Below are 57,142 nucleotides of genomic sequence, written 5' to 3' on the forward strand. Positions count from 1 at the left end.
GAAAGCCCGGCGGCGCGGTTGATGGATTCGCCGATCAGGTGGCCGGAGGTGCCGTTGCCCGGGCTGCCCATGGTCAGCGCGCCGGGGCGGGACCGGATGAGGTCGAAGGCCTCCTGCAGCGTGTTCACCGGCAGGTCGGCGCGCACCGCGATGCAATTCGGCGTGTGGCAGGTGCGGGCGACCGGCGCCAGATCCTTCACCGGGTCATAGCCCAGGCCGGTGTAAAGGTGCGGGCCCATCACCGCGGCGCTGATGGTGGTGATCAGCAGGGTGTAGCCGTCCGGGGCGGATTTCGCGACCGCCTCGGCACCGATATTGCCGCCGGCGCCACCGCGGTTTTCCGCCACCACCGGCTGGCCGATGCGGGCGCCGATGACGGCCGCGGTGGTGCGGCCCACCGCATCCGTGGAGGCGCCGGGCGGGAAGGGGATGACCATGCGCACCGGCCGGTTCGGCCAGGGGCCGCTCTGCGCCAGGGCGGGGGTGGCGAGCAGCGGCAATGTCGCAAGCAAGGCACGGCGAGTGGTGGTCATCTGGTCCTCGGCTACCGTTTTGCAGTGCAGCACAGCAAGCGGCGTGCCTGAGGGCAAGAGAGAGCGCGCAGAAAAACGTGGTTTACGGGATAATAATCATCGAAAATCGTGTTTCGCGGCGCCGGCGGCCTGGGCGCGGGCGACGGCAAAGGCTTCCCGCTTCGGGACGCGGTCGCTCGATCGCCGGACCGAAAGCGTGATCACGGGGCCGGACAAGGCGCCGGCAGCCGGGGTGCGAGCAACGGCAAAGGCTTCCCGCCCCGGAGCGCGAACACCCGAGTTCCCCACCGCAAGCCTGCTCGCATGCGCGGGCGCGGAGGCCTCCGGCTCAGCAACACCGCCGCCCGGGCCGGCCCGACCGCACAGCGCAGATCACGCGACCGAAAGAAGGGCCCGGGGGCCGGATACCTGGTATCCCGCTTCCGCAGTCCTGCGGACTTCGTTCCCAGGCCACCAGCTTGTGCCTTCAATGGCCTGCTTGGCCGCTGCGTTCGCTGGACATCCAGCGAACGCAGCGGGCAGGACACCAGAGCATCTTCGCTCTAGTCGAACCAGACCGGGTTGGACCAGGCCTGCCGCCCCGCCGCATCCGCCACCACGATGCGGGCGAAGCCGCCGGGGCGCAGCTTTTCCAGCTTCAGCGTCGCCTCCCGCTGCCCCGGTGTCACGGATTGCACGGCACGGGAGCCGCGGCCGAGCGCCATGATGCTGGCAGCCTCCGAACACCGGATGGTGACGCTCTCCGCCCCCCATTCGATGTGCTCGATGCGCGGCCCCTGGGTGGCGTAGAAGGCGCCGGCCTGCAGCGCCGCCAGCAGCGCCGCCGGCTCATTCGCCGCGGCCTTCACCATCAGCCAGCCGCCGAAGGCGTCGTCGCAGGCGAAATGCGCGTCATCCACCGCCAGGATGGTCACCCGCCGCCCCTCGGCCAGGAGCTGGTCCACCAGATAGGTGCCGTCGCCACGCGCCGTGCGCAGGGCGGAGGTGTGGTTGTAGATCTCCACCGCCCGGGCCCCGGGCAGGCTGTCGGCATCCGCCGTCGTCAGCGCGTACCAGCCGGGATGCGGGATGGCGACGAAGGCGCCGGCCGCCACCGCCCGCGCCGCCAGCGCCGGGCCGGTTTCCGCCGCGCCGGTCGGCGCGAAATCGAAGGGCAGGCCCACCGCCAGGATGTGCCACAGCTCGCCAAGGCCGGTGGCCGGGGCGTGCAGCTCCGCGCCGATCAGGGTGGTGAAGCCGGGGGTGCGGAAGGGACGGGTATCGGTGATGGGGAAGCCGTATTTCGCCATGAAATGGTCGGTCAGGGCGAGGAAGTCGTAGCCCGCTTCCCGATAGGCGGCGCAGACCTCCTCCGGCCCGCGCACCCCGTCCGAGCGGGTGGAATGGGTGTGGATATTGCCCTTCCAGAAGCGGCCGGGCGTGGCGAAGGCGGGATCCTGCGGCATGGCGGCAGGTGTAGGCCGGTCCCGGCCAGGGGGGAACCGGCGGCGTCCGGCCACCCCGCATTTCCCCGCCCCACGGAAGGGGTCTAGAAGACCCGCATGACCTGTCCGGAGAGAAGCATGCGGCGTTGGGTGATGCTCCTGATCCTTGGCCTGCCGCTTTCGGCCACCTTGGATGCTGGGGCGCAACCGCGCCCGGGGGATGCTGGGGCGCAACCGCGCCCGGGGGATGCTGGGGCGCAACCGCGCCCGGGGGATGCCGGGGCGCAACCGCGCCCGGGGGATGCCGGGGCGCAACCGCGCCCGGGCCCGCCGCATGAATGGAGCTTCGGCGCCTGGACCGGCGGCATCTTCCCCGCCGCCGACAACGACACCCCCGCCTGCTTCGGCAGCCCAGTGGTGATCTTCACCCGCGACGTGGTGATGCGGGCGACGCCGCTGGACGTCGCCTACCGCCAGCGCAACATCGAGACGGTGGCCGCCACGCCCGATGGCGGGCTGGAATTCCGCTTCACCCCCGCGGCGCCGGTGATGAGCGCCATGGGCCCCCGCCCCGCCAATGATGCCAGCTTCGGCTGCGAGGGCGGGCCGAACGTGCTGCGCGTGGAACGCCGCGGGCCGGATGAGATCGTCTTCCCGAATTGCCGAGACTTCCCCTCCCCGCTCAAGCGCTGCGTGACGAAGTAGGGGCTGCCGCCATGCGCATCGCGCTGATCCACGCCCTCCGCCACTCCCCGCCGCCGATCGAGGCGGCCTTCGCCCGGGCCTGGCCGGAGGCGGCGCTGATGAACCTGCTGGACACCAGCCTTTCCGCCGATCTGGCCAAGGCAGGGAAGCTGGATGCGCGGATGACGGAGCGCTTCCTGACCCTGGCCCGCTATGCGACGGGAACGGGGGCGCAAGGGATTCTCTTCACCTGCTCCGCCTTCGGCCCCTGCATCGAGGCGGTGGCGGAAGCCCATGCCCCGCTGCCGGTGCTGAAGCCGAATGAGGCGATGATCGAGGAGGCCTGCGCCGCCGGGACGCGGATCGGGCTGCTGGCCACCTTTGCCCCGACGCTGGACAGCATGCCGCCGGAATTCCCGGAAGGGGTGACGGTGGTGCCGAAGCTGGCGGAAGGGGCGCTGGCGGCGCTCGATGCCGGCGATGCGGCGGCGCATGACCGGCTGGCGGCGGAGGCGGCGACATCGCTGGCGGATTGCGACGTGATCGCGCTGGCGCAGTTCAGCCTGGCCCGGGCGGCGAAGCTGGTGGCGGAGGCGACGGGGAAGCCGGTCTTCACCACGCCGGACAGCGCGGTTAGGAAGCTGAGGCGGTTGCTGGGGGCGTAGGTGTTGGGGGCTTCGTCCCCAAGCCCCCGGCAGAGGGCGCTGCCCTCTGCACTCCCGCCGGGGGGAAGGCTTCCCCCCGGACCCCGCCGCGAGTCGGCAGGTTCAACCAGCAAACTCACACCGGGGTCCGGGGACCGGTCCGGTCCCCGGCGGGGTCCAGGGGCGGAGCCCCTGGCACTACAGCGCCGCGGCGGCCTTCAGCACCTCGCCCGCATGCGCGGCCGGCTTCACCTTGCGCCAGATCTTCACCAGCGTCCCATCCGCCCCGACCAGGAAGCTGCTGCGCTCCATTCCCATGTACTTCCTCCCGTACATGGATTTCTCCACCCAGGTCCCGTAGGCCTCCGCCACCTTATGGTCCACATCGGAGGCCAGCGGGAATTCCAGCCCGAATTTCTGCGCGAATTTCTCGATGGGCGGCAGCTTGTCCGGGCTGACGCCAATCACCGTCAGCCCCAGCTTGCCGAGCTGCGGCAGGGCTTCCTGAATGCCGCAGGCCTGCTGGGTGCAGCCGGGCGTATCCGCCTTCGGGTAGAAATACAGCAGAAAGGGCCTGCCCTTCAGCGCCTCCAGGCTCACCTGCCGCCCGCCGCTGGCCGGCATGGAGAAATCCGGCGCCGGCGCGCCCTCGGCCAATTCCGTCCCGCTCATTCCGTCCCCCATCCCGTCACGGCCCGGCGCGGTCCCGCGCTTCCGCCAGCGGCCCCACCCGGCGCTCGAAGATCGCCCGAACCTCGGCCGCCATCTCCCGCATCTGGCCGCGCAGCGCGGGCAGGTCAACCGCCGGCGCGGGCAGCAGCAGCGCCACGGCGCGCAGCATCGCCTCGGCCGCCGGGGCGGGCAGGCTGGCCTCCTTCGTCTTCCCCACCGTCAGCCGCACCATGCCGATGACGGTGCGCCACAGCCGGTCGGCGGCGATCAGCGCTTCCGTCTCCGCCGCCGGCAGCAGCCCGGCCTTGCCCAGCCGGGCCAGCGCCACCCGCGTGGTGGTCGCCAGCACCTCCGGCCGCGCCGGCCCGTGGCGGAGCTGCAGCGCCTGGGCGATGAACTCCACCTCGATCAGCCCGCCCGGCATCGCCTTCACATCCCAGGGGCCCTCGGCCGGCAGCTCCCGCAGCATGCGCGCCCGCATGGCGGCGGCATCCGCCAGGGCCGGCTCCGCCGCGCCGGGCTTCAGCATGGCCGCGCGCAGCGCCTCCGCCACCCGGCGTTTCAGGGCCGGCGGCCCGGCGATCGGCCGCGCCCGGGTCAGCGCCATGCGCTCCCAGGTCCAGGCATTCTCCCGGTGGTACTGCTCGAAGGCGGAGAGGCGGATCGCGACCGGGCCTTTGTTGCCCGAAGGCCGCAGCCGCATATCCACCTCCCACAGCCGCCCCTCCGCCCCCGGGGCGGTGATGGCGGCGACGATCTGCGGCGCCAGCCGGATGAAGTATTCGGAGGGCGCCAGGGACCGCCTGCCGCCCGTGCTCTCCACCGCCTCCGGGTCATGGTCGTAGAGCAGCACCAAATCGAGGTCGGAGCCCGGCAGCATCTCCCGCCCGCCGAGCTTGCCCATGGCCAGCACCGCCATGGCGCCGCCCGCCACCCGGCCGAAGCGCTCGGCGAAATCCGCGGCGATGCGCGGCAGCAGCGCAGAAATGGCGGAGTCCGCCAGGTCCGAGCGCAGCTCCCCGGCCAGGTCGGCGTCCAGCGCGCCCTCGAAGGCGGCGGCGTCGATCTCGAATTTCCGCTCGGTGGCGAGGCGGCGGGCGGCTTCCAGCGCCTCCTCGAAATGCCGCGCATCCTTCACCAAAGCAGGCAGGGCGGCGCTGGGATCGGCGCCCTCCGGCGCCAAGGTCCCGGCCAGCAGCCCGTCCAGCGCCGCGGCGTTGCGCGCCAGATGGTCAGCAAGCTGCGGCGCCGCGCCGAGGATGCCGGCCAGCCTATCCAGCATGGCGGGATTCCGGTGCAGCAGGGAGAGCATCTGCACCCCCGCCGGCAGGCGGGCCAGCACCCGGTCGAAGCGTACCAGCGCCTGGTCCGGATGGCTCTGCCGGCCGAAGGCGGCGAGCAGCGTCGGCATCAGCTCCGTCAGCAGCTCCCGCGCCCTTGCGCTGCGGGTGGCCCGCGGCCGCCCATGGTGCCAGCCGCGGACCAGCGCGGCGATGGAGGGCGAATCGGCGAAGCCCAGCCGCTTCAGCGTCGCCAGCGTCTCCGGGTCATCCTCCACGCCGGTGAAGACGAGGTTGCCGCCATTCCCCCCACCTTCCTCGGACAGCGCCGGCGCCGCCTCGAAGAATTTCCCGTAGTGCCGCTCCACCCGCTGGAGATGGCTGAGGAAGGCGGCGGCGAATTCATCCGTGCTGGCGAAGCCCATGAAGGCGGCGATGCGGGCCAGCCCCGCTTCATCCTCCGGCAGCCGGTGGGTCTGCCGGTCGTTCACCATCTGCAGCCGGTGCTCCAGGTCGCGCAGGAAGAGGTAGGCATCCGCCAGATCCGCCGCCGCCCGCCGGTCCAGCTTGCCCGCACCGGCCAGCGCCGCCAGGGCGCCCAAGGTCGTCGGGTCGCGCAGCGCCGGGTCCCGCCCGCCCCAGATCAATTGCAGCACCTGGGCGGTGAACTCGATCTCGCGGATGCCGCCCCGCCCCAGCTTCACATCATGCCCGGCCAGCGCCACCGTGGCGCCCGCGCCCCTCGCGGCCTTGTGCACATGGATCTGCCGCTTGATGGAATGGATGTCGGCGACGGCGGCGAAGTCCAGATGACGGCGCCAGACGAAGGGCCGGATCTCGCGCAGGAAATGCTCGCCCAGCGCGCGGTCCCCGGCGACCGGCCGCGCCTTGATCATCGCCGCGCGTTCCCAATTCTGCCCCATGCTCTCGTAATAGGTGATGGCGGCGTTGAGCGAGACCGCGAGCGGCGTCGCCGCCGGATCGGGGCGCAGCCGCAGATCGGTGCGGAAGACGTAGCCATCCGCCGTCCGCTCCTCCAGCAGCCGCACGAGATCGCGGGCGAGGCGGACATAGGCGGCGCCCGCCCGGTCGCTGTGATAGGCTGCCGCCTCCGGGTCATAGAGCACCATGAGGTCGACATCCGAGGAATAGTTCAGCTCCCTGCCGCCCAGCTTGCCCATGCCGAGAATGGCGAGGCCGCTGCCCTTGCCGATGGCCCGGGCATCGCCGTTGCGGCCGCGGGAGATCCGCAGCTCGCCCCGTTCCGCCGCGGCAAGCAGCAGATGACCGGCGGCGAAATCGATGGCCTGCTCCGCCAGCTCGGAGAGCGCCCCCGTCACCCGTTCCAGCGCCCATTGCCCGGTGAGGTCGGCGACCGCGACGATCAGCGCGCCCTGCCGCTTGGCCTGGCGCAGCAGCGCCGCCACGGCCTCCCGCCCCGCCCCGGGATCGGCCCGGCCCAGCGGGTCCAGCGCCAGGGCGAAGGTCTCGTCCGGCCCGCGCTCCGCCAGGCGCAGCAGGGTGGCGGATTCCCGCACCGCGAGATCGGAGAGATAGGGGCTGTTGCCGCCCAGCCGGGCGAGCAGCGCCGTCCCCTCCGCAGTGGCGGCATAGGCGCGGCAGGCAGCGTCGCGCTCGGCGAAGCGTTCCAGCAGGCGGTCGACGGCGTCGGAATCGAAGGGGCGCGGCAGGCGCCCGGACGGGATGGACATACCGGAGGGAAAGGGTGAGCCGCGCCCGCGGTCAAGCGCTGCATTGGGTTCCCCGGGCCGGCAATTGGGTGCTGGGCCTGGTGGTCGGGCTCGGCCTCTGCCTCGGCGCCCTGGCCTGGCGGCTGGCGGAGGCCCCGCTGGAAGTGCCGGCGCTCGCCCGGCGGATCGAGGCGGCGGTCAATGCCGAGCTGGGCGAGGCCAGGCTGACCATCGGCCGGGCGGATATCGCCTGGGAGGGGTTCCGCGGCGGCACCGCCGCGCCGCTCGACATCGTGCTGCGCAACGTGGTGCTGCGGGATGCCGACGGCACGCCGCGGGTGGAGCTGCCGGATGCGGCGGTGACACTTTCCGCCCGCGCCCTGCTGCGCGGCATGGTGGCGCCCTCGGTCATCGAGCTGCGGCAGCCCAGGGTGCTGGCGCTGCTGCGCCCGGACGGCTCCTTCGGCCTCACCCTCAACCCGGCGCCGGAGGCGCTGCCGCCCGAGGGGGTGGGGGCGCCGGAGAAGGCGGCGGAGACGCCGGCGACGGCGCCCGGGTCGGATGCGCTCGGCCTGCTGGCGGCGCTGATGCAGCCGGCCTCGGACCGCGCCGCCTATGCCGCGCTCCGCCGCCTCCGGGTGAATGGCGGGGAGGTGGTGCTGGCCGAGGTCGCGACCGGCAAGCGCTGGAGCCTCGTCGACCCGCAGCTCGACCTGCGCCGCGCCGCCGGCGGCGGGCTGGCCGGGGAGGGCTCCGCCAGCTTCCATGCTGGGGCGGTGGTGATGCCGGTGCGGCTCTCCGGCGCCGCCGAGGGCGCGCCGATGCAGCTCCGCGCCCGGATCGCCCTGCCGGCGCTGCGCCCGGCGGAGCTGGCCGAGATCTGGCCCGGCCTTGCCCCGCTGCGGCCGCTGGACGCGCCGGTGGCGCTCTCCGCCGGCGCCAGCTTCGATGCCGCGCTGCGCCCGCTGGCGGTGGAGATCGGGCTGGATGGGGAGGCGGGGGAGATCGTGCTCGGCCCGGCCCGGCTGCCCATCGCCCGCTTCTCTGCCCGGCTGGCCGGCGGGATGCGTGCGCTGCGCCTGACGGCGGCGGAGCTGGAATTGCCCGGCGGGCCAGGGGGTGGACCAGGGGGCGGACCAGTGCTCAGCGCCAGCGGCACGGCGCTGAAGGGGCCGGCGGGGTGGCAGGCGCAGCTCGACCTGCGCAGCTCCCCGGTGACGGCGGAGGCGCTGCCCCGGCTCTGGCCGGCGGAGCTGGCGCCGGAAGCCCGCGCCGCGCTGCTGACCGCCCTGCCCGCCGGGCGGCTGCGGTCGGCGTGGCTGCAGCTCGACCTCGCCCTGCCGGAGAGCCTGGAGAACCCGAGCTGGCAGGCGGCGCGGCTGGATCTCGGCCTGGACCAGGCGGTGCTGCGGCTGGGCGAGGCCGGCAGCCTGGCGACGGAAAGCCTGGACCTCACCCTCGCCGCCACCCCGGACCGGCTGCGGCTGGAAAGCCTGGCGCTGCATCTGCCGGGCCCCGCCGGGCCGCGGCTCGGCGCGGCGGGCGAGGCGATGCTGGCGGAGGGGGAATGGCGCGGCGGCTTCGACCTCACCTTGGACCAGGCGAATTTCGCCGAGCTGGCCTCCTGGTGGCCGGAGGGCATCGCCCGCGGTGCCCGGGGCTGGATCATCCGCAACCTCACCGCCGGCCAGGCGCGCAACGGCACCTGGCGGGTGGAGGGGAAGCTCGGCGCCGACCTCGCCGGCTTCGCCCTCACCGGGCTGCACGGCAAGGTGGAGGCGCATGAGGCGGTGGTGCACTGGCTGCGCCCGGTGCCGCCCATCCAGGGGGTGTCCGGCACCGCGGAATTCTCCGGCACGGAAATCACCCTGCACGCCCAGGGCGGGCGGCAGATGCTGGGCGAAACCCAGCGTGGCGGGATGGAGCTGCGCGAGGGGCAGATCCGCTTCTTCAGCCTGGAGGCCGAGCCGCCCATGGCGGAGATGGCGTTCCAGCTCGCCGGCCCGCTGCCCGACATCCTCACCACCCTGCGCCACCCCCGGCTGAAATTGTTCGAGCGGCGGAAGCTGGAATTGCAGGGGACCGGGCAGGTGGAGGCGCGGCTGAACCTCGCCCTGCCCCTGCTGAACGAGCTGCCGGCGGAGGAGCTGCGGCTTGCCGCCGAGGTGAAGCTGGCGGAGGGCCGGCTGCAGAACGTCCTGGCCGGGCAGGCGCTGGAACGGGTGGCGCTGGAGATGGCGGTGACTGCCGCCGGGTTGCGCGCCAATGGCCAGGGCATGCTGCTGGATCAGCCGGTGCGGCTGGGGGTGGAGATGGATTTCCGCGCCGGCCCGGCCAGCCAGGTGGTGGAGCGGACCTCGGTGACCGGGAAGCTGGACCAGGGCCAGCTCGCGACGCTGGGGCTGGAGACGCTCGGCCTGCTGGACGGGCCGGTGGCGGTGGAGGCAAGGCTGGAGAAGCGCCGAAGCGGCGAGGGTCGCGCGACGCTGCGGGGCGACCTGCGGGAGGCGCGGCTGGCGCTGGACGGGCTGGGCTGGCGCAAGCCCGTCGGCGTCGCCGGCCAGGCGGAGGCGGTGCTGCGGCTGCAGGGCGACACGCTGCAAAGCGCCGAGGGCATCAGGCTGGAAGCGCCGGACCTGCTGCTGCGCGGCCGCGCCCTGCTCGGCCCGCGCGCGCGGCTGGAGCGGCTGGAACTGGCGGAGGGCGCGATCGGCGCCTCCCGCTTCCAGGGAGAGGTGCGGCGGCCGGCGCGCGACGGGGCGCCCTGGCAGGCGGTGCTGCGCGGCCCGGTCTTCGACCTGCGCCCGATACTCGCCTCAGAGGAGGGGCGGGCCGAGGCCGCGCCGGCCGCCCCGCCACCGCCGGCCGGGGAGGACCCGCCCCTCGCCCTCGACCTCGGCTTCGACCGGGTGACGATGGGCGAGGGCCGCACCCTTTTCGCCATGCAGGCCACCGGCCGCACCGACAGAAGCGGCTTGCTGCGGGAAGCCCAGGTGCAGGGCCGCACCTCGGCGCGGGCGGGGGCGGAAGGGGCGGGTCGCTTCAGCCTGAGCCTGGCGCCGCGCGGCGATGAAAGGCTGCTGCGCATCGCCGCCGAGGATGGCGGGGCGCTGCTGCGGGCGCTGGACGTGCTGGATTCCATCCAGGGCGGCAGGCTGACCGTCACCGCCAGCTACCGGGAGCTGCGGCCGGGCGCGCCGCTGACCGGCACGGCGGAGCTGGAGCAATTCGTGGTGCAGGACGCGCCGGCGGTGGCGAAGCTGATGCAGGCGATGACGCTCTACGGGCTGGTGGAGGCGCTGCAAGGGGGAAGCGGCCTGGTCTTCGCCCGGCTGGTGGCGCCCTTCGCGCTGACGCCGGGGGAGCTGGTGCTGCGCGATGCCCGGGCCTTCTCCGCCTCGCTGGGCCTGACCGCCAAGGGGCGGATCCGCCGCCAGGCGGGGGAGCTGGACATCGAGGGCACCATCGTCCCGGCCTATGTCTTCAACACGCTGCTGGGGAATATCCCGCTGCTCGGCCGGCTGTTCAGCCCGGAGGCGGGGGGCGGGGTCTTCGCCGGCACCTATGCGGTGCGGGGGCGGCTGACGGATCCGGAGGTCTCGGTGAACCCGCTGGCGGCGCTGACGCCGGGCTTCCTGCGGGGCATCTTCGGGCTGCGGCCGAGCGAGGCGCCGCCGGGGACGGGGCAGCCGCAGACGGGGGTGGACAGGTGACGGGGGCTCTGCCCCCCATGTCCTCACCAGTGGCGCTGCCCTGGACCCGGCAGGGGGCGCTGCCCCCATCGGACGCATGCGTTCGATCCCCGCCGGTGGGTGCCGGCAGTGCCGGCACTCCCCTCCCCGGACCCCGGTGTGAGTCTTGAATCCGTGGGGTGAACCAGCAGACTCAGGGCGGGGTCCGGGGGGAAGCTCTTCCCCCCGGCGGGGGTATGGGGGCAGAGCCCCCATTTCCAGGCCTTAGTGCCCTCTACCCCGCCCGCACCAGGATATGCCGCTTCCGCCCCAGGCTGAGCTTCGCCGCGCCATCCCGCAGATCGGCTGCGCTCACCATGGCCTGGGGGTCCGTCACCGGCGCGTCGTTCAGCCGGATGCCGTTCTGGCCGATCAGCCGCCGCGCTTCCCCCTTGCTGCCGACCAGCTTCGCCGCCGCCAGCAGATCCACCACGCTGGCCGGCAGGGCGTGGGTCAGGCTCGGCAGGGTCGCCGCCGCCTCGCCCTGCTCGAAGGCGCGGCGCGCCGTCTCCGCCGCCTGCCCGGCGGCTGCGCGGCCATGCAGCAGGGCGGTGGCCTCGGTCGCCAGCACCTTCTTCGCCTCGTTCACCTCGGCGCCCTGCAGCGCGCCCAGCCGCGCCACCTCCGCCATCGGCAGCTCGGTGAACAGGCCGAGGAAGCGGCCGACATCTTCATCCTCGGTGTTCCGCCAGAATTGCCAGTAGTCGTAGGGCGAAAGCTTCTCCGCATTCAGCCAGACCGCGCCGGCGGCGGTCTTGCCCATCTTGGCGCCGGAGGCGGTGGTGAGCAGCGGCGTGGTGATGCCGAACACCTCCGCCCCATCCATCCGGCGGCAGAGCTCCACCCCCATGATGATATTGCCCCATTGGTCGGAGCCGCCCATCTGGATGGCCACGCCATAGCGCCGCCGCAGCTCCGCGAAATCGTAGCTCTGCAACAGCATGTAGTTGAATTCGAGGAAGCTGAGAGTCTGCTCGCGGTCCAGGCGCAGCTTCACGCTGTCCATGGTCAGCATGCGGTTCACGCTGAAATGCCGGCCGACATCGCGCAGGAAGGGGACGTAGAGCAGCCGGTCCAGCCATTCGGCATTGTCCAGCATCACCGCGTCGGTCGGGCCCTCGCCGAAGGTGAGGAAGGGCTCGAAGGCCTTGCGGATGCCGGCCTTGTTGCGCTCGATGGCGGCATCGTCCAGCAGCGGCCGCGCCTCGTCGCGGAAGGAGGGGTCGCCGACCTTGGTCGTGCCGCCGCCCATCAGCACCACCGGCTTGTGGCCATGGCGCTGCAACAGCCGCAGCAGCATGATCTGCATCAGGCTGCCGACATGCAGACTGTCCGCGGTGCAGTCGAAGCCGATATAGCCCGGCACCACCCCCGCCTGCAGCCGCGCCTGCAGCGCGGCGCGGTCGGTGATCTGGTGGAGGAAGCCGCGCGTCTCGGCCTCGTGCAGGAAGTCATTCATGCCGCTGGATTTCGCTTCGGGGCTTGGCAATGGGGTGGCCCCCGTAGCACAGGGGAGGGATGCTTAGAACCATCGGCCTGATGAGCGGCACCTCCCTGGACGGCGTGGATGCCGCCTGGATCGAAACCGATGGCGAGACGATCGGCCGCGTCGGCCCGAGCCTGACCCTGCCCTACGCCCCTGCCCTGCGGCGCGATTTGCGCCGGCTGCTGGATCTGGCGGCGGGGCTGGACCCCGAGGATGCCTTCCTGGCGGATTGCGTCGCCCGGCTGACGGACCGCCATGCCGAGGCGGTGGAGAGGCTGCGCGACCAGGCCTGGCAGCAGATGCGGGAGGAGACGGAGCTGCTGGGCTTCCACGGCCAGACGATACTGCACCGCCCGCCGCCCGCCCGGGCCGGGGGGAATGCGGCGGGGGGCGAGGCACGGGTGCCGGGGCGGACCTGGCAGGTGGGGGATGCGCTGGCGCTGGCGCAGCGCACCGGGCTTTCCGTCGCCTATGATTTCCGCAGCGCCGATGTGGCGGCCGGCGGCCAGGGGGCGCCGCTGGTGCCGGTGGTGCATGCGGCGCTGGCGCGGTCCCTGCCGAAGCCCTTGGCGGTGCTGAATCTGGGGGGTGTGGGCAACGTCACCTTCATCGGCGCGGCGGGGGAGCTGCTGGCCTTCGACACCGGGCCCGCCAACGGCCCGCTGGACGATTGGGCGCGGAAATCCACCGGCAGCGACTACGACAAGGATGGGAATCTGGCCCTGGCCGGGCAGGCGGATGGCGCCGTGCTGGGGCGGCTGATGGGCCACCCCTATCTGGCGGCGCCGCCGCCCAAATCCCTGGACCGGCTGGATTTCGACCGGGCGCTGAAGGAGGCGGGGGCGGGAGAGCTCTCCCCCCAGGACGGGGCGGCGACGCTGGTGGCGTTCTCGGCTGTCTGCGTGGCGGCGGCGGCGCGGCATTTCCCGGCTGCGCCGCTGCACTGGCTGGTCTGCGGCGGCGGCCGGCGCAACCCGGCGATGATGCGAGCCCTGGCGGCGGCGCTGGAAGCGCCGGTGCGGCCGGTGGAAGTGGCGGGGTGGAACGGGGATGCGCTGGAGGCGCAGGCCTTCGGCGTGCTGGCGGCGCGGGTGGCGCGTCGGCTGCCGCTGACCTTTCCAGGGACGACGGGGGCGCCTTACCCTCTGTCCGGGGGGCGTCTGCTGGGCCCGCTACTCTGATCCCCGCGCAACCGCTGCGCGGTTCCGCGAGGGCCCGGAGTCGGCTCCGATCAGCGCTTCGGCACAGCCTACCGAGGCGAAGCCTAGGGCAGGACACCGGCAGGCGACAGGGTCCGAGAGGCGCGCATTTTGGGAGGACGTCCAATGCCGATCATCGACGCACAGGTACATGTCTATGAGCGCAACCATCCGGGCCGGCCCTGGGTGGATGCGCTGGCCGGGCCGCCCGAGGTCACGGGCGACCAGATGGTGGCGGCGATGGACGAGGTGGGCGTGGATGGCGCGCTGCTCGTCTCCGTCCATTCCATGTACCGCTACGATGCCAGCTATGCGGTGCAGGAACATGCGAAGCACCCGAAGCGCTTCGCCCTGATCAAGCCGGTGGACCCGCACGACCCTGGCGTGGCGGAGACCATCGCGGCCTGGAAGGCGCAGCCCGGCACGGTCGGCATCCGGGTGATGATGCGGCAGGATGTCTCGACCGACCCGGGTGATCCGGGCCTCGGCCGGGTGCTGGCGGCGGCGGCGCAGCACGGGCTGGCGCTGAACCTGCTGGCCTATGGCCGCCTGCCGCAGGTGCTGGAAATGGCGAAGCTGTACCCCGATACGCAGATCGTCATCGACCATCTGGGCCTGCCGCAGCCCTTCCACCCGCCGGCGCCGGAGCAGCCCTGGGCCGCCCTGCCCGATCTGCTGGCGCTGGCCGCCTGCCCGAATGTGGCGGTGAAGATCACCGGCGCCGGCACCCTGGCGAAGACGCCCTACCCCTACCCGGATATCTGGCCGCAGCTGGCGCGGATCTTCGAGGCCTTCGGCCTGGAACGCTGCTGCTGGGGCACCGACTGGACCCGCGCCGTGGCGCTGCTGACCTATCGCCAGGGCGTGGACGCCTTCCGCCTGAACGAGCGCCTGTCGGAGAGCGACAAGGCCATGCTGATGGGCGGCGCGGTATCCCGCGTGTATGGCTGGTCGCCGGGCTGAGACCCCAGCCGGGGGCGGCGGGGTCCCCTCTCCCGGGTCACCCGCCGCGTTCCGGCGCCGCCCGTTGCCCTGGCGCGGCTTTGCCGCGACAGGCTGGGCGAGGCGCCGCTCGCCCGGCGAATCCGGGGTCCCCATGGCGTTGCGCAGCGACGTCATGGGGATAAGGCGTCCCCGCGGCGCCGCGCAGCGGCGTCGTGGGGGTAAAGGGCCCCCCCATGGCGTTGCGCAGCAACGTCATGGGGAATGGAATCAGTGGCCCCGCAGGATCTGGCTGAGGAACAGCTTCAACCGGTCGGTCTGCGGCGTTTCGAAGACCTGCGTCGGCGTGCCCATCTCGACGATCTCGCCGCGGTCCATGAACACCACGCGGTCCGCGACCTGCCGGGCGAAGCCCATCTCATGCGTCACGCAGATCATGGTCATGCCGGTCTCCGCCAGGCTGACTATGGTTTCCAGCACTTCCTTGATCATCTCCGGGTCGAGCGCCGAGGTCGGCTCGTCGAACAGCATGATCTTCGGCTTCATGCAGAGCGCGCGGGCGATGGCGACGCGCTGCTGCTGCCCGCCGGAAAGCTGGCCGGGGTATTTCTTCGCCTGTTCCGGGATGCGCACCCGGGTCAGGTATTCCATCGCCAGCTCTTCCGCTTCCTTCTTCGGCATCCGGCGCACCCAGATCGGCGCCAGGGTGCAATTCTCCAGGATGGTGAGGTGCGGGAAGAGGTTGAAGCTCTGGAACACCATGCCGACCTCGCGGCGGATGTCGTCCAGCGCCTTGATGTCGTCCGAAAGCTCGATTCCGTTGACCAGGATGCGGCCCTCCTGGTGGGTCTCCAGCCGGTTGATGCAGCGGATGAGCGTGGATTTGCCGGAGCCGGAGGGGCCGCAGATCACCACCCGCTCGCCGAGGGCGACGTTCAGCGACACGTCGCGCAGCACATGCAGGGCGCCGTACCACTTGTTCACCTTGTCCAGCACGATGGCCGGCGGGGCATCGGTGCGGGCGGCGGAGGCGACGTGTTCCAGGGTCTCGCTCATGGGATCACCCGCGATGCTTGGATGAGTGGTCGGAGACAACGGCACGGGGCAGCGCCCCGTGCTGAGCGCGCTTCTGCACGTCGCGCCTCCCGCCGTAAGGCGCGCCCGGAAGCGAGACGGCGCTTGGCGGAGCCGGCGCCCGGCGATCGAGGGGAGACCTCATCTCCGGCGGTGGCGGTTGAGTTCCGCCTCCAGCCCCTGGCTGTATTTGCTCATCGCGAAGCAGAAGACGAAGTAGATGGCGCCGACGGTGATGTAGACCTCGATGCCGAAGCCCTGCCAGGCAGGCTCGATGATCGCCGTCTTGCCGGCCGTCAGCAGGTCGAAGATGCCGATGATGAGCACCAGCGAGGTGTCCTTGAAGAAGCCGATGAAGGTGTTCACCAGCGGCGGGATCACCAGGCGCAGCGCCTGCGGCAAGATGATGAAGCCGGTCTTCTGCCAGTAATTCAGCCCCAGCGCGTCGGCGGCCTCGTACTGCCCCTTGGGCAGGGCCTGCAACCCGCCGCGCACCACCTCCGCCAGATAGGCGCCGGCGAAGAGGATGATGGCGATCTGCGCGCGCAGCAGCTTGTCGATGTTCATGCCCTCCGGCAGGAAGAGCGGGAACATCACGCTGGCCATGAAGAGCAGCGAGATCAGCGGCACGCCGCGGATCAGCTCCACATACAGCACGCAGATCGCCTTGATGGCCGGCAGCTTGGAGCGCCGGCCGAGCGCCACCAGGATCGCCAGCGGGAAGGCGAAGGCGAGGCCGAAGGTGGCGAGGATGAGGGTGATGACGAGGCCGCCCCAGCGCTCCTGCGGCACATAGGGCAGGCCGAGCACGCCGCCCCACATCAGCACGCCGATCACCGCCAGCACCCCGGCCCAAAGGAAGGCGAGCCCCGATCGCCAGAAGCGCCGCATGGCGGAGACGATGTAGAGCCCGATGAAGAGCAGGATGCAGAGGGCCGGGCGCCAGTGCTCCTCATAGGGGTAGGTGCCGAACAGGATGAAGCGGTGCTTCTCCGTCACCACCGCCCAGCAGGCGCCGATGCCCTTCATGTCCCGGCAGGCCTGGGTCTGGCTGTTGGGCACCGACCAGACGGCGTTGATGATCCCCCATTCGACGAAGCCCACCACCCAGCGGAGGATGAGATAGGCCAGCGCCAGGGTGACGAGGGTGGAGAGCCAGCCGGAGAAGAGGTTGGCCCGCACCCAGGCCAGCAGCCCGATCTGGCTGGCGGGCGGGGTGCGCGGCGCGGCTTCCGGCGCGGCGGTGGCGGCGTTCAGCGTGATGTCGCTCATCGGCTCAGCGCTCCACCAGGGTGGGGTTCGCGGCGTAGCTGGCCCTCGGGCCAGCGAAGCGGGAGGCAGCGATGCTGGCCCTCGGGCCAGCGAAGCGGAAGGCAGCGGCGCCGGCCGCGGCGCCGGCGAAGCGGAAGGGGCACGTGGCGCGCATGGCCGTTACCTCTCCACCAGCGCGATGCGCGCATTGTACCAGTTCATGAACAGCGAAATGGACAGGCTGATGCTGAGATAGACCAGCATGATGATGGCGATACCCTCGATCGCCTGCCCGGTCTGGTTCAGCGTGGTGTTGGCGATGGAGACGATGTCCTGGTAGCCGATCGCCACCGCCAGCGAGCTGTTCTTGGTGATGTTGAGGTACTGGCTGGTCATCGGCGGCACGATGACGCGCAGCGCCTGGGGCAGCACGATCTGCCGCAACACCTGCCCGGCATGCAGGCCGAGCGCCTGCGCCGCCTCCCACTGCCCCTGCGGCACCGCCAGGATGCCGGCGCGGACGATCTCCGCAATGAAGCCGGCGGTGTACAAGACGAGGCCCAGCAGCAGCGCGAAATACTCCGGCGAGACGGTGAGGCCGCCGCGGAAATTGAAACCGCGCAGCTCCGGCCAGTCCACCGCCCAGGGCGCCCCGGCGGCCCACCAGACGGCGATGGGCAGCGCCAGCATCAGGCCCAGCGCGACCGGCCATACCTTGCGCGGCTGCCCGTCCTGCATCTGCTGCGCCACCGCAGCGCGGCGGTAGAGCCAGGTGAAGAGCGTGCCGACCAGGAAGGTGAGCAGCGCATAGCTGTGCGCGTCCTGCCACTCGATCCAGGGCAGCTTCAGCCCGCGATTGGACAGGTACACCCCCGCCGCCGGGTGGATCGCCTGGCGCGGCCCCGGCAGCCCCTGCAGGATGGCGTACCAGAACAGCAATTGCAGCAGCAGCGGCAGGTCGCGGATCACCTCCACATACACCGCCGCCAGCTTCGCCAGCAGCCAGTTGCGGGAGAGCCGGGCGATGCCGATCAGCGTGCCGAGGATGGTCGCCAGCAGGATGCCGATGACGGCGACCTTCAGCGTGTTGAGGAAGCCGACCAGCAGGGCGCGGAAATAGGTGTCGGTCGGGCTATAATCGATGACGTGCTCGGCAATGGGCAGCCCCGCTTCCCGCCCGAGGAAGCCGAAGCCGGTGGCGATGCGCCGGACTTCCAGGTTGTGGGCCGTGTTGGACCACAGCCACCAGACGATGAAGCCGATGATGCCGACGACCAGCGCCTGCCAGACGATGGCGCGCACCCTTTCGTCGGACCAGGAAAGGCGGATGGGCCGTTTCGGCGGGGCGCGCAGGCTGCGCGGGTCGATGGCGGCGTCGGACATAAGGCGGACCTCCTCGCCAGGCGGGGAAGGCGGCGGGCGGCGGGCTCAGCCCCGCCGGCCCGCCGGGGGCATCAGCGGAAGGGCGGGGAGTATTGCAGCCCGCCCGTGGTCCACAGCGCATTCGGGCCGCGCTGGATGCCGATGGGCACCAGGTTGCGCTCGAAGACCTCGCCGTAATTGCCCACGGCCTTCAGCACGGCAACGCCCCAATTCTCCGGCAGGCCGAGCATCGGGCCGAGCCCGCCGGTCTTGCCCAGCATGCGCTGCACCTCCGGCCGCGGATCGTTCAGCATCTGGTCGACATTGCCCTGGGTGATGCCGAATTCCTCCGCCGAGAGCAGCAGGAAATGCACCCAGCGGGTGATGTCGGCGAAGCGGGCATCGCCCTGCCGCACCGTCAGCGCCAGCGGCTCCTTGCTGATCACCTCGGGCAGGATGAGGTGGTCCTCCGGCTTGCTCTGGGCGGCGCGCAGCGCGGCCAGGCCGGACACGTCGGTGGTGTAGGAGTCGCAGCGGCCGGCCAGATAGGCCGCAGTCACCTCCGCCAGCGTCTCGATCACCACCGGGGTGAAGCGGACGCGGTTGGCGCGCGCCCATTCCGCCAGATTCTGCTCGGTGGTGGTGCCGGGCTGCACGCAGATGGTGGCGCCGTCCAGCTCCTTTGCCGCCTTCACCCCGGCGCTCGCCCGCACGATGAAGCCTTGGCCGTCGTAGAAGTTCGTCGCGGCGAAGTCGAGCCCGAGCGAAGTGTCGCGGGACAGCGTCCAGGTGGTGTTGCGGGAGAGCACATCCACCTCGCCCGATTGCAGCGCGGTGAAGCGGACCTGCGGCGTGGTGGGCACGAACCGCACCTTGGTCGCGTCGCCGAAGATGGCGGCGGCGACGGCGCGGCAGTAATCCACGTCGAATCCCCGCCAATTGCCCTGGCTGTCCGGTTGGGCGAAGCCGGCCAATCCGGTATTCACACCGCAGATCAGGTGGCCGCGGCCGCGGACGGCGTCCAGCGTATTGGCCGGCGCCTGCTGGGCGCGGGCGGCCAGCGGCATCGCCAGGCCAAGGGCCAGCGCCGCCGCGCCCAAGGCGCGCAGGATGGAAAGCCCGAAGGGCTGCATCAGGTCAGTCTCCCTGTTCACCGCCCCGCGGGGCGGCGTCCCTGTTCCCGTTCTCAGCAAATGCTGCGCCAGCAAGGGGGAAGCGATCAACGAAGATCGCCCCGCGCCCTTGCCGAAGCCCGCCTTGCCGGGGCCGCGATAGCAGAGCGGCCTCTGGTTGCGAAGTTGTATCGGTTCCGGCTGCGCGCGGCATGGGCGGCGGCTGCCCAAAGCTTCGCCTTGCCGGGGCGGCAGACCGCCGATCGGCAGGTCGAACCCGTGGGGCCAAAACTCACACCGGGGTCCGGGGCCCAGGTCCTGGCCCCGGTGGGGGTTCGGGGGCAAAGCCCCCGATCTATCTTTTTGTCTTTCTTGATGATTCCTAAGTTAACGCCTATGGGGGCGCGCCCCCTACGGCACGGCAAGCGGGAAGCTCAGCCGCCAGCCATCCTCCACCGCCTCCGCCTCTCCGCCGGCCGCCCGGACCAGCGCCGTCAGCCGTTGCAGGGCGGGCGGGGCAAGGCCCAGGGGCAGGGAAAGACGCAATTCCGTCGCCCCGGGCAGCGCCACCACCTCCAGCCCCAGCCCGGCGCCGGGCGGCAGGGCCTCCGCCACCTCCACCGCCAGGGTCAGCAACGCCTCCTCCAGCGCCGTCCGGTCCAGCGGCAGGGGCGCATCCTCCGCCTCCAGCGCCAGGCGCAGCGCGCCGGGGGCGGGCAGCAGCAGCAGCAGCAACGGGCGCAGCGCCTCCACCAGCTCGGTCAGGCGCAGCGTCACCGGCTCCGCCTCCACCGGGCGGCGCAGCAGGGACAGCATGGCCCGGGTCGTCGTCTCGAAGCGCTTCGCCGCTTCCTGGATCCGGCCGAGCTGGCGCTGCGGCGCGCCTTCCGCCGCACTGCGCTTCAGCATCTCCAGATTGGCGAAGACGACGGTGAGGAGGTTGTTCACCTCATGCTGCACCGGCCGGGCGAGGGTGCCCAGCGTTGCCAGCCGCGCCGCCCGGCGCTTCGTCGCGGCCCCGTCCTGCGCCATGGCCGATCCTTGTCCTGCTCATCCCGCCATGTCCCTAACGCGGTCCGCGGCGGTTGGCACCCCCGCATTTGGCGAATTGCGCGCCTGACCTTCGCGCCGGACGACGTGGTGAGATGATACTGTTCCAGATCGGATCAGTACCCGCTGCCGGTGCCATGCGCCTGGTCGAGGTCGCCGAACCGGGTGAATTCCGCCTCGAAGAACAGGGGGATGGTGCCGGTCGGGCCGTGCCGCTGCTTGGCGATGATGAGGTCGGCGCGATTGTGCACCGCCTCCATGCGCTGCTGCCATTGGTTGAGCGCGTCCTGGAATTTCTCCTCCGAGTCGAAGCCCATCTGCTTCGGGGCGCGCTGCGCTTCGTAATACTCGTCGCGATAGACGAACATGACCATGTCGGCGTCCTGCTCGATGGAGCCGGATTCGCGGAGGTCCGAAAGCTGCGGCCGCTTGTCCTCCCGCTGCTCCACCTGGCGGGAGAGCTGGGAAAGGGCGAGGACCGGCACCGAAAGCTCCTTCGCGATCGCCTTCAGCCCCTGGGTGATCATGGAGATTTCCAGCACGCGGGATTCCGGGCGGGTGCCGGCGGCGGGGCGCATGAGCTGGAGATAGTCCACCACCACCAATTCCAGTCCGCGCGTGCGCTTCAGCCGGCGGCAGCGGGTGCGGAGCGCGGAGATGGTGATGGCCGGCGTGTCGTCGATGACCAGGGGCAGGGTGGAAAGCTCCCGGCTCACCTCCACGAAGCGGTCGAAATCGCGCTGGCTGATGTCGCCGCGGCGGATCTTGTCGCCGGAGATGCGCGACGCCTCCGAGAGCAGGCGGGTGGCGAGCTGGTCGGCGCTCATTTCCAGCGAGAAGAGGGCGACGGCGCCGCGGGGCTGTACCCCCTCCCCCTTCTCGGCGGCCTCCCGCACCAGCGCCTGGGCGGCGCCGAAGGCGATCTTGGTGGCGAGCGCCGTCTTGCCCATGCCCGGCCGGCCGGCCAGGATCAGCAGGTCCGAGGAATGCAGGCCGCCGGTCTTCGCATCCAGGTCGCGCAGGCCGGAGGAGAGGCCGGAAACGCCGCCCGGGGTGGAGAAGGCGCGCTCCGCCATCAGCACCGCTTCGGTCAGCGCCTTCTCGAAGGTGACGAAGCCGCCCTCGGAGCCGCCATCCTTGGCGAGGTCGAAAAGCCGCTGCTCGGCGGCCTCGAGCTGCGCCTTGGCGTCCAGCTCCGGCTCCCCGCCAAAGGCGCGGTTCACCACCTCCTCGCCGACATCCACCAATTGCCGGCGCAGCCAGCAATCATGGATGATGCGGCCATATTCGCCGGCATTGATGATGCCGATCATGGCGGAGAGGAGCTGCGCCAGATAGGCGGGGCCGCCCACCTCGTCCAGCAGGCCGGAATGCTCGAATTCCGGCCGCAGGGTCACGACGTCGGCGAGCTGCCCGGCCTCGATCCGGCGCTGGATGGCGCGGAAGATGCGGCCATGCACCGGGTCGGCGAAATGCTCCGGGGCGAGGAATTCGGAGACCCGCTCATAGGCCTTGTTGTTGGCCAGCAGCGCACCCAGCAGCGCCTGCTCCGCCTGGTAATTGTGCGGCGGCACGCGCTGGGAGAGGCCAAGCAGGCCCCCGCCATCGGCGAAGGGGGCGGGCGAGTCGATGGTGTTCATCCGGGGAGTCTAGCGCAGCCGGGGGGCTGTGAATTGCGGGGATGGCTGTGGATCACGGGGACGGCCGCGCCAGGGCCGGCCGGCGTGGCGCGAGGGCAACGCGGCGGGAACGCCGCTCCGCCTCGCCATGCTGACGCCGCATTCAGCGCGGTCGGCGAAGCTGGCCGCCCCGATGGCCTTGCATTCAGTTTCCATATTGCAATTATCGGGCGGCCCGGAGGGATGGCGTGCCCAGGCGTCTCGAATTGCTGCGGTTCGAATTGCTGCTCTGGCCTTCGATCCTGCTCTGCGCCGCCCTTGCCCTCGCCGGGGCCGGTGCGGCGCGGGCCGCCGACATCGCCGCCACGGCGCAGCCGGATGGCAGCGCGATGGTCACGCTGGCCGGCAGGATCGAGCCGGACGATGCCGCCAAATTCCGCTCGGCCACCCTGGGCGTCTCCCATGCCGTCATCGTCCTGAACAGCGATGGCGGCAGCGCCTATGACGGCATCGAGATCGGCCGGACCATCCGCCAGCGGGGCTATGCGACGGCGATACTCGAGGGGACGCGCTGCGCCTCGGCCTGCGCCCTGGCCTGGCTCGGCGGCACGCCGCGCTATATCGGCGCCACGGCGTCGGTCGGCTTCCATGCCGCCTACACGCTCCAGGCCGGCCGGGCCTCGACCTCGAGCGCGGGCAATGCGCTGGTCGGCGCCTATCTCCACGAGCTTGGCCTGTCGGACCGGGCCATCGTCTACCTGACCCGGGAGCGCCCGAGCCGGATGGGCTGGCTCACCCGGAACCAGGCCGAGCGCTACGGCATCGACACGGTCTCCCTGCCGCCCGGGCCATTGCCGCCCGAGCTGCGCGCCGGCCTCGCCCCGGCGGCCGGGCCGCTGCGCCGCCCCGTCCCGCCGCCGGTCCAGCCGGCAGCCTCCGCCCCGCCCCGGCTGCGGCCGGAGGGCAGGCGGTTCCTGCCGCCGGAGGGGCAGCGATACCGCGATTCCCTGGCCCTGCGGGGGCGCCGGATTCCGCTGCCGCCCGGCGAGTGGGCGGAAATCGGCCGCTACGCCTGGTCGGGGCCAGGTTTCCGCTATGAGGACCTGGCGCTGGTCCGGCTGCGCGAGACCGGCGTGACGGCCCTGGTCATCGTCCGAACCAGCGATTCCGAGGGCGGGTACTTCGTCGGAGCCTGGGGCAACAGCCCGATCTGCAGCAGGACGGATGGCTATGCCGCGGCGGCCAGGCGCCATGGCGCCGCGGTGCAGGAATGCGCCCTGCTGACCCATGCCGTCCATGCCGATGAGACCAGCACGAGCGAGGTATGGCGGACCTACCTCGCGCTCCGGGCGAATGACGGCGACCACTATCCGACCACCTTCATCGCCGCCGCCTACCGCTTCGCCCGGGATGCCAGGGCGACGACGCTCACCTATTATTTCGGCGTCGAGGAGCACGGCTTCCCCGCGGCGGCGGGGAGCTGGGCGACGAGCCCCTGGCACCCGGCGCAGCTAAGCCCCGAAAGGGCCGCCCTCGTCACCCGCTACAGATATTGGCTGGAGGAAAACTTCGATTCCGTCCAGCAGGGCGTCCAGGGCAACCGCCCCACGGCGCTGACCTCGCCGCCGTAAGGCCGTTCTCCCGTCACGCCGCCACCGCCGTCCGCGCCGTGCTGCCATTGCCCCAGGCGATCTCCCCCACGGTATCGCAGGCGGTGCAGACCGGGGCCCAGCTCGCATGCTCCGCGCCGCAATGGCCGCAGCGCCAGCGCGGCTCGGGCGGGGCCTTGGCGGCCTCGCGCAGCCAGCGGCCCTGGGCGGCGCGGGCCTCGGCGGTTTCGCCCTGCTCCGCCTCCTCCAGCTCCGCCAGCAGCAGGAAAGCCCGGCGATCCGCCTCGCCGGAGGCCACCAGCGCCTCCAGCGCGGCGCGCGCCCGGCCGGTCAGCCCGGCGGCCAGGGCGGTGCGGGCCAGCAGCAGCCGGCTCTCCGCCGCCTCCGGGTTGCGGCGGATCAGCCCTTCCGCCGCCTTCACCTGCATCAATGTGTCCGGCTCGGCCGCCAGATAGGGCCCCGCCAGATCCGGGTGCGGCCTCGCCAGCCAGGCCTCCTCCAGCACCCCTCGGGCGCGGCGCGGGCTGCCCGCCGCCTCCAGCCTGCGTGCATGCGCCAGCGCCGCCGGGGCAAAGCCGTGATCCGCCTCGAAGGCCTGGCGCTCCAGCTCGGCGGCCTTCGCCGGATCCGTCTCCTGCGCCGCGGCGGCGAGCGCCAGGGCGGCGCGCGGCGCGTCCGGCGGCGAGAGGGCCAGCGCCTCCCGCCAATCCCGCGTGCGCAGCGCCAGCTCGGCGCGTTCCTGGCGCAGCCAGGCGGCGCCGGGATGCACCGCCTCGGCCTCCTTCGCCAGGGCATGGGCGGCGTCCCAGTCGCCCTCCTGCATCGCCTGGCGCAGCAGGCCGCGCAGCCCGAGGAAGCGGGCATCCTCCCGCCCCGCCAGCGCGCGGAACAGCTCGCCGGCGGCGGCCTCGCGCCCGGCCAGGCGCTCCGCCTCCGCGGCCAGCAGCAGGGTCTGCGGCGTGTCGCCCAGCAGGTGCCGGGCGCGGCGGGATTCCAGCCGCGCCGCCTCTGCCGTGCCGGCGGCCAGCGCCACCAGCACGCGGGTCACGGCGGCATCGCCCTCCGCCCGCCGGCGGGCGGCGCGGCGGGCGCGCAGCCGCCCGGGCAGCCGGCGCAGCGCGCCGATGCCGTTCAGCAGCAGGTGCAGCACCACGAAGCCCAGCAGCAGGGCCAGCAGGGCGACGGGGAAGCTGGTGCCGATCCAGGCATCGCCCACCTGGATCTCCACCGTGCCGCCCACCCCGGCCAGCCAGAGGGCCAGGGCGACGGCGGCGCCCAGCAGGGCGAGGACGAAAAGCGCGCGGCGCATCGCCTCAGCCCGCCGCGAGCTGGCGCAGCGCGGCGCGGGCGGCGAGCAAAGCGCGCGCCTGCTCCGCCCAGCCCTGCATGGCGGCGCGGGCGGGGGGCGGCAGCTTCTCGATATGCGTCAGGCTCATCTCCACATCCCCGGCTTCCAGCGCGCGGCGGGCGCGCTCGATCTCGGCTTCCGCCGCATCCCCCCAGACCACCTGCTCGCCGCGGCGGATGGTGACGAGGCCGCCAAGCCGCGCCAGGGCGCTATCCACCACGCCGGCGCGGCTGCCATCCGGCTGCATGGCGGCGTCGGAGGCGGCGCGGGCGGCCTTGGCCGCTTCCTCGAAGGAGAGGCGCAGCCCCGCCTCGGTGGGCGGCGGGGCGTTGGCGAAGCGGGTCAGCGCCGCCGGCGCCTCGCCGATGCGGGCCAGGGCCGGGCCCAAAGGCTGGCCGGAGATCAGGCTGGACCGCAGCGCATCCACTGCGGCGAGGCGGGCGGTGCGACCCTCGATGGCGGCGAGGCGCTGCTGCGCCGCCTCCAGCGCCGCGATGCGCTGGCCAAGCTGCGCCTCCAGCGCAGCCAGCTTCTGCTGCGCCGCGGCCTCGACGGCGGCGACGCGCTGGCCCAGCATCTCGCGCGTCTCGGCGGAGCGCTGCGCCTGGTCGGCGGCCTGGGCATCCAGCCTGCCGGCCAGGGTCTCCAGCGCCTGGCGGCTGGCGAGGCCGGCGGGGTCCACCACCGGGCGGCTTTCCAGCGCGCCCAGCCGGCGGTCGAGCGCCGTGCCGCGCTCCGTCGCCGCGCGGTCGGCGGCGGCCAGCCGCTCGGTCAGGGCGACCACCTGGGATTCCAGCGGCCGCAGATCGGGCGGCGGCGGGCGGCCTTCCAGCGCGCGGGTCCGCGCCTCCAGCGCCTGGTATTGCTGCACCCGGCCGTCGAGCCCGGCGACGTCGCCGCGCAGCGCCTCCAGCCTTTCCTCCGCCCGGGCCAGGCGCTCCGCCTCGTCGCTGCCCTCCGGCAGGATGCGCGGGGTGACCAGCAGCCACCACAGCGCCAGCAGCAGCACCACCCCGCCCACGCCGATGAGCAGCGCCGCCGGGTCCAGCCGCCAGGGCGCCGGCGGGGCGATGGGCGAATTGCGCGGCGGCGGGGCTTCCGGCGGGGCCTGGGTCTGGTCGGAATTGTCGCTCATGGTTCGCCTAGCTGGGGTCGAGCAGTTGCAGAAGCGAGTCCTGGTCCGGCCGCGCGGCGACCTTCAGGGACTGCCAGGTGAAAGGCGCCAGGGCGGCGCGGGCAGCCTCCGCCACCCTGGGGCTGATGGCCAGCGCCGCCATGGACGCGGCGCGTTCGCCCAGCCCGGCCTGACGCAGCAGGGCGATGGCGGCCGCGGCCGAGCGCGGGGAGAAGAACAGCGCTGCCGCCACCTGGTTGTCGGCGAGCGCCGCCCGGGCCGGGGCCGGCAGGGCGGCGGCTGGGGCGGCGGCATAGGCGATGCGGCGCAGCACGCGGAAGCCGGCGGCGCGGAGGGCGGCGGCGAGGTCCTGCCCATAGCCGGCGCCGACCGCCAGCAGCAGCGGCCCCGCTTTGGGGTCCAGCCGGGCGGTGGCGAGGCGGGCCAGGGCGGCGGCATCGCCCTCCGCCGCCGCCACCTTCACGAAACCGTGGGCGCGGGCCTCCGCAGCCGTCGCCTCCCCGACCGCCAGCACCGGCAGGCTGCGGGGCAGGGTGGCGGGCAGGCAGCGGGCGGCGGCGCGGCTGGTGAGCAGCAGGGCCTGCGCCCCCCGGGGCGAGATGAAGGGGCGCGGTGCCAGCAGCAGCGCCGGGGCTTCCAGCGGCTGCCAGCCCAGGGCGGCAACGCGCGCGGCGGTCTCCGCCGCGCCCGGCTCCGGCCGGGTGATCAGCACGGCGGGGGCGGGGTGGCCTTCGCGCATGCCGCGGCTTATAGGGCGGGCCGCCGGGCTTGGGCACCCTCGCCCGGCATCAGAGCCGGTTGAGACGGCTGGCGGCGGCGGATCCGCGCGGGAAAAAATTCGTCCCGGGGCCGGCCGGAGAAGGCGCCGATGGCATCGGCAGTCCTTCCGGCCCCTCGGGGCGGCGCGGGGTGCTGCGGCCGGCCGTGGCAGCGGCGCCTCACCCTTGCCCTCACCTTTGCAAGGATGCCGGATGCAGAGCAGCGCCGCGGTGCTGGGGCTGGAATCGAGCTGCGACGAGACCGCGGCGGCGGTGCTGCGCGCCGACGGCACCATCCTGGCCGAGGCGGTGCTGAGCCAGCTCCGCGAGCACGCCCCCTTCGGCGGGGTGGTGCCGGAGATCGCCGCCCGCGCGCATCTGGAACATCTGCCGGGGCTGATCGCCCGGGTCATGGCGGAGGCGGGTCTCGGCTATGCCGAGCTGGCGGGGGTGGCGGCGACCTCCGGCCCCGGGCTGATCGGCGGGCTGATCGTCGGCGCCTCGCTGGGCAAGGGGATCGCGCTGGCGCACCGCCTGCCCTTTGTCGCGGTGAACCACCTGGAGGCGCATGCCCTGACCGCGACCCTGCCGGGGCTGGTGCCGGGCGGGACGCGGTTTCCCTATCTGCTGCTGCTGATCTCCGGCGGGCATTGCCAATGCGTGGCGGTGGAGGGGGTGGGGCGCTATCGCCGCCTGGGCACCACGCTGGACGATGCGGTGGGCGAGGCCTTCGACAAGGCGGCGAAGCTGCTGGGCCTGCCCTGGCCGGGCGGGCCGGCGCTGGAAAGGCTGGCGGCGCGGGGGGATGCGGCGCGCTTCCCGCTGCCGCGGCCGCTGCTGGGGCGGGCGGGCTGCGATTTCTCCTTCAGCGGGCTGAAGACGGCGGTGGCGAATGCCCTGGCCCGGCTGCCGGGGTCGCCATCGGAGCAGGACAAGGCGGATTTGGCCGCGGGGTTTCAGGCCGCGGCGGCCGCGGTGCTGGCGGACCGGGCCGGGCATGCGCTGGCGATGCTGCCGGGCGCGACGGCGCTGGTGGTGGCGGGCGGCGTCGCGGCGAATGCGGCGGTGCGGGGGGCGCTGGAGGCCAAGGCGGCGAAGCACGGGCTGCCCCTGGTGGCGCCGCCGGTGCGGCTGTGCACGGACAATGCGGTGATGGTGGCCTGGGCCGGGGTGGAAAGGCTGCGGCGGGGGCTGGTGGATGCGCTGGGGCACGCGCCGCGGCCGCGATGGCCGCTGGAGGAGTTGGCGGGTTGAGGGGGACGCTGTCCCCCTCAAACTCCCCCTGCCAAGGGCCGAAGGGCCCTTGGAACCCTTGAGTTTTGCGGTTGAACCGTCGGGGCTGAAATTCGTGCCTTCCAAAGGCCCTTCGGCCTTTGGCGGGATCGGACGCACCGCGTCCGATGCTCGAGAGCGGCAGCGCCCCTCTCGATTTACCCCCGCAGCGCGGCCCCCGTGGCCTTCACCACCGCCGCCACGATCTTCCCCGCCACCGCCTCGATGTCCGCATCGGTCAGCGTCGCCTCGCGCGGCTGCAGCGTCACCTGGATGGCGAGGCTGACCTTGCCTTCCGGCAGCTTGTCGCCGGCATAGCGGTCGAACAGCATGACATCCGCGATGAGCGCCTTGTCCGCGTTCCGCGCCGCGCGCAGCAGCGCCTCGGCCGGTACCGTCGCGTCCACCAGGAAGGCGAAGTCGCGCCGCAGCGGCTGGAAGGCCGGCAGGTCGGGCGCGCCTTTCTTCCGCTTCTTCGGCTCCGGCACCGCGTCCAGGAACACCTCGAACGCCACCGCCGGCCCGGCGATGTCGAGCGCGGCGCGGATTTTCGGATGCAGCTCCCCGAAGGTGGCCAGCACCGTCTTCGGCCCCTGCCGCACCACGCCGCTGCGGCCCGGATGGTAGAAGCCCGGGGCATCCGCAGTGACGGAGAGCGCCGCCATCGGCACGCCGAGCGCCGAGAGCACGGCGAGCGCATCGCCCTTGGCGTCCATCGCATCGACGGGGCGGGAGGCCTCCGCCCAATGCCGCGGCGTGTGGCCTGCCCGCACCCCGGCGGCGACGGCCAATTGCCCTTCCGGCGAGGGATCGCGATAGGCCGCGCCGAGCTCCGCCAGCGCCACATCCGGCCAGCCGCGCGCAGCGCTGCGCGCGGCGGCCAAAGCGAGGCTCGCCACCGGCGTCGGCCGCATCTGGTCGAGATCGGCGGCGATCGGGTTCTCCAGATGCAGCGTCTCCGGCGTGGCGCCGAAGAGGGCCGCAATCTTCGCCTCCAGGAAGCCGAAGCTGACGCAATCCAGCATGCCGCGCGCCGCCAGCACCCGGCGGGCCAGCACGGCGCGGGCCTGCTTCGGCGTCAGCGCCGGCGGCGGGACGATGCCGGCGGTAGGCAGCGAGACGGGCGGGATGGCGTCGAGGCCGCGCAGCCGCAGCACCTCCTCCACCAGATCGGCCTCGGGCTCGATGACGGCGCAGCCCTCGGCGGCGGCGCGGGCGCGCTCCGGCTTCAGGCCGGGGAATTGGTCCAGCGCGCCGCAGCCGGCGATGTCGTTGCGCCAGGAGGGGATGGCGACCGCCACCTTCGCCGCGTCGCGCGCTTCGACGGTGAAGCCGAGGCGTTCCAGCGCGCCCACCGCCTCGTCGGGCGGCACCTCGGCACCGCCGAGGCCGGCCAGGCGCTCGAAACGCAGCGTGGCGCTGCGCTGCCAGGCGGGGGGGGTGCCGGCTGCCGCCACCTCGCTCGCCTCGCCGCCGCAGAGCTGGATCATCAGCTCGGTGGCCAGGTCCAGCGCCAAAGGCGGCAGGGCCGGGTCCACGCCGCGCTCGAACCGCGCGCGGGCATCGGTGCGGATATCGTGCCGGCGGCCGGAAAGGGCGATGCGCACCGGGTCGAACAGCGCGCATTCGATGAAGCATTCGGTGGTGGTCTCGTCGCAGCCCGTGGGGGCGCCGCCGATGATGCCGCCCAGGGCTTCCGGCCCGGCGGCGTCGGCGATGACGCCATCCTCCGGCGTCAGCGCATACTCCTTGCCGTTCAGCGCGGCGAGCACCTCGCCCGCCCGCGCCATGCGCATGGTCAGCGTGCCACCCTTCACCTTCGCCACGTCGAAGACGTGCAGTGGCCGGCCGAGGCCGAAGGTGAAGAGGTTCGTCACATCCACCAGCGCATTGATCGGCCGCTGGCCGATCGCCACCAGCCAATCCTGCAGCCATTTCGGCGAGGGGCCGTTGCGCAGCCCACGGATGGCGCGGCCGAGGACGTAGTCGCAGGCGCGCGGATCGGCGATCTCCCAGCGCAGCGGCGAGGCATAGGCCGGCGCCACCGCGGGCGTCGGCAGCGGCTGCAGCGTGCCGAGGCCCGCCGCCGCCAGATCCCGCGCCACGCCGCGCACGCCGAGCGCATCGCCGCGATTGGGCGTGACGCTGATCTCGATGACCGGGTCGTCGAGCCCGGCCCAGGTCACGTAGCTCTCGCCGAGCGGGGTGTCTTCGGGCAGGTCCACGATGCCGCTATGGTCGTCGCCGAGGCCCATCTCGCGCGCCGAGAGCATCATCGCCTCGGAGGCGACGCCGCGGATTTCTCCACGTTTCAGGGTGATGCCCGTGCCGGGGATATAGGCGCCGGGCAATGCGACAACGCCTTTCATGCCGGCCCGCGCATTCGGAGCGCCGCAGACGACGGAGAGCAGCTTGCCGTCGCCCGGATCGACCTTCAGCGCGCGAAGGCGATCGGCGTTGGGGTGCTGCACCGCCTCCACCACATGGGCGATGCGGAAGGCGGCGAGCGCCGCGCCGCGATCCTCCACGCCTTCCACCTCCAGCCCGATGCGGTTGAGGGTGGCGAGGATGATCTCCAGCGAGGCCTCGGTCGCGAGATGCGCGCGGAGCCAGGAGAGCGGGAATTTCATCTTGGAGCGCCTATCGCTGCCTGTCGCTGCCCGTTGCCCTGGCGCGGCTTTGCCGCGGCAGGCTGTGCCGAAGCGCGGATCGGGAGGGACCCTTCGGGGCCCCGGCGACGCCGCGCAGCGGTGGCGTGGGGATCGGTCATACCCCCTCCGCGAGCGAAGGCGGCGAGAGCGGGTCGCTCGCCCAGTGGCGCAGCCAGCGCAGGTCGCTCTCGTAGAAGGGGCGGAGGTCGGGCATGCCGTGCTTCAGCATGGTGATGCGCTCGATCCCCATGCCGAAGGCGAAGCCCTGCCACTCCCGCGGATCGAGGCCGCAATTGGCCAGCACCTTGGGGTGCACCATGCCGGAACCCAGGATCTCCAGCCAGTCGCCGCCTGCGCCCAGCGCGCCGGTCTTCCGGTTCCAGCCGATATCCACCTCCATGGAGGGCTCGGTGAAGGGGAAGTAGGAGGCGCGGAAGCGCACCGGCAGGTCGGCGATGCCGAAGAAGGCGCGGAGGAAGTCGATCAGGCAGCCCTTGAGATGGCCGAGATGGATGTGGCGGTCGATGACCAGCCCCTCCACCTGGTGGAACATCGGGCTGTGGGTCGCGTCATGGTCGGCGCGCCAAGTGCGGCCTGGAACGATGACGCGGATCGGCGGCTCCTGCGAGAGCATGGTGCGGGCCTGCACCGGCGAGGTGTGGGTGCGCAGCACCGGCCGGCGGCCATCCGGCCCGGCGGGCAGATAGAAGGTGTCGTGGTCCTGCCGCGCCGGGTGGTGGTCCGGGATGTTCAGCGCGGAGAAATTCAGCCAGTCGGACTCGATATCCGGCCCTTCCGCCACGGAGAAGCCCTGGGCGCCGAACAGGGCCACCAGCTCCTCGAAGGTGCGGCTGATGGGGTGGATGCCGCCTTCCCCGGCGGGCGCCGCCGGGCGGGGCGGCAGGGTCACGTCAAGCCGCTCCGCGGCCAAGCGGGCGTCCAGCGCCGCTTCCTCCAACGCCAGGCGGCGGGCCTCGATGGCCGCCTCCAGCTCGCCCTTCAGCCGGTTCAGCGCCGCCCCGCGCTCCTTCCGCTGCTCGGCCGGGACGGCGCCCAGCCCCTTCAGCAGCCCGGTCAGCCGGCCGCTCCGGCCCAGCGTCGCCACGCGCACCGCATCCCAGGCGCGCAGATCGGCGGCGGCGGCGAGAAGTTCGGCGGTTTCGGCCCGGAGGGCCTGAAGGTCATCGCTCATGCATCGCGGGTCCCGGACAGGCAAAAGGCCGCACCCTGGCGGGAGCGGCCCCTTGCGCAACACTCTACCCCGAAGGGGAAGGATCAGCCAGCCGGCGCGGAGGCCGGCTTCGCCGCGCGGGCCTTCTCGACCAGCGCGGCAAAGCTCGCCGGGTCGTCGAAGGCGATGGCGGCCATCACCTTGCGGTCCAGCTCGATCCCCGCGGCCTTCACCCCGGCGATGAACTGGGAATAGGTCAGCCCGTGCTCCCGCACCGCGGCGTTGATCCGCTGGATCCACAGGCCGCGGAAGTCGCGCTTCTTGTTGCGGCGGTCGCGATAGGCGTATTGCAGCGCCTTCTCGACCCGCTCCAGCGCGGGACGGTAATTGGTGGAGGACCGGCCGACATAGCCCTTGGCGAGCTTCAGGACCTTCTTGTGCCGGGCATGGGCGGTAACGCCCCGCTTCACGCGTGCCATGGTGCCGCCTCCTTACCGCTCGAGCCCGTAGGGGGCCCACTGCTTCACCGTCAGCCCATCCTGGTGGCGCAGCACCTGGGTGCCGGTGTTCTGCCGCTTCACCTTGGAGGAGCGGGCGGAAAGGTTGTGCCGCTTCTTGCCCGGGCCGGCGAGCACCTTGCCGGTGGCGGTGATCTTGAAGCGCTTCTTCACAGAAGACTTCGTCTTCATCTTGGGCATTTCGGACCTCCGTACTCGGCCGTGAGGCGCCCCGGCGAAGGGGCGCGAGAACGCGGCCGGGCATGCCCTACAGGCCCGGCGCGCGTGGGAGGCGGGCGTATAGCGGCGCCCCCCGGCGGAGGCAAGACGCGGCGGCGCCGGGGCTGCGGGGTGCCACCGCGCAGGCGGGCATGATTTTGCAACCAAGCCGTGTCTTTGAGCCGTCCCGATCGTCTCAAAGAGTGTAATATTAAGCTGTGCCACTGCCGGTTGCTGGACTTATTCCCGCTCCGCATCGCAACATGAGAACACGGCCAGGGGAATTTCACCTTTTCGGAGAGAGGTGCCGCGAAATGCGGCAACGCCGGGGCGGTGGGCATGCCAGGCCAAGCTGATCCGCGGCCCCGCCGCCGAACCCGTTGCACGGAGAGCGCCGATGCCCACCTCTGATTCCCCCTATTCCGTCTATCTGCTGTCCGGCGTGGACAGCACCGGCGACACGACCGGCGCCATCAGCGGCGCGCCGGCCACCGGCAGCACCATCACCCTGTCCGGCACCGGGAATTTCAGCCTGGATTCCGGCGAGGGCTTCGGCACCCAGGTGCCGGGCCAGACCGGCACGGTGCTGCTCAGCTATCGCGGCCTGGCGGTGGTGGACGGGGTGTCCGGCTTCTATGCCTCCGGCACCGTCGGCGGCAGCCTCAAATACTACTTCTTCACCAAGGACCCGGCCGCGCTCGGCAGCGGCGCCGCGGCCACGCTGAGCCCGGATGCGGTGGGCGCCGGCGCCACGGACTACACCTTCTGCTTCATGCCCGGCACGCGGATCGCCACCCCGGCAGGCGAGCGCGCGGTGGAAAGCCTGGCGATCGGCGACCTCGTCACCACGCTTGCAGGCGAGACCCGCGCCATCCGCTGGATCGGCCGGCAGACCGTCTCCACCCTCTTCGCCGGCCGCGCCGACCGCCTGCCAGTCCGCATCAGGGCCGGCGCCCTGGCCGAGGGCGTCCCGAGTCGCGACCTGGTGCTCTCCGCCGGCCATGCCCTGCTGCTGGACGGCGCGCTGGTACAGGCCGGCGCGCTGGTGAACGGCACCACCATCCTGCGGGATGAGGACGCGCCGGCAAGCTTCACCTATTACCATATCGAAACCGCCGACCACGCCATCATCCTGGCGGAGAACACCCCGGCGGAGACCTTCCTGGACGCCGAGACCCGCGCCACCTTCGACAATGTGGCGGAGTACGAGGCGATGTTCGCCGAGGCGCCCGCCATGCCGGCGCTGGACCTGCCGCGCGCCCTGTCCCACCGCCAGGTGCCGGCCGCCATCCGCCAGCGCATCGCCGCCCGCGCCGCGGCGCTGGCCGGCCCGGACGCCGCCGCGGCCTGAGCCCGGTCCCGCAGGCAGGGCGACCAGGCAGGGGCGGGCCGCGGCCGGCGGTCCGCCCTTTCTGCTGCCTGTCGCCTGGCCCTAATATCCTGCCCAACGGGGCAGGAGAGGCAGGGATGGCCGACTCGATTCTTCTCGGCGCGGGCGATCTGCCCTGCCGCCTGCTGCTCGCCCGCGCCAACCGCCACGGGCTGATCGCCGGCGCCACCGGCACCGGCAAGACCGTGACCCTGCAGACCCTGGCAGAAGGGCTCTCTCGCGCCGGGGTGCCGGTGTTCTGCGCCGATGTGAAGGGCGACCTCGCCGGCCTGGCCGAGGCGGGCAGCCCCAACCCGAAGCTGGAGCAGCGCGCCGCCGCGCTGGGCGAGGCGGATTACGCCTATGAGCCCGCGCCCGCCGTCTTCTGGGACGTGTTCGGCCAGCTCGGCCACCCGCTGCGCGCCACCGTCGCCGAAATGGGCCCGGTGCTGCTGGCGCGGATGCTGGAGCTGAACGAAACCCAGGAAGGCGCCCTCGCCATCGCCTTCGCCCTGGCCGACGACGAAGGCCATCTGCTGCTGGATTTCAAGGATCTGCGGGCGATCCTCGGGCATGTGGCGGAGCGCGCCTCGGAGGTCAGCACCGCCTATGGCCATGTCACCAAGGCCAGTATCGGCACCATCCAGCGCCGCCTGCTGCTGCTGGAGCAGGAGGGCGGCGAGCGCTTCTTCGGCGAGCCGGCCCTGGCGCTGCAGGACCTGATGCTGCTGACGCCGGAGGGGCGCGGCGCGGTGAACGTGCTGGCGGCGGAAAAGCTCATCGCCTCGCCGCGGCTCTACGCCACCTTCCTGCTCTGGCTGCTCTCCGAGCTGTTCGAGGAGCTGCCGGAGGTGGGCGACCTGCCGAAACCCAAACTGGTCTTCTTCTTCGACGAGGCGCATCTGCTGTTCCGCGACGCGCCGCGCAGCCTGGTGGAGAAGGTGGAGACGGTGGTGCGGCTCATCCGCTCCAAAGGGGTGGGGGTCTATTTCGTCACGCAGAACCCGCTGGATCTGCCGGCGACGGTGCTGGGGCAGCTCGGCAACCGGGTGCAGCATGCGCTGCGCGCCTTCACCCCGGCGGAGCAGAAGGCGGTGCGGGCGGCGGCGGAGACCTTCCGGCCCAACCCGAAGCTGCGGGTGGAGGAGGCGATCACCGCCCTGGGGGTGGGAGAGGCGCTGGTCTCCACCCTGCAGGAAGACGGCACGCCGAGCATGGTGGAGCGCGCCCGCATCCTGCCGCCGCGCGGCCGGATCGGGCCGCTGACGGCGGAGGAAAGGGCGGCGATCATGGGCCGCTCGCCGCTGGCCGGGCATTACGATACGCCGGTGGACCGGGAAAGCGCCTATGAGCGGCTGGTGGGCCGCGCCTCGGCACCGCAGGCGGAAGGGCCGCAGCGCACCGGCGGCGCGCCGGTACGCGGCGGCAACCCCTGGGGCGGGGCCGCCCTGCCGCCCCGGCCAGTGCCGGAAGCGCGCGGGCCGCGGGGCGGCCGCATCCCCGATACCGGCGGAGGGCTGGGCGGCATGGTGGGGGATATCCTCACCGGGCGCGGCGGCCGGCGGGAAGGGGTGGTGGAATCCATGGCCAAATCCGCGGCGCGCAGCGTGGGGCGGCAACTCGGGAACGCGGTGCTGCGGGGGGTTTTGGGGTCTATCCTGAAACGCTGAGGCACCGGGAGGGGCGCCGCCCCTCCCGGACCCACCCCGCCAAAGGCCGAAGGGCCTTTGGAAACCCTTGAGTTTGGCGTCTCGACCGACGGGTCCGGACTAAAGGGTTCCAAGGGCCCTTCGGCCCTTGGCGAGTGGGAGTTTGAGGGAGGGCAGCGCCCTCCCTCAACACCTTGGCCTGACGCCCCGGAAAGCGCATATCCCCCGCACCATGACTCCCTTCCGCAAGATGCACGGCCTCGGCAACGACTTCGTCGTGCTGGATGCTCGCCGGGCCGATCTGCCGATCACCCCCGCCCGGGCGGCCGCCATCGCCGACCGCCGGCGGGGCATCGGCTGCGACCAGTTCATCGTCATGGAGCCCGGCGCGGACGGTGCGGATGTCTTCATGCGCATCCGCAACCCGGATGGCTCGGAGGCCGGGGCTTGCGGCAATGCCACCCGCTGCATCGCTGCCCTGGTGGCCGAGGAGACCGGCAAGGACCACGTCCTGGTCCGCACCGTCGCCGGCGATTTGCCGGTGGAACGCCTGCCCGGCGGCCTCTGGCGCGCCGATATGGGCCCTGCCCGGCTCGACTGGCGCGACGTGCCCCTGGCGCGGGAGGTTGACACGCTGCACCTGCCGCTGACGCGCGGCGGGCTGGCCGACCCCGCCGCCTGCTCCATGGGCAACCCCCACGCCACCTTCTTCGTGCAGGATCTGCACGCGCTGCCGGTGGCGGCGCTGGGGCCCTCGCTGGAACGCGACCCGATCTTCCCGGAACGTGCCAATATCGGCTTCGCTCAGGTGCTGAACCCGGAGCATCTCCGCCTGGTGGTCTGGGAACGCGGCGCCGGCCTGACCCTCGCCTGCGGCTCCGGCGCCTGCGCCGCGCTGGTGAATGCGGCGCGGCGCGGCCTCACCGGCCGCCGCGCCACCGTTTCCCTGCCGGGCGGCGACCTCGTCATCGAATGGCGCGCGGACGGACATGTGCTGATGACCGGCCCCGTCGCCACCGCCTTCACCGGCGCGCTCGACCTGGAGGCCTACGCCGCGTGACCGCCCCCCTGGGCCAGGACGCCGCGCGGCAGGTCGAGCCCGACCGCCCGCGCCAGAACGCCGTGGAGCGGGGCGGCATCGAGGTGCTGACCTTCGGCTGCCGGCTCAACACCTATGAGTCGGAGGCGATGCGCGACCTGGCCACCAAGGCCGGGCATGGCCGCGCCATATTGGTAAACACCTGCGCCGTGACAGCGGAGGCGGAGCGCCAGGCCCGCCAGGCCATCCGCCGCGCAGCGCGGGAGAATCCGGACACCCCGATCATCGTCACCGGCTGCGCCGCGCAGATCGCGCCGGAGAAGTGGGCCGCGCTGCCCGGCGTCACCCGCCTCATCGGCAATGCGGAGAAGCTGAAGCCGGAAGCCTGGGCGCCGGAGGCGCCGCCCGCGCCGGTGACGGATATCATGGCGGCGCGGGAGACCGCGGCGCATCTGGTGACGGAATTCGCCGGCCGCGCCCGCGCCTTCGTGCAGGTGCAGCAGGGCTGCGACCATCGCTGCACCTTCTGCGTCATCCCCTATGGCCGCGGCCCCTCGCGTTCCGTGCCGATCGGCGCGGTGGTGGAGCAGGTGCGGGCGCTGGTGGCGCATGGCTACCGGGAGGTGGTGCTGACCGGCGTGGACATCACCAGCTACGGGCCTGACCTGCCCGGCGCGCCCAGCCTCGGCCAGATGGCGCGGCGGCTGCTGGCGCTGGTGCCGGAGCTGCCGCGGCTGCGGCTTTCCTCGCTGGATCCGGTGGAGATCGACGACGACCTCTGGCGGCTGATCGAGAATGAGCCGCGGCTGATGCCGCATCTGCACCTCTCGCTGCAGCATGGCGACGACCTGATCCTCAAGCGGATGAAGCGGCGGCATCTGCGGGCGGATGCGCTGGCGGTAGCGCGGCGGGCGCGGGCGGTGCGGCCGGATATCGCCTTCGGTGCGGACCTGATCGCCGGCTTCCCGACCGAGGATGAAGCGGCCTTCGCCCGCTGCCTCGAACTTGTCGAGGAGATGCAACTCGCCTTCCTCCACGTCTTTCCCTATTCCGAGCGGCCGGGCACGCCGGCGGCGCGGATGCCCGCCGTGCCGGTGAAGCTGCGGAAGGAGCGCGCGGCGCGGCTGCGTGCCGCGGGAGCGGCCAGCGCGGCGCGCTTCTACGCCGGGCGGCTGGGGCAGGAGGAAGCGGTGCTGTTCGAGGGCGAGGATCGCGGCCACACCGCGCATTTCGCGCCGCTGCGCCTGCTGGGCGGCGGCGCCGCGCCGGGCGAATTGCGCCGGGTGCGGGTGACGGGGGCGGAGGAGTCCGGCCTGCTGGCGGAGGCTGCCTGAACCATGGCGCTGCGCGACTGGCTTACCCGGCTGCGCGGGAAGGAGGCGCCGCCGAGCTCCGCACCGGCGCCATCGCCCGCGCCGCCGGCCCCTCCGGCGCCTGTCCCGCCCTCGCCGCCTGCGCCGGCCGAGCCCGCGCCGCTCGTCACGGCGCCTTCGGCGCCGGCCGCTGCACCTTCAGCGCCGGTCCCGCCCTCGCCAGCCGCGCCACCCTCCGCGCCGCCCTCCATGCCGGCCGGGCGCATGCCGACCCCCGCCCCGCCCGCGCCAATCGCTGCGCCTTCGGCGCCCGTTCCTCCCACGCCAGCCGCGCCGCCCTCCATGCCGGCCGGGCGCATGCCAACCCTCGCTCCGTCCGCGCCAGCCGCTGCGCCTTCGGCGCCCGTTCCGCCCACGCCAGCCGCGCCGCCCTCCATGCCGGCCGGGCACACGCCGACCCCGGCTCCGCCCGCACCAACCGCCGCGCCTTCGGCCCCCATCCCGCCCGCGCCAGCCGCACGACCCTTCACGCCGGCCGGGCAGACGCCGACCCCGGCCCCGCCCGCACCAGCCGCCGCGCCTCCGGCCCCCATCCCGCCCGCGCCAACCGCACCACCCTTCACGCCGGCCGGGCAGACGCCGACCCCGGCCCCGCCCGCACCAGCCGCCGCGCCTTCGGCCCCCGCCCCGCCCACGCCAACCGCGCTGCCCTCCGCGCCGGCCGGGTACACCCCCTCGCCCGCGCCGGTCGCAACGCCTTCAACATCTCTCTCGCCGACGCCACCGCCGCCCGCGCCGGAGCGCGCGCCGTCCCCGGTGCCGCCGGTGCCCGTCGCTGCGCCTTCGGCACCCGCCTCGCCGCCGCCGGCCGCGCCAGCCGAGCGCACGCCGCCCGCTCCGCCCTTCGTCGCCCCTCCGGCGCCAATCCCCTCCCCGCCAGCGACGTCGCCGGCCCCGGCACGGGCCGTGCCGCCCTCGGTTGCCGTGCCATCGGCACCGATCCCGTCTCCAGCGGCCGCACCGCCGGTCTCCGCCCCGGCCCCGCCGGCCCCTGCGGCGCGGGTCGCGGCCCCGCTGGCCCCGCCTGCACCGCTTGCCGCCCCTCCGGCACCACCCCCATCCGCCCCGGTCGCGCCGCAGGTCTCGGTCTCGGTCCCGCCGACACCGGTCACGGCCCCGATTCCCCCTCCGCCACCCCCCGCCGCGCCACCCGAGCCGGAGCAGCGCGGCGGCTGGTTCTCCCGCCTCAAGGCCGGGCTCTCCCGCTCCACCGCCAAACTGACGGAAAGCGTCACCTCCCTCTTCCGCAAGCGCCGCCTGGATGACGAAGCGCTGGAAGAGCTGGAGGACACGCTGATCACCGCCGATCTCGGCGTCGCCGCCTCCCGCCGCATCGTCGAAAGCTTCCGCCGCACCCGCTTCGGCAAGGAGGTGACGGATGAGGAGGTGAAGGCGACGCTGGCCGAGGAAATCGCCGCCATCCTCGGCCCCGTTGCCCAGCCCATGCCCATCGACCCCACCAGGGCGCCGCATGTGGTGCTGGTGGTCGGCGTGAACGGCACCGGCAAGACCACCACCATCGCCAAGCTCGGCCAGCAATACCGGGAACAGGGGCTGCGCTGCGCCTTCGTCGCCGGCGACACTTTCCGCGCCGCAGCCGTCGAGCAGCTCCAGATCTGGGGCGACCGCACCGGCGCCAAGGTCCACGCCCCCGCGAAGCAGGGCGCCGATGCCGCCGGCCTCGCCTTCGACGCGCTGACCGCCGCCCGCGCCGATGGCACCCGGGTGCTGCTGGTGGACACCGCCGGCCGCCTGCATAACAAGACCGCGCTGATGGAGGAGCTGCGCAAGGTGGTGCGCGTCCTCCGGCGCGTGGATGCCTCGGCGCCGCATTCCGTGCTGCTGGTGCTGGACGCGACCACCGGCCAGAACGCCCTGCAGCAGGCCAAGGTGTTCAAGGAGATGGTGGATGTCTCCGGCCTCGCCGTGACGAAGCTGGACGGCTCGGCCAAGGGCGGCGTGGTGGTGGCGCTGGCGCAGGAATTCGGCCTGCCGGTGCATTTCGTCGGCGTCGGCGAGAAGGCCGGCGACCTCCGCCCCTTCGAAGCGCGGGATTTCGCCCGCGGGCTGATGGGGCTGGAGTGATGCGCCGCCGGGCCCTGCTCCTGGCGATGCTGCCGGTGGCGGGGCTGGCGCGGGCGCAGGGGCGGGCCGAGAGCCAGCCGCAGCCGCCATCCCAACCCGCCCTGCCGGACGTGCCGGGCTTCATCCAGCTCATCCCCGCCCCCGGCGCGCCGCCCGTGGCGCTGGCCGTGCGCCAGGTGGTACGCATCGGCCATGCCGATGGCCGCACCGCCATCGACACCACCGCCTTCGTCCAGCAGCGCAGCGTGGAGCCGGCCGAGGTGGTGGCGCGGCGGCTGGCCGCCCTCGGCCTGCGGCTGGTGCGGCTGACCGATCTGAACGGCGCCGGCACCTGGATCGCGGCCGACCGCGTGGTGCTGGTCCGCGGCCCCACCGAGCGCTATGCCACCGGCGCCCGCGCCGCCATTGTCGTGGTGGGTCTGCGCTTCACCACGGATGTCGCGGTGCGCGAAAGCGTGCCGGAAGTGCTGGCCGCCCTGCGGCAGGCGTTGACGCCGTAGCGCCCTCCCCCGCCGCTTGGGCACTGCGGCCAACGGAGCCGGGCCCGTCTCCGCGGAACGGGTGGCCCGGCCGCGCGGGCGCTGCCGCCAGCGGAGTGGGGATGCCGTCTCCGCTGACCGGGCCGCCACCGCCCCTTCAGCCCCCTTCCCTCCTCCCCCTGCTTCGGGCCCAATCTCCGCCCACCGCATGGGGAAGCCCTCGATGACCGAAATCCGCTGGGACCGCATGACCGCGCCGGAGCTGAAGGCCAGGGCGGCGGAGGGTGCGCTCGCCATCCTGCCGGTCGGCAGCCTGGAACAGCACGGCCCGCATCTGCCGGTCTGGACCGACAGCTACTGCGCGCATGAGATCGCGCTGCGCGGCGGCGCCGCCTCCGGCAAGCCCGTGGCGGTGCTGCCGCCGATGTGGCTGGGGCTGTCCGAGCACCACCTGCCCTTCGGCGGCACCATCACCCTTGATCACGCCACCTTCCACGGCGTGCTGCGCTGCGTGGTGCGCTCCCTGCTGGCGGATGGCTTCGGCAAGCTGCTGATCGTCAACGGCCATGGCGGCAATATCGACCCGCTGGCGGTCAGCGCGCGGGAGCTGGCGGCGGAATTCGGCATCCCCATCGTGGTCACCACCTGGCCGCAGCTCGCGCCGAAGGAGATTGGCGCCATCCTCACCACTCAGCCCGGCATCCACCACGCCTGCGAGGGCGAGACCAGCCTGTGGCTGGCCCTGGATGCGGCGCAGGTTCGGCAGGAGAAGATCGCCGAGAGCCTCTCCAACCCGCCGCCCAACCCGCCCCAGGGCATGGTGCGCTTCTGGTCCTTCATGGAACGCGCGCCCCGCACCGGCGTACGCGGCGACCCGCGCGCGGCCACGGCGGAGAAGGGGGAGGCAATCCTCAAGGCGGTGACGGAGGCGCTGGCGGCGGCGATCCGGGACGAGGCGCTGTGGAGCGCGCCGGACCAGGTCTGGGCACCGGGACGGGCGCTGCGGGGGTAACGGCGCCGTTCCCTCCCCCGCTGGCGGGGGAGGATTAGGGTGGGGGTGGCTGCCGGTCCGAGGGTGGGGGGTGCTGCCGGGCCGGGGCCGAACGCCTCGCCGGGCGGAGAGGCACCCCCACCCCGACCCTCCCCCGCCGGCGGGGGAGGGGGAGCCGCCGGGTGTCCTGCAGCAGCTTTGCCGCTTCAGGCTGTGCGAAGCCTCGGCAATCCAGCGACTCCGCGAGGAAACTAAGTCACCCGCTCCAATTCCTTGTCGTCCAGCCCGCCCGGCACGATCGTCATCGGCACCCGCACCCGCGACGCGTACCGCCCGGTCAGCGCCGAGATCAGCGGCCCCGGCCCGCCGCTCTCCGCCGCCGAGGCCAGCACCAGGATGGAAATCCGCGGATCCTCCTCCAGCAGCGCCAGCAGCTCGTCCCGCGGATTGCCCTCGCGGATCAGCAATATCGGCAGCCCGCCGGTGATCTCGTTCACCTGCGCCGCCAGGGCGGAAAGCAGCTTCTCCGCCTCCTCCCGCCGCTCCTCCGCCATCATCGCGCCGACGCCGGCCCATTCCACCAGCCCCTCCGGCTCGATCACCCGGAGCAGCGCCACCCGCCCGCCGCCATTCCGCGCCCGCAGGCAGGCATAGCGCAGCGCGATGGCCCGCTCCGGGCTGTCATCCACCACCACCAGGAACACCCGGTCCCGCTTGGTCGCGGCGGCCCGGGCCTCGGGTGTGGCTTCCTCGGGCGTCGTCTCGGGCATCAGCTCCTCCGGAACACCACGCTCCCCACCCAGCCGGCAAGCGCGGCCAGGAAGATGCAGGCGATACCGTAGAGGAAGGGCTGATCCTCCGCGACCGTCGCGATCCGGTCGGCGGTGCCGACCCGGTCCACGCGGAAATCCAGCGTCTGCCGCGCCACCACCTGGCGGGAGCGGATGAGGAGCACCTGCACCCGGTAATCCCCGGTCGGCACCCCCGCCGGCAAGGGCAGCCGGGCATGGAACAGCCGGCTGCCCGCCACCTCCACCGGGTGGGTGTCCTCCACCCAGAGGCCGGAGCGCTTCTCGAGATCCAGCAGCGCGGCGCGGAAGCGCGGATGGCGCGCCCCGGTGCTCACCAGGCGCAGGGAATCGAGGCCGAGGCTATGCCGCTGCCGCTGCTCCTCCGGCAGCAATTGCCAGGCGGGGCGGGTGCCGGCGATGAAGTAGAAGCCCGGCACCTCGGCGAAGCGGGCGGACGGGCCGTTGACCCAGAGGAAGCCGAGGGCCGGGACCTTCCGCCGCACCACCACCGGCCGGTTCGGCCCCTGCGCCACCACCAGCACCTCATCCCCGCCGGGCCCGATCGGCTGGTCCGTGCTGCCGAAGACCATGAGCTGGGCGCCGGTGAAGCCGGTGGTGACCTCCACCGCATCCTGGGAGAGGGCGGCCACCAGCGCCTCCTGCCCCCGCGCCGGCAGGGCGAGCAGCAGCAGCAGGGAAAGCGCCCGGATCACAGCGCCACCCCGCTGCTGAAGAGATCGGCCGGTGGCCGCAGCAGCCCCCAGAGCAGGCTGAGCGCGACGCCGAGCACCAGCAGGCCGAGCAGCGCCCGGGTCTCCTCGCCGCGCAGCCTGCTGCCCATGGCGGCGCCGAATTGCGCCCCGGCGACGCCGCCCGCCAGCAGCAGCAGGGTCAGCAGGATATCGACGGTGCCGAGCTGCACCGCCTGCAACAGCGTGACGTTGGCGGCGACGAACACCACCTGGAACAGCGAGGTGCCGATCACCACCGAGGTCGGGATGCCGAGCAGGTAGATCATCGCCGGCACCAGCATGAAGCCGCCGCCCACGCCCATGACGGCGGAGAGGATGCCGATGAAGCCGCCGATCAGCAGCGGCGGGATGACGGAGATGTAGAGCCGCGACTTGCGGAAGCGCATCTTGAAGGGCAGGCCGTGCACCCAGAAATGCTCGTGCAGCTTGCGCTGCGGCGCGGTGCGGCGGCGGAGGATGGCCCGCACGCTCTCCATCACCATCAGCCCGCCGACGGTGCCGAGCACGATGACGTAGAAGAGCGAGACGGCGAGATCCACCTGGCCGACCCGCCGCAGCAGGGCGAAGAGCTGCACGCCGAGCACCGAGCCGATGAAACCGCCGATGAGCAGCACCGTGCCCATCCGCGCATCCACATTGCCGCGCCGCCACTGGGCGATGAGGCCGGAGACCGAGGCGCCGAGCGTCTGGTTGGCGCCGGAGGCGACGGCGACGGGCGCCGGAATCCCGACGAGGATGAGCAGCGGCGTCAGCAGGAAGCCGCCGCCGACGCCGAACAGGCCGGAAAGCCAGCCCACGCCGAACCCGATGCCGACCAGCAGGAAGGCATCCACGGACATCTCGGCAATCGGCAGGTAGACCTGCAACGCGGGATTCCAGAGCACAGCGGCCGCCCACCCTGGTCGCGCCTGCAGGGCAGGGGCGGCCAGGGGCCGACGGGCCGGGGGAAAAGCTTCGCCAGCCTTGGCCGCAAAGGGTGGCGGCAATGCGGCATCCGGTGCGGCCAAAGCGGGAATGGCGCCCGGTGTGGGCCGGGTGTGGCCGCGCTGCAACCCTGTTCCGCCAGCCGTGAACCGGTGCGGCGACGCGGCGTTGCAGTGGCACAATCCGTAAACGGGGGACCGCGCCGCATGTCCACGACCCATATCGCCGACGCCGACCTCAGGGCCGGCACCGCCCTGCCCGAAGGCGCGCCGGCCCTGCCGCCGCGGATCTCCTGGGGCGCCGTCTTCGCCGGGGGGGTGGTGGCGGTAGCGACCGGCGCCATGCTGGCCGTCCTCGGCGTCGCCATCGGCGCCAGCACGGTGGATGCGCAGAACGCCGCCTCGCCCAGCGGCGCGGCCTTCGGCATTGCCGGCGGCATCTGGCTGCTGGTGGCCAATTTGCTGGGCCTCGCGGCCGGCGGCTATGTCGCGGCGCGGCTCTCCGGCTCCGCCGACTCGACGGACACGACGCTGCACGGGCTTTCGGTCTGGGCCATCGGCTACCTGCTCTCGGCGGTGCTGCTCGGCAACATCATTGCCGGCACGGCGAGCACGGCCGTGCAGGGGGCGTCCTCCGTGCTGGGCGGCGTCGCCCAGGGGATGGGCCAGGCCGCGGGCGCGGCCGGCGGCCCGGCGGCCGAGGCGGCGCAGCAGGTGGATCCCCGTGCCCTGGTAGAACGGGCGCAGACCGCGCTCCGCACCGGCGGCGACCCGGCACAGATGACGAGCGACCAGCGCAATGCCGAGATCGGCCAGCTCCTCACCCGCCGGGTAACTGAGGGCAATCTGGCGCAGCCGGAGCGCGACCGGCTGGGCCGGCTCATCGCCGCCGAATACGGCATCGCGCCGGAGGAAGCGCAGCGCCGCCTGGCCCAGGCGGAGACCCAGGCGACCGAGGCGGCCCAGGCCGCGGAGCGCCGCGCCCGCGAGGCGGCGGATGCGGCGGCGACGGCCGGTGCGGTCGGGGCCTATTGGGCCTTCGCCGCGCTGCTGCTCGGCGCCGCTGCGGCGGTGCTGGGCGCCCGGGTGGGCACCAGGCGGGCCGTTCCGCTGGGACGGTACGGCTACGTCGGCGGCGCCGATCGCTGACGCGCCCGGGGGCCCTCGGACGGGAGCCTCCTCGAACGGAGGCTTCTCGGACGGGGGCCAGGCGTCGCTGAATTCCGGGCGCCCTGCACCGCCTGCCGTGGCGGGACCACGGTAGGGACGCCCGGCGGGGGGAGTGTCCCCCAGGGAACCGCGCCGCGGCTCCGCGAGGCTCCGGCACCACTGAATTCCCGGGCCGCTCCCCCCTTCCCCGCCCGGCGCGGGGAGGGCCGGGGGGCCCGCCGGAACTCCTGCCACAACTGGCAGCGCCGATCCCGCCGCCCCCTACTGCTCCCCCAGCCTTGGCATCGTCGCATGCCCCGGCGCCGTTACCCCATGGCCGCGCAGCACCAGCCACAGGCTCCGCGCCAGCAGCGCCACATCCCCAGCGAGGCTTACCTTCCGCGCATAATCCGCGTCCAGCGCCAGCCGCCTTTCCCAGGGTACCGCATTCCGGCCCGCCGCCTGGGCCAGCCCGGCGAGTCCCGGCCGCACCGCGTGCCGCGCCGCCTGGGCCGGGGTGAAGCGCGGCAGATACTCCACCGGCAGGGGGCGCGGGCCGACCAGGCTCATCTCCCCGCGCAGCACGTTCCAGAGCTGCGGCAGCTCATCCAGCCCGCTCGCGCGCAGCGCCCGGCCGAAGCGCCCGAGCCTTGCCGCATCCTCGCCGGGCCCGGCCACCATGCTGCGGAATTTCAGCAGGATGAAGGGCACGCCGCCGCGCCCGATCCGCGCCTGGCGGAACAGCACCGGCCGGCCCAGCACGGCCCATACCGCCAGCGCCACCAGGGCCGGCAACGGCGCCGCCAGCGCCAGCGCCAGCAGCGCGCCGGCCAGGTCGAAAGCGCGCTTGCCCCAGGCCCTATACATGGCCCGCCAGCGTCGGCAGCGCACCGGCCAGGGTCGCCGCCCGGTTTCCCGGCGCCCGGACATGGCCCGCCAGCGTCGGCAGCGCACCGGCCAGGACCGCAGCCCGGTTTCCCGGCGCCCCGCCATGGCCCGCCAGCGCTGGCGGCCTGTCCGCCAGGGCCGCAGCCCCGCCTTCCCGGCGTACGGACATGGCCCGCCAGCACCGGCGACGCCCCTGCCGGGGCCGCAGCCTTGCTATTCCAGCACCCGGACATGGTCTACCGGCACCGGCGGCGCTCCCGCCAAGGCCGCAGCCCCCTTGGCCCCAGCGTCTAGACATGGGCCGTGGCGGCCGCAGGCGCCGGGGAAGGCCGCCGCGCCTCCACCCCCAGCGAAAACAGCAGGCCGAGCGCGAACCAGGCCATGCGGTTGCCGAGATCGGTCGAGACCATCACCGTCAGCCCGATCGGCAGGGTGAGGGCGGCGATCACCGCCGCCCGCTCCGGCGCCACCCGCCCGGCCTGGCGAAGCGCCAGCGCCACCCCGCCCCCGAAGGCCGCCAGCCAGAGCAGCAGCCCGGGCAGCCCACCCTCCGCCAGCGCCTCCAGCGCATGGTTGTGCGGGTGCAGATGGCGGTCATCGCCAGTGCCGGCGGCGATGGTGAAACTGCCGCTGCCAAGGCCGAAAGGCGCCATCCTCCCGGCCCAGAGCAGCGCCTCCTGCCACAGGATCAGCCGCGCCGGGGTGCGCTCCGTCGGGTCGCCGAACAGCCGGTCGAGGGTCGCCAGATCGGCGCTGACGCCCGGCAGCAGCAGCAGCGCCGCCAGCCCGGCGCCCCCGGCGGCGGCGACCAGCGCCACCCAGGCCAACGCCATCCCCGGCCGGCCACGCCGCCAGAGCAGCAGCGCCGGCGCCCCGGCCACGCCCAGGCCGAAGGCCAGCAGCGCCGCCCGCCCCCCCGGCAGCAGCACGGCGAGCGCCAGCGCCCCCAGCACCGCCAGCCAGCCCAGCCGCGCCCAGCCCCGCGCCAGCACCAGGCGCAGCGCGGCGACGCCGCCGCCGCAGGCCATCGCGAGGCCGGCCAATTGGTACTGCACCCTGGTCCGCTCCGGATCGGCACCGGGCTCGCCGCCCAGCACCACCCGGTCATGCGCCAGTCCCCAGCCCACCCCGGCGCCGACCAGCAGCCCGATCCCGACCACGGCGAGGGCGAAGCGGCGCCGCGTCGGCCCATCCGCGCCCACCAGCAGCCCGGCCAGCAGCATCGGCGGGCCGAGCAGCACCATCTGCGGCAGCTTCGCCGCCATCACATGCGCCGAGCGGCTCCACCCCCCCGCCAGCACCAGCCAGAACAGCAGCAGCCCGGCGCCCAGCAAGGGCGGGCCGAGCGCGGCGGACACCCGCCATTGCCGCAGCACCAGCAGGAAGCCGAGCGAGGGCAGCAGCGCCAGCAGGGCCAGGGCGGTGAGATCGACCGGCAGCCCGCCCATCCCCGGCAGGGATTTCAGCGCCCCGGCGAATTGCAGCAGCGCGGCGAAGAGGCCGGCGCCGGCGGTAAGCACCGAGGCATCCGCCCGGCTCAATCCGCCCCCGCCCGGTAGAGGAAGGGCAGCTCCGCCTGGTGCAGCCGCCGCCCCGCCGCCGACGGGGCGAGCAGCACCCAGCAGGCGGCGCCGAACAGCGCCAGCAGCGGCGCCGCCACCGCCAGCAGCAGGAGGAGCAGGGGCCGGTTGGGAATGGCGGGGCGCAGCCCCACCATCGGCGCCGAGACCAGCCTTGCCGCCACCGCCTGGTCCGCCGCCGCCACCAGCAGGCTGCGCTGCTGCTGGCCGAGCTGGTCGTACAGCGCGTTCCGCACATAAAGGTCGCGCTCGGCGGCGAGGCGCTGCTCGATGAAGCCGATGCGCCGCCGCGTCAGCTCCACCAGATCGGCCTTTACCTTGGCCTCCGCCAGGGCGTGCAGGCGCTGCAGCATATCCAGCGCCGCCTCCCTTTCGCGATGGGTCAGGGTGAGGGTGACGGTCACGGTGCCGATGCCGGGGGTGGCGGCCAGGTTGCGTTCCAGCCAGCTCTGCGCGTCATCCGCATCGGCCTCCAGCCGCAGGCCGAGCAGGCGGCGGAGCCAGCCCATGGCACCGGCCTGGCGCAGCGCCGTCAGATGCGCCAGCAGCCCGGTCTCCCGCGCCAGCATCGCCGCGGCTTCGGGCGCGCGCAGCACGTCCAGATAGACGGCGAAATGCCCGCTCTGCCGCTGGTCCAGCAGCCCGCCGCCGAGCATGGGCGTGGGGGAGAGCAGGCTGGAGGTGGCGATGCCGGTGGTCTCGGCCGGGGCGATGACCGCCTGGGCCGCGTAGTAGCGCGGAAGCTGCAGCACGATGCCGGCGCCGAGCCCGAACAGCAGCGCCGCCGCCGTCAGCACGGCGATGCGGTGGTGCCAGATCCCCCGGAGCAATTGATCCAATGGCATGCGACCGCCTGATCGCGTCACGGCATTCAATAGATTTGTTGCCAAACAAAAGCAACCTAGGGGTGATTCTCCACTGTCATTTCGCTGCGGATGTGGTGCGTCTCCCCTGCCCCGCGCGCGATCAGCACTGGCACCGGCTGAATCTTCCCGTAATGCGGACTCTCCACCCCTTCCTCCAACCGCAGGTCGAGGGGGGCGTCGCCTGTGACGCGCAGCCGGCCGAGCGGGCCGGCCACGCCGTCCGGCCGGGCCTCCCATGCCGCCGGCGCCAGGCGCCAGCGCAGCGCCAGGCGGCGATAGGGGCCGGAAAGCCGGTCCTCCACCACCAGCCGACCGGGTGCCAGCCAAACCCGGCGTTCCTGCCTGCGGCCGCGATGGTCCTGCAGCCAGCCGCCCTCCGGCAGCAACCCGGCCTGCGGCCAGCCGCCGAAGAGGAAGCGGGAGAGGCGGGGCATCTGGTCCTCGCCGTCGAATTCCACCGTGTTGTGCGCAGCGGTGCCGGTGAAATGCGCATGCCACCATTCCTGGCCGGGAGGCGGGTTGTAGGCGCCGGTGCCGCCATCCCGCAGCAGGTTCAGGGCGCCGTCCCAGAGGTCGAGGTGGAGCAGATCCGCATGGCCCGGGCGGAAGCGCAGCGGGCCGGTGCGGAGGAAGGCGCGCAGCCCGCCCGCCTGCCAGCCGCGCAGCCCGGCGCTGGTCCATTCCGCCGGCAGGGGCGGCGGCGGTGGCGCCGGCGGCAGGCCGAGCCAGGCGCAGCCCGGCTCCGAGCCAAGCTCTCCTGGCCAGCCCGCCGAATGCCCGGCCAGCAGGCGGGCGGCGCGTTCCAGGCTGGGCCGCGCATCCCCCGGCCCGGCCAAAGCGAGATCGGCGAAGGCGGAGCCGTCCTGATGGCCGAGCCATGGCGTGGCGCCATTCGCCGGCGCGGTCAGGCGGCGGAGCCATTCCACGGCGGCGGGCAGGTGCGGCGCGGTGGGGAAGGCCTCGCCGGCCAGCCAGGCGGTCACCGCCAGCACATCCAGCAGCAGCCGGTGATAGAGGGTGGAAAGCTGGGCGAAGGCGCCATCCGCCGCCACCAGCCGGGCCAAGGCCGCGGCCAGCCCGGCCCGGCCATGCCGCACCCAGCCCGCCTCGCCGCAGAACAACCCGCAGACCAGCAGCCCGGCGGGTTCCGAGACGCTGTGGTTGTTGTCCTGCGCCATGGCATAGGCGGGCGTCGCGGCGATCCGCCTGCCGTGCAGCGCCAGCAGCGCCTTGGCCCCCGGCGGCGGCGGGCCGCCCAGCAGGGCCACGGCCAGCGCCAGATGCAGGGCCCGCAGCGCCGCCTCCTGCCCGCAGGCCCAATTCGGCCCGCGATAGGGCGGGTTGGCGGCCAGCCAGGCGGCGAGGAATTCCTCCGCCCGCGCCAGATGCCCGGCTCCCGGCTCCAGCCGCGCCGCCTGGGCCAGCAAGGGCAGCTCCGCCCAGCGACTCCGCTCCCAGACCGGGCGGATATCGCCGGGGGCAAAGAGGTCGAGCGATAAAGCGTGGCGGTGCGGGTCGAAGGGGCCGTGCCAGAAGGGACCATGCCGATCCGGCGGCGCCACGGCGCGGGCGCGGGCCAGCAGCGCCGCTGCATGCGCCGGCGGCAGGACGGGGGCGGCCGGGGCGGGGGCGGGCAGAAACGGGCCGAAAGGCGCGTCGGCGTCCCGCAAGGCCAGCCGCGCCAGCCCTTGCGCCAGCGGCGCCCGGTGCCAAGCCGCGAGCAGCACCGGGCGGGGGCCCAGCAGCCGGGCGGCCTCCAGGATGGACCACATTTGCGTGATATATTGCATTGATTTGTTAACGGTCGGCCGCGTAAGGATTGCAGGGCGCTGCCGGCTTGTCGCTGCTTGGTTGCGGGCTGCCGGCCGATTCGCCCGCTTCGCCGACCCAAAACAGGGGGCAGATCCTGAGGCGCAGTTGCGGCCGTCCCGTCTTCCACCGCGCCGTGGCGGCGCTGCTCGTGCCGCTCATGCTGCTGGTCCCGGGGGCGCCGGTCTGGGGGCAGACGGGGGCGCCGGGCAGCTATCTCGTCCCGCCCGCCCTGCCGCCCAGCCTGCCGGGCGGCGCGGCGCTGCCCGGGCTGCCGCTGCCGAGCCAGCAGGAGATTTTGCAACGGCTGTTCGATGCCGGGGGGCGGCCCTCCGGCCCGGCGGCGCCGGGCTTCGCCGCGCCGCCGGTGACCGCCCAGCCCTTGCCGCCACCCACCGCGCCCGCCGTGCCGGAGGAACCGCTTTCCCCGGCGGAGAGCTTCTTCGCCGCGCGGGACCCGGCCAATCCGCGGCCGCTGCGGCAATTCGGCTACGACAACCTGCGCGGCGGCGCGCCGCCGGGGCAGGGCTTCGGCATGCTGCCCGACGACTACCTGCTGGGCCGTGACGATGAGGTGGTGCTGGCCTTCCGCGGCCGCGCCCGGCAGACCCTGACGCTGCGCATCGGCCGCGACGGCATGCTGGTGCTGCCGGACCTGCCGCCCCTTCCCGCCGCCGGCCGCACCCTGCGGGAGTTGCGGACGGAGCTGGAGACCCGGGCGCAGCGCGACCTCGGCGGCTCCGAGGTCTTCGTCTCCCTCGGCCAGCTCCGGCAGATCGGCATCTTCGTCGGCGGGGAGGTGGCGCGGCCGGGGCTGCAGGCGCTGACCTCGCTCTCCTCCGTCCTTGATGCGCTGGTGGCGGCGGGGGGCATCCGCCGCACCGGCTCGCTCCGCGCCATCAGGGTGGAGGGGCCGCAGGGGCGGCGGACGGTCGATCTCTACCCGGTCATCGCCGGGGAGGGCGCGACGCCGGACCTCTCCCTGCGCGAGGGGGAGCGCATCCTGGTGCCGCCGCTCGGCGCCGTGGCGGCGATCGGCGGGGAAGTCTCGCGCCCCGGCATCTACGAGCTGCCTTCCGGCGCCGCGACCGCGCCGCTGGCCGCGCTGCTGCGGCTGGCGGGCGACCCGCTGCGCCCCGCCGGCAACCGCTTCCTGCTGCAGACCACGGATGCCGAGGGCCGCCGCAGCCTGCGCGAGATCGGCCCGCGCGATGCGCTGCGGCGGGGCGATGCGCTGCGCGTCGAGCCCGGCGCCGATGTGGTGGCCCAGGATCTGCGCCTTGCCGGCCATGTGACGGCGCCGCTGCTGCGCGCCGCCGGCGGGCGGGGGCAGACCTTGCGCGGGCTGCTCGCCGATCCGCGGCTGGTGCGGGCGGATCCCTATCCGCGGCTCGGCGCCATCTGGCGCATGGATGCGCGCACCCGCACCAGGCGCTTCGAGGCTTTCGATCTCGGCCGCGTGCTCTCCGGCCAGGCGGATGCGCCGCTGCGGGAGGGCGACGAGGTGATCCTGCTCGGCATGGCGGACGTGATGTGGCTGGCCAGCCCCTCCGTGCAGCAGGCGCTGCGCGGCGATACCGGCGGGGCGGATGCGGGCGCCGTGCTGATGCCGCCGCTGGCGGCGCCCAATCCGGGCCTCGCCGCGGTGGCCGGCATGCCGGGCGGGGCGCCGCCGGGCGCGCTGCCCGGGACCGCGCCCGCCGCCCCGCCGCCCGGCGCTGCCTCCCTCCCGCCTGGCCTCGCCGGCGCCGCGCGGGGGCCGGATTGCCCGGCGCTCGTCCAGCTCACCATCGCCGCCCAGGCCTCGCCCTGGCGCTACGCCCATATCCGCAGCGCCGGCTTCCCGGATTTCGGCCGCGCCCCCTGCCCGCAGGTCTTCCTCGACTACCCCAGCCTGCTGCCCTTCCTGCTGGACCAGGCGGTGCTGCTGACCGGGGAGGTGCGGCTGCCCGGCCTCTACCCCATCGCCGACGGGGCGGGGCTGGATGCCGTCATCGCCGCCGCCGGCGGGGCGACGGACACCGCCGACCTCTCCACCGTGGAATTCGCCCGCGAGCCGGCCGAGCAGACCAACACCCTGCCGCTGGCGCGCACCCTGCTCGATCTGCGGTCGCGCAATTTCGCCGCGGTGCGGCTCTCGCCGCGCGACGTGCTGCGGGTGCCGCGCGGCTTCGCCGACCGTGACCTGGGGCCGGTGACGCTGGTCGGGGAATTCCTGCGGCCCGGCACCTACGACATCCGCCGCGGCGAGAAACTCTCCGACGTCATCGCCCGGGCCGGCGGGCTGACGCCGCAGGCCTATCCGTACGGCGCCGTCTTCAGCCGGGACAGCGTGCGGCAAAGGCAGCAGGACGGCTTCCAGCGCACGGCGCGCGAACTGGAACAGGGGCTGATGCAGGTGGCGGCGGGCCAGGCGGTGGCCGGGCTGCGCGGCCAGGCGGATCTCGGCGGCGCCATCACCGCGGGCCAGGCGCTGGCCAATACGCTGCGCACCACCCGTGCCGCCGGACGCATGGTGGTGGAGGCCAACCCGGTGGTGCTGGCGGCGCGGCCGGAGCTGGACGTGCTGCTGGAACCCGGCGACCTGATCGCCATGCCGAAGCGGCCCAATGAGGTGACGGTCGTCGGCTCCGTGCTGAACCCCGGCAGCCTGCAATTCGCCACCGGCTGGCGCGCCGCGGATTACGTGCGCGCCGCCGGCGGGGAGCAGCGCTTCGCCGATGGCAGCCGCGCCTTCGTCGTGCTGCCCAATGGCCAGTCCACCCCGGCGGGGCTCGGCGCCTGGCAATCGGGCGGGCCGCCCATCCCGCCGGGCAGCGTGGTGGTGGTGCCGCAGGACCCCTCGCCCTACGAAAGCTGGGGCCTGATCCGCGACATCACCCAGGTGCTGTCGCAAATCGCCCTCTCCAGCGCCGCCCTGGCGGTCATCGTCCGGTCGAGCGGGCGCTAGAGCATGGCCGGTTCGCCTTCGCCCACCGGCCCCGCTCCAGCTTTTTGTTTGATCGCGTGATTCACGCCTCCGGGCGTTCCGCCCTCCGGCGATCACGCTCAAGGGCTGTGGGCCCGGCGCCCAAGGGGGGCGCTGCCCCCCTTGACCCCCCGCCAAGGGCCGAAGGGCCTTTGGAACCCTTGAGCTGTCGCTGGAGGGAGGACCCCCAGCGGGGGTCCTCCCTCCAGCGATTAAAACCCACCGGGGTCCGGGGACCGGTCCGGTCCCCGGCGGGAGGGTCCAGGGAGGGCAGAGCCCTCCCTGGGTACCTGGCCATCGCCCTGACGCTGCTCGCCCAGGCGGCGGTGGCGCAGGAGGTGCCGGGGACGGGTTCGGATTACGGCGGGGTTGGGCTGATCGAGATGCGCAATGCGCGCTTCCGGCCCGATGGGACGCTGGAGGCGGGGACGGCGCTGCGGCATCAGCGGCGCTTCTGGTATTTGAACTTCCAGGCTTTGCCGTTCCTGGAGACGACCTTCCGGCTGACCGAAAGGCTGAACGGCACCACCGGCCATGGCCTGACCACGGACCGCGCCTTCGACCTGAAGCTGCGGCTGATGCAGGAGAATGACTGGCGCCCTGCCGTGGCGATCGGGCTGCAGGATGCGGTCGGCACCGGCATCTATGCCGGCGAGTATGTGGTGGCCTCCAAGCGCTTCGGCCCGCTGGACCTGAGTTTCGGCATGGGCTGGGGGCGGCTGGGGAGTGGCGGCGATCTGCGCAACCCGCTGGGCATGGCGGGCGAGGGCTTCCTCGACCGGCCGCGGCAGGTGGGGCAGGGCGGCACGCCGGGCTTCCGGAGCTGGTTCCGCGGGCGGGAGGCGGCGTTCTTCGGCGGGCTGGAATACAGCCTGCCCCCGCTGCCGACGCCCTGGGGCGAAATGGAGGGGCTGCGCGCCAAGCTGGAATGGTCCGGCGATGCCCTGCGCGACGAGCGCGGCGGCTACCCGGCGCGCAGCACGGGGTCGCGGGGGGAGGCGGCGTCGCGGCTGAATCTCGGCCTGCAATGGCAGCCCAACCCTTACGTGGATGCGGGGGTGCATGTCCTGCACGGCACGGATCTGCTGCTGCGGCTTTCCCTGCGGCTGGACCCCGGCAACCCGCCGGAATTCCCGCGCCCCGGCCCGCCCCCAGTGGGACCGCGCCCGGCGACGGGCAACCCGGCGGGGCTGGCGGGGGCGCTGCGCGCCGCCGGCTTCCGCCCGCTGGGGGTGGAGATCAACGGCACCGAGGCACGAATAGGCGTGGAGGGCGGGCGTTACGGTACGCTTGCCCAGGTGGCGGGCCGGGTGGCGCGGGCAGTGCAACCGCATCTGCCGCCGGAGGTGGAGGTGCTGCGCGTGGAGTGGCATCGCGCCGGCCTGCCCATTGCCCGGCTGGTGCTGCTGCGGGCAGCGATGGAGGCCGCCGCCACCGGCCGCGGCAGCGCCGAGGAGGTGGTGGCGACCAGCACCTTGCAGCCAGTGGAGGCGGCGCGCTTCCCCGGCCAGGGCCCGACCCTGGATTGGGGGGTGGAGCCGCGGCTGGCATTGAAGCTCGGCGATCCGCGGGTGAATGTCGGCTGGCAGGCAGGGCTGGCGGCGGGGATGCGGCTGGGGCTGGGGGATGGCTTCGCCCTGGCCGGCAGCCTGGCCCAGGCGGTGGCGGGCAATCTGGACCGCGCCAGCCCTTCCGACAGCCGGCTGCCGCATGTCCGCAGCGACGTGGCCCGCTATGCGCAGGAAGGGAAGACTTCCATCCCCACCCTCTATGCCGAGCGGCTATGGACCCCGGCGCCGGATGTCTTCGCCCGGGTGACGGCGGGGCTGCTGGAGCCGATGTTCACCGGCGTCCAGGGGGAGGTGCTGTGGCGCCCGGTGGACCGGCCCTTTGCCCTGGGGCTGGACCTCGGCTGGGTGGTGCAGCGGGAATTCCGCGGGCGGCTGGCGGTGCGGAACTACTCCGTCGCCACCGGCCATGCCTCGCTCTATGCCGACCTGCCGGTGTGGAAGCTCTACGGCGTGCTGCGGGCGGGGCGCTACCTGGCGGGGGATTGGGGCGGCACGATCGAACTCGGCCGGCGCTTCGACAGCGGGATCGAGGTGGGCGCCTTCGCCACCTTCACCGACGTGCCTTACAGCCGCTTTGGGGAGGGCAGCTTCGACAAGGGCATCTTCCTGCGCATCCCGCTGCAATTGCTGGGGCCGCAGACCGCCAGCCGGGCCGAGGCGGTGATCCGCCCGGTGGCGCGCGACGGCGGGCAGCGCCTGGCGGTGGACAACCCGCTGTGGGAGGTGGTGCGGGACGGGCGGATGGAGGCGCTGGGCCGCGGCTTCCGCGAGGTGCTGCGCTGAGGTTGCCCCGGTGCTGCGGCACCGCTACATTCGCCCGACCGGGCGGGCGTAGTTCAGAGGTAGAACGTCAGCTTCCCAAGCTGAATGTCGTGGGTTCGATTCCCATCGCCCGCTCCATCTTTTCAAGGCCTTAGAAAGCGCTTTCAGAGGCTCTCGGGGCACAGACGAAAGCCGGGGCACAGCGGGGGCACTTTTTTGGCGTGAGCCGCTTAGCGGCCAGCCAGCCGGCCCACTTGTTTCCTCCCAGCGGCCGCCGTCGGGCGGCTCTCTGCTCCCGACGACCTCGCAGGCCGCTTTCCCTCACTTGAAGGTGCCGGTGGCCCTGGAGGGTCGGCGGCCCCAGAGCCACAGTCTGAGACGGGCCGCGGGTGCGAGACTCGCCGGCCTGCTGTCCATATCGGACGAGGGCCGAAATCCACCTATGCTGTGCGGCAAGGGTCGGGCGATAGGCTCGTCATGGAAGCGCGCAGGGTCCAGCGCGGCCAGCAACTCGGCCGGCGTCGCGGAAACCGACCCTGTGCCGTTCTCGCTCACCGGGGAGGCCGTTGCGTCGCCGGCTCTAAGGGTGCCGGCTTCCTTCCCAGCGCCTCTCCTCCGCCGTGCCTCATCCAGCAACGCGGTTAGGGCTGCATGCAGTCGCTCGCTCTCACGCTGCGCATTGGCCCACCAGTCAGTGGACCAGATGCGCAGGATCTTTCAGCCGAGCCCCTCCAGCACCACCTACCGCAACCGGTCGCGGTCCCGTGCCGTGGCGGCACGGTGATAGGTGGACCGTCGCACTCAACGCCAGCCAGGAGGGCGCCAGGCGCGCCAGAGCGGGACGGGTCAGCTAAGCTCAACCGATCTCTCTAGTAGCGCTTCAGCGACAGCACCTCCGAAGTGCGACGGAGCGCAGCGACGGCGTCACTGCCGCTGGCCAATGCCATGCTGCTGATCAGCGCATCCACCACGGCAAGCTGCGCGATGCGGCTGGTCATCGCCTCCGTGCGGAAGCGCGTTTCGCGCGCCGCGGTGTGCAGCACGACATCGGCATGCGCCTGCAAGGGATTGCGGCCGAGATTGGTGATGATCACGGTGCGTGCTCCGGCCTCCCGCGCCAGCCGCGTCGCGGTGATGGTCTCGACCGTGCTGCCGGAATGCGAGATGGTCAGCGTCGCCACCTCGGGGCCTGCCAGGGCCGCGCTGACGGCCTGCACATGGCTGTCCACGGCGAGCCGTACATCCAGCCCGATGCGCAGCATCCGCATATGCGCGTCCTCGGCGACCGGCGCAGCGCTGCCGATGCCATAGACCTCGATGCGCCTCGCCGCGCGCAGCAGCGACGCAGCGCGCGCCAGCGCCGCCGGATCAAGCACCGCGAGGGTGTCCTGCAAGGCCTGGATGCCCGCGGCGAAGACCTTGCGCATGACGGTCGCGGGCGCATCGCCGGGCTCCAGATCCTCATGGATCGCCTGCACCGGCTGGGTCAGGGCACGCGCGAGCTCGATCTTCAGGTGCTGGAAGCCTCGCGCCCCGACCTGGCGGCAGAGCGCGATCACGCTGCCCTCGCTGGCGCCGGCACGCTCGGCGACCTCCGTGACCGACATGTGCACCACCTCTTCCTGCTGGCTCAGAACGAGATCGGCGATGCGGGCTGCGGCGGGCGGCAGTCCGGGACGCAGC

At 73.1% G+C, this 57,142-nt stretch carries 44 protein-coding genes and 1 tRNA gene (2 of these 45 cut by a window edge); 18 read left to right on the plus strand and 27 right to left on the minus strand.

Annotated elements, in window-relative coordinates:
• Positions 1–533, minus strand: the 5' portion of a protein-coding gene (locus E5N76_RS17455; protein ID WP_149538607.1) for a Bug family tripartite tricarboxylate transporter substrate binding protein. Its footprint begins 442 nt before the window's first position; only the first 533 of its 975 coding nucleotides appear in the window; the start codon lies at positions 531–533; the stop codon falls past the left edge of the window.
• A gap of 542 nt (positions 534–1,075) precedes the next feature.
• Positions 1,076–1,978: a PHP domain-containing protein gene (locus E5N76_RS17460; RefSeq protein ID WP_149538608.1), complete on the minus strand. Its 903-nt coding sequence runs from the start codon at positions 1,976–1,978 to the stop codon at positions 1,076–1,078.
• Positions 1,979–2,110: 132 nt separating this feature from the next.
• On the opposite strand from E5N76_RS17460, the gene E5N76_RS29580 reads away from it, so the two are divergent.
• Together E5N76_RS29580 and E5N76_RS17470 are read left to right on the plus strand one after the other, a co-directional pair.
• Positions 2,111–2,662, plus strand: a complete 552-nt coding sequence (locus E5N76_RS29580) for a hypothetical protein (RefSeq protein ID WP_187830230.1) — start codon at positions 2,111–2,113, stop codon at positions 2,660–2,662.
• 11 nt (positions 2,663–2,673) lie between these two features.
• Positions 2,674–3,306 carry an aspartate/glutamate racemase family protein gene (locus E5N76_RS17470; RefSeq protein WP_149538610.1) on the plus strand — a complete coding sequence of 211 codons (633 nt, stop codon included), beginning with the start codon at positions 2,674–2,676 and terminating at the stop codon, positions 3,304–3,306.
• Positions 3,307–3,483: 177 nt separating this feature from the next.
• Here E5N76_RS17470 and bcp read toward each other — a convergent pair whose 3' ends face one another.
• Together bcp and E5N76_RS17480 are read right to left on the minus strand one after the other, a co-directional pair.
• A complete protein-coding gene (gene bcp / locus E5N76_RS17475; RefSeq protein WP_149538611.1) occupies positions 3,484–3,957 on the minus strand; it encodes a thioredoxin-dependent thiol peroxidase in 474 nt (157 codons plus the stop codon).
• A 16-nt stretch (positions 3,958–3,973) separates the two neighbouring features.
• A complete protein-coding gene (locus E5N76_RS17480) occupies positions 3,974–6,949 on the minus strand; it encodes a bifunctional [glutamine synthetase] adenylyltransferase/[glutamine synthetase]-adenylyl-L-tyrosine phosphorylase (protein ID WP_149538612.1) in 2,976 nt (991 codons plus the stop codon).
• 14 nt (positions 6,950–6,963) lie between these two features.
• Here E5N76_RS17480 and E5N76_RS17485 point away from each other — a divergent pair, with 14 nt between their 5' ends.
• On the plus strand, positions 6,964–10,641 hold the full coding sequence (locus tag E5N76_RS17485; protein WP_149538613.1) for a YhdP family protein: 3,678 nt from the start codon (positions 6,964–6,966) through the stop codon (positions 10,639–10,641).
• A gap of 253 nt (positions 10,642–10,894) precedes the next feature.
• Here the strand turns inward: E5N76_RS17485 and tyrS are convergent, their stop codons facing one another.
• Complete coding sequence (gene tyrS / locus E5N76_RS17490; protein WP_149538614.1) at positions 10,895–12,118, minus strand: tyrosine--tRNA ligase; 1,224 nt, start codon at positions 12,116–12,118, stop codon at positions 10,895–10,897.
• A gap of 59 nt (positions 12,119–12,177) precedes the next feature.
• Here tyrS and E5N76_RS17495 point away from each other — a divergent pair, with 59 nt between their 5' ends.
• Positions 12,178–13,326, plus strand: coding sequence for an anhydro-N-acetylmuramic acid kinase (locus tag E5N76_RS17495; RefSeq protein ID WP_149538615.1), 1,149 nt, complete (start codon positions 12,178–12,180; stop codon positions 13,324–13,326).
• Between the two features lie 144 nt (positions 13,327–13,470).
• Positions 13,471–14,307: an amidohydrolase family protein gene (locus E5N76_RS17500; protein WP_149538616.1), complete on the plus strand. Its 837-nt coding sequence runs from the start codon at positions 13,471–13,473 to the stop codon at positions 14,305–14,307.
• A gap of 249 nt (positions 14,308–14,556) precedes the next feature.
• On the opposite strand, the gene E5N76_RS17505 is transcribed toward E5N76_RS17500, so the two are convergent.
• The 7 genes from E5N76_RS17505 to E5N76_RS17530 all read right to left on the minus strand — a co-directional run bounded on the left by E5N76_RS17505 (position 14,557) and on the right by E5N76_RS17530 (position 21,775).
• Positions 14,557–15,342 carry an amino acid ABC transporter ATP-binding protein gene (locus E5N76_RS17505; RefSeq protein ID WP_149538617.1) on the minus strand — a complete coding sequence of 262 codons (786 nt, stop codon included), beginning with the start codon at positions 15,340–15,342 and terminating at the stop codon, positions 14,557–14,559.
• Between the two features lie 159 nt (positions 15,343–15,501).
• On the minus strand, positions 15,502–16,632 hold the full coding sequence (locus tag E5N76_RS17510; RefSeq protein ID WP_149538618.1) for an amino acid ABC transporter permease: 1,131 nt from the start codon (positions 16,630–16,632) through the stop codon (positions 15,502–15,504).
• Positions 16,633–16,636: 4 nt separating this feature from the next.
• Positions 16,637–16,786 (minus strand): hypothetical protein, encoded by a 150-nt coding sequence (locus E5N76_RS29585; RefSeq protein ID WP_187830231.1) that lies wholly within the window; start codon positions 16,784–16,786, stop codon positions 16,637–16,639.
• A gap of 5 nt (positions 16,787–16,791) precedes the next feature.
• Positions 16,792–17,994 (minus strand): amino acid ABC transporter permease, encoded by a 1,203-nt coding sequence (locus E5N76_RS17515; RefSeq protein WP_149538619.1) that lies wholly within the window; start codon positions 17,992–17,994, stop codon positions 16,792–16,794.
• A 71-nt stretch (positions 17,995–18,065) separates the two neighbouring features.
• The gene (locus tag E5N76_RS17520; RefSeq protein WP_149538620.1) at positions 18,066–19,106 is read right to left on the minus strand and encodes an amino acid ABC transporter substrate-binding protein; all 1,041 of its coding nucleotides are present in this window, start codon (positions 19,104–19,106) and stop codon (positions 18,066–18,068) included.
• A 390-nt stretch (positions 19,107–19,496) separates the two neighbouring features.
• The gene (locus E5N76_RS17525; protein WP_149538621.1) at positions 19,497–20,117 is read right to left on the minus strand and encodes a histidine kinase dimerization/phospho-acceptor domain-containing protein; all 621 of its coding nucleotides are present in this window, start codon (positions 20,115–20,117) and stop codon (positions 19,497–19,499) included.
• Positions 20,118–20,251: 134 nt separating this feature from the next.
• Positions 20,252–21,775 (minus strand): replicative DNA helicase, encoded by a 1,524-nt coding sequence (locus E5N76_RS17530; protein ID WP_149538622.1) that lies wholly within the window; start codon positions 21,773–21,775, stop codon positions 20,252–20,254.
• Between the two features lie 227 nt (positions 21,776–22,002).
• On the opposite strand from E5N76_RS17530, the gene E5N76_RS17535 reads away from it, so the two are divergent.
• On the plus strand, positions 22,003–23,385 hold the full coding sequence (locus E5N76_RS17535; RefSeq protein ID WP_149538623.1) for a COG3904 family protein: 1,383 nt from the start codon (positions 22,003–22,005) through the stop codon (positions 23,383–23,385).
• Between the two features lie 13 nt (positions 23,386–23,398).
• On the opposite strand, the gene E5N76_RS17540 is transcribed toward E5N76_RS17535, so the two are convergent.
• The 3 genes from E5N76_RS17540 to E5N76_RS17550 are packed head-to-tail and all read right to left on the minus strand — an operon-like array spanning position 23,399 to position 26,586.
• Positions 23,399–24,673, minus strand: coding sequence for a heme biosynthesis HemY N-terminal domain-containing protein (locus E5N76_RS17540; protein WP_149538624.1), 1,275 nt, complete (start codon positions 24,671–24,673; stop codon positions 23,399–23,401).
• Positions 24,674–24,677: 4 nt separating this feature from the next.
• Positions 24,678–25,847 (minus strand): hypothetical protein, encoded by a 1,170-nt coding sequence (locus E5N76_RS17545; protein WP_149538625.1) that lies wholly within the window; start codon positions 25,845–25,847, stop codon positions 24,678–24,680.
• Between the two features lie 7 nt (positions 25,848–25,854).
• The gene (locus E5N76_RS17550) at positions 25,855–26,586 is read right to left on the minus strand and encodes a uroporphyrinogen-III synthase (RefSeq protein ID WP_187830232.1); all 732 of its coding nucleotides are present in this window, start codon (positions 26,584–26,586) and stop codon (positions 25,855–25,857) included.
• A gap of 232 nt (positions 26,587–26,818) precedes the next feature.
• Between E5N76_RS17550 and tsaD the strand changes: the two genes are divergently transcribed.
• Positions 26,819–27,859 (plus strand): tRNA (adenosine(37)-N6)-threonylcarbamoyltransferase complex transferase subunit TsaD, encoded by a 1,041-nt coding sequence (gene tsaD, locus E5N76_RS17555; RefSeq protein ID WP_149538627.1) that lies wholly within the window; start codon positions 26,819–26,821, stop codon positions 27,857–27,859.
• A gap of 176 nt (positions 27,860–28,035) precedes the next feature.
• Here tsaD and pheT read toward each other — a convergent pair whose 3' ends face one another.
• From pheT to rpmI, 4 genes are all read right to left on the minus strand, one after another.
• The gene (gene pheT / locus E5N76_RS17560; RefSeq protein WP_149538628.1) at positions 28,036–30,507 is read right to left on the minus strand and encodes a phenylalanine--tRNA ligase subunit beta; all 2,472 of its coding nucleotides are present in this window, start codon (positions 30,505–30,507) and stop codon (positions 28,036–28,038) included.
• A 136-nt stretch (positions 30,508–30,643) separates the two neighbouring features.
• Positions 30,644–31,720: a phenylalanine--tRNA ligase subunit alpha gene (pheS, locus tag E5N76_RS17565; protein WP_149538629.1), complete on the minus strand. Its 1,077-nt coding sequence runs from the start codon at positions 31,718–31,720 to the stop codon at positions 30,644–30,646.
• A gap of 83 nt (positions 31,721–31,803) precedes the next feature.
• Positions 31,804–32,178, minus strand: coding sequence for a 50S ribosomal protein L20 (gene rplT / locus E5N76_RS17570; RefSeq protein WP_149538630.1), 375 nt, complete (start codon positions 32,176–32,178; stop codon positions 31,804–31,806).
• Between the two features lie 12 nt (positions 32,179–32,190).
• Positions 32,191–32,397, minus strand: a complete 207-nt coding sequence (rpmI, locus tag E5N76_RS17575) for a 50S ribosomal protein L35 (RefSeq protein WP_149538631.1) — start codon at positions 32,395–32,397, stop codon at positions 32,191–32,193.
• Positions 32,398–32,812: 415 nt separating this feature from the next.
• On the opposite strand from rpmI, the gene E5N76_RS17580 reads away from it, so the two are divergent.
• From E5N76_RS17580 to E5N76_RS17610, 7 genes are all read left to right on the plus strand, one after another.
• A complete protein-coding gene (locus E5N76_RS17580; RefSeq protein ID WP_149538632.1) occupies positions 32,813–33,766 on the plus strand; it encodes a Hint domain-containing protein in 954 nt (317 codons plus the stop codon).
• Between the two features lie 116 nt (positions 33,767–33,882).
• The gene (locus E5N76_RS17585; protein ID WP_149538633.1) at positions 33,883–35,454 is read left to right on the plus strand and encodes a helicase HerA-like domain-containing protein; all 1,572 of its coding nucleotides are present in this window, start codon (positions 33,883–33,885) and stop codon (positions 35,452–35,454) included.
• A gap of 211 nt (positions 35,455–35,665) precedes the next feature.
• A complete protein-coding gene (gene dapF / locus E5N76_RS17590; RefSeq protein ID WP_149538634.1) occupies positions 35,666–36,493 on the plus strand; it encodes a diaminopimelate epimerase in 828 nt (275 codons plus the stop codon).
• A gap of 128 nt (positions 36,494–36,621) precedes the next feature.
• Positions 36,622–37,806 (plus strand): tRNA (N(6)-L-threonylcarbamoyladenosine(37)-C(2))-methylthiotransferase MtaB, encoded by a 1,185-nt coding sequence (gene mtaB, locus E5N76_RS17595; RefSeq protein WP_235907756.1) that lies wholly within the window; start codon positions 36,622–36,624, stop codon positions 37,804–37,806.
• Between the two features lie 1,158 nt (positions 37,807–38,964).
• Positions 38,965–39,930 (plus strand): signal recognition particle-docking protein FtsY, encoded by a 966-nt coding sequence (ftsY, locus tag E5N76_RS17600; protein WP_457852681.1) that lies wholly within the window; start codon positions 38,965–38,967, stop codon positions 39,928–39,930.
• Positions 39,930–40,430 carry a hypothetical protein gene (locus E5N76_RS17605; RefSeq protein ID WP_149538637.1) on the plus strand — a complete coding sequence of 167 codons (501 nt, stop codon included), beginning with the start codon at positions 39,930–39,932 and terminating at the stop codon, positions 40,428–40,430. Before ftsY ends, E5N76_RS17605 begins: the two co-directional genes overlap by 1 nt.
• 202 nt (positions 40,431–40,632) lie before the next feature.
• On the plus strand, positions 40,633–41,421 hold the full coding sequence (locus tag E5N76_RS17610) for a creatininase family protein (protein ID WP_149538638.1): 789 nt from the start codon (positions 40,633–40,635) through the stop codon (positions 41,419–41,421).
• A 230-nt stretch (positions 41,422–41,651) separates the two neighbouring features.
• On the opposite strand, the gene E5N76_RS17615 is transcribed toward E5N76_RS17610, so the two are convergent.
• The 3 genes from E5N76_RS17615 to E5N76_RS29595 are packed head-to-tail and all read right to left on the minus strand — an operon-like array spanning position 41,652 to position 43,809.
• Positions 41,652–42,170, minus strand: coding sequence for a universal stress protein (locus E5N76_RS17615; RefSeq protein WP_149538639.1), 519 nt, complete (start codon positions 42,168–42,170; stop codon positions 41,652–41,654).
• Complete coding sequence (locus E5N76_RS29590) at positions 42,170–42,904, minus strand: TIGR02186 family protein (RefSeq protein ID WP_187830234.1); 735 nt, start codon at positions 42,902–42,904, stop codon at positions 42,170–42,172. The genes E5N76_RS17615 and E5N76_RS29590 overlap by 1 nt, the downstream gene beginning before the upstream one ends.
• The gene (locus E5N76_RS29595) at positions 42,901–43,809 is read right to left on the minus strand and encodes a sulfite exporter TauE/SafE family protein (protein WP_187830235.1); all 909 of its coding nucleotides are present in this window, start codon (positions 43,807–43,809) and stop codon (positions 42,901–42,903) included. Before E5N76_RS29595 ends, E5N76_RS29590 begins: the two co-directional genes overlap by 4 nt.
• A 264-nt stretch (positions 43,810–44,073) precedes the next feature.
• On the opposite strand from E5N76_RS29595, the gene E5N76_RS17625 reads away from it, so the two are divergent.
• On the plus strand, positions 44,074–45,015 hold the full coding sequence (locus tag E5N76_RS17625; RefSeq protein ID WP_235907749.1) for a hypothetical protein: 942 nt from the start codon (positions 44,074–44,076) through the stop codon (positions 45,013–45,015).
• A 282-nt stretch (positions 45,016–45,297) separates the two neighbouring features.
• Here the strand turns inward: E5N76_RS17625 and E5N76_RS17630 are convergent, their stop codons facing one another.
• The 4 genes from E5N76_RS17630 to E5N76_RS17645 form a co-directional block, all read right to left on the minus strand.
• Complete coding sequence (locus tag E5N76_RS17630; protein ID WP_149538641.1) at positions 45,298–45,882, minus strand: sugar transferase; 585 nt, start codon at positions 45,880–45,882, stop codon at positions 45,298–45,300.
• A 311-nt stretch (positions 45,883–46,193) separates the two neighbouring features.
• Entirely contained in the window at positions 46,194–47,423 is a 1,230-nt protein-coding gene (locus tag E5N76_RS17635; protein ID WP_235907750.1) for an O-antigen ligase family protein, read from the minus strand.
• Between the two features lie 17 nt (positions 47,424–47,440).
• A complete protein-coding gene (locus E5N76_RS29600; RefSeq protein WP_187830236.1) occupies positions 47,441–48,322 on the minus strand; it encodes a hypothetical protein in 882 nt (293 codons plus the stop codon).
• A gap of 62 nt (positions 48,323–48,384) precedes the next feature.
• The gene (locus E5N76_RS17645; RefSeq protein ID WP_149538643.1) at positions 48,385–50,121 is read right to left on the minus strand and encodes a heparinase II/III family protein; all 1,737 of its coding nucleotides are present in this window, start codon (positions 50,119–50,121) and stop codon (positions 48,385–48,387) included.
• 173 nt (positions 50,122–50,294) lie between these two features.
• Between E5N76_RS17645 and E5N76_RS17650 the strand changes: the two genes are divergently transcribed.
• From E5N76_RS17650 to E5N76_RS17660, 3 genes are all read left to right on the plus strand, one after another.
• Entirely contained in the window at positions 50,295–53,108 is a 2,814-nt protein-coding gene (locus tag E5N76_RS17650; protein ID WP_235907751.1) for a polysaccharide biosynthesis/export family protein, read from the plus strand.
• Positions 53,109–53,464: 356 nt separating this feature from the next.
• Positions 53,465–55,480 carry a YjbH domain-containing protein gene (locus tag E5N76_RS17655; RefSeq protein WP_235907752.1) on the plus strand — a complete coding sequence of 672 codons (2,016 nt, stop codon included), beginning with the start codon at positions 53,465–53,467 and terminating at the stop codon, positions 55,478–55,480.
• Between the two features lie 42 nt (positions 55,481–55,522).
• Positions 55,523–55,597: transfer RNA gene (locus tag E5N76_RS17660), tRNA-Gly, on the plus strand.
• 731 nt (positions 55,598–56,328) lie between these two features.
• On the opposite strand, the gene E5N76_RS17670 is transcribed toward E5N76_RS17660, so the two are convergent.
• Positions 56,329–57,142: the 3' portion of a MurR/RpiR family transcriptional regulator gene (locus tag E5N76_RS17670; RefSeq protein ID WP_149538645.1), read on the minus strand. It continues 92 nt past the right edge of the window; 814 of the gene's 906 nt are visible here — the last part of the coding sequence; its start codon lies beyond the right edge, outside the window; it ends in the stop codon at positions 56,329–56,331.

The sequence above is a fragment of the Siccirubricoccus phaeus genome, from assembly GCF_008360935.1.
In the GTDB taxonomy this organism is placed as follows: Bacteria; Pseudomonadota; Alphaproteobacteria; order Acetobacterales; family Acetobacteraceae; genus Siccirubricoccus; species Siccirubricoccus phaeus.

What these genes read in the sequence shown, in the direction of transcription:
- E5N76_RS17615 (WP_149538639.1), bottom strand. Translation starts at nt 42,170, where the DNA reads ATGCCCGAGACGACGCCCGAGGAAGCCACACCCGAGGCCCGGGCCGCC.
- dapF (WP_149538634.1), top strand. Translation starts at nt 35,666, where the DNA reads ATGACTCCCTTCCGCAAGATGCACGGCCTCGGCAACGACTTCGTCGTG.
- E5N76_RS17545 (WP_149538625.1), bottom strand. Translation starts at nt 25,847, where the DNA reads ATGAGCGACAATTCCGACCAGACCCAGGCCCCGCCGGAAGCCCCGCCG.
- rpmI (WP_149538631.1), bottom strand. Translation starts at nt 32,397, where the DNA reads ATGCCCAAGATGAAGACGAAGTCTTCTGTGAAGAAGCGCTTCAAGATC.
- E5N76_RS17530 (WP_149538622.1), bottom strand. Translation starts at nt 21,775, where the DNA reads ATGAACACCATCGACTCGCCCGCCCCCTTCGCCGATGGCGGGGGCCTG.
- E5N76_RS17480 (WP_149538612.1), bottom strand. Translation starts at nt 6,949, where the DNA reads ATGTCCATCCCGTCCGGGCGCCTGCCGCGCCCCTTCGATTCCGACGCC.
- E5N76_RS17625 (WP_235907749.1), top strand. Translation starts at nt 44,074, where the DNA reads ATGTCCACGACCCATATCGCCGACGCCGACCTCAGGGCCGGCACCGCC.
- E5N76_RS17605 (WP_149538637.1), top strand. Translation starts at nt 39,930, where the DNA reads ATGCGCCGCCGGGCCCTGCTCCTGGCGATGCTGCCGGTGGCGGGGCTG.
- E5N76_RS17525 (WP_149538621.1), bottom strand. Translation starts at nt 20,117, where the DNA reads ATGGCGCAGGACGGGGCCGCGACGAAGCGCCGGGCGGCGCGGCTGGCA.
- tyrS (WP_149538614.1), bottom strand. Translation starts at nt 12,118, where the DNA reads ATGAATGACTTCCTGCACGAGGCCGAGACGCGCGGCTTCCTCCACCAG.
- E5N76_RS17515 (WP_149538619.1), bottom strand. Translation starts at nt 17,994, where the DNA reads ATGTCCGACGCCGCCATCGACCCGCGCAGCCTGCGCGCCCCGCCGAAA.
- tsaD (WP_149538627.1), top strand. Translation starts at nt 26,819, where the DNA reads ATGCAGAGCAGCGCCGCGGTGCTGGGGCTGGAATCGAGCTGCGACGAG.
- E5N76_RS29585 (WP_187830231.1), bottom strand. Translation starts at nt 16,786, where the DNA reads ATGCGCGCCACGTGCCCCTTCCGCTTCGCCGGCGCCGCGGCCGGCGCC.
- E5N76_RS17630 (WP_149538641.1), bottom strand. Translation starts at nt 45,882, where the DNA reads ATGTATAGGGCCTGGGGCAAGCGCGCTTTCGACCTGGCCGGCGCGCTG.
- pheT (WP_149538628.1), bottom strand. Translation starts at nt 30,507, where the DNA reads ATGAAATTCCCGCTCTCCTGGCTCCGCGCGCATCTCGCGACCGAGGCC.
- E5N76_RS17585 (WP_149538633.1), top strand. Translation starts at nt 33,883, where the DNA reads ATGGCCGACTCGATTCTTCTCGGCGCGGGCGATCTGCCCTGCCGCCTG.
- E5N76_RS29580 (WP_187830230.1), top strand. Translation starts at nt 2,111, where the DNA reads ATGCTCCTGATCCTTGGCCTGCCGCTTTCGGCCACCTTGGATGCTGGG.
- E5N76_RS17550 (WP_187830232.1), bottom strand. Translation starts at nt 26,586, where the DNA reads ATGCGCGAAGGCCACCCCGCCCCCGCCGTGCTGATCACCCGGCCGGAG.
- E5N76_RS17580 (WP_149538632.1), top strand. Translation starts at nt 32,813, where the DNA reads ATGCCCACCTCTGATTCCCCCTATTCCGTCTATCTGCTGTCCGGCGTG.
- E5N76_RS17520 (WP_149538620.1), bottom strand. Translation starts at nt 19,106, where the DNA reads ATGCAGCCCTTCGGGCTTTCCATCCTGCGCGCCTTGGGCGCGGCGGCG.
- E5N76_RS17505 (WP_149538617.1), bottom strand. Translation starts at nt 15,342, where the DNA reads ATGAGCGAGACCCTGGAACACGTCGCCTCCGCCGCCCGCACCGATGCC.
- E5N76_RS17470 (WP_149538610.1), top strand. Translation starts at nt 2,674, where the DNA reads ATGCGCATCGCGCTGATCCACGCCCTCCGCCACTCCCCGCCGCCGATC.
- E5N76_RS17610 (WP_149538638.1), top strand. Translation starts at nt 40,633, where the DNA reads ATGACCGAAATCCGCTGGGACCGCATGACCGCGCCGGAGCTGAAGGCC.
- E5N76_RS17500 (WP_149538616.1), top strand. Translation starts at nt 13,471, where the DNA reads ATGCCGATCATCGACGCACAGGTACATGTCTATGAGCGCAACCATCCG.
- mtaB (WP_235907756.1), top strand. Translation starts at nt 36,622, where the DNA reads ATGCGCGACCTGGCCACCAAGGCCGGGCATGGCCGCGCCATATTGGTA.
- pheS (WP_149538629.1), bottom strand. Translation starts at nt 31,720, where the DNA reads ATGAGCGATGACCTTCAGGCCCTCCGGGCCGAAACCGCCGAACTTCTC.
- E5N76_RS17540 (WP_149538624.1), bottom strand. Translation starts at nt 24,673, where the DNA reads ATGCGCCGCGCGCTTTTCGTCCTCGCCCTGCTGGGCGCCGCCGTCGCC.
- bcp (WP_149538611.1), bottom strand. Translation starts at nt 3,957, where the DNA reads ATGAGCGGGACGGAATTGGCCGAGGGCGCGCCGGCGCCGGATTTCTCC.
- E5N76_RS17645 (WP_149538643.1), bottom strand. Translation starts at nt 50,121, where the DNA reads ATGTGGTCCATCCTGGAGGCCGCCCGGCTGCTGGGCCCCCGCCCGGTG.
- E5N76_RS17510 (WP_149538618.1), bottom strand. Translation starts at nt 16,632, where the DNA reads ATGAGCGACATCACGCTGAACGCCGCCACCGCCGCGCCGGAAGCCGCG.
- E5N76_RS17495 (WP_149538615.1), top strand. Translation starts at nt 12,178, where the DNA reads ATGCTTAGAACCATCGGCCTGATGAGCGGCACCTCCCTGGACGGCGTG.
- E5N76_RS17460 (WP_149538608.1), bottom strand. Translation starts at nt 1,978, where the DNA reads ATGCCGCAGGATCCCGCCTTCGCCACGCCCGGCCGCTTCTGGAAGGGC.
- rplT (WP_149538630.1), bottom strand. Translation starts at nt 32,178, where the DNA reads ATGGCACGCGTGAAGCGGGGCGTTACCGCCCATGCCCGGCACAAGAAG.